The organism is Sinorhizobium fredii USDA 257, from assembly GCF_000265205.3.
In the GTDB taxonomy this organism is placed as follows: Bacteria; Pseudomonadota; Alphaproteobacteria; order Rhizobiales; family Rhizobiaceae; genus Sinorhizobium; species Sinorhizobium fredii_B.
In genome coordinates, this window is sequence record NC_018000.1 from 113155 (window position 1) to 169571 (window position 56417).

General features: G+C 63.4%; 50 protein-coding genes, 2 tRNA genes and 1 riboswitch (2 of these 53 only partly in view). Of the genes, 31 read left to right on the forward strand and 21 right to left on the reverse strand.

The features are described 5' to 3' along the window. The 6 genes from USDA257_RS00520 to USDA257_RS00545 form a co-directional block, all read left to right on the forward strand. Nucleotides 1-938, forward strand: partial view of an ABC transporter permease gene (locus tag USDA257_RS00520; protein ID WP_014760908.1) — the 3' portion only. It extends 148 nt beyond the left edge of the window; the window shows 938 of its 1086 coding nt (coding positions 149-1086); its start codon lies off the left edge, out of view; its stop codon occupies nucleotides 936-938. Continuing rightward, on the forward strand, nucleotides 938-1720 hold the full coding sequence (locus tag USDA257_RS00525) for an ATP-binding cassette domain-containing protein (RefSeq protein ID WP_014760909.1): 783 nt from the start codon (nucleotides 938-940) through the stop codon (nucleotides 1718-1720). The genes USDA257_RS00520 and USDA257_RS00525 overlap by 1 nt, the downstream gene beginning before the upstream one ends. Beyond that, nucleotides 1717-2337 carry a nucleoside triphosphate hydrolase gene (locus USDA257_RS00530; protein WP_014760910.1) on the forward strand — a complete coding sequence of 207 codons (621 nt, stop codon included), beginning with the start codon at nucleotides 1717-1719 and terminating at the stop codon, nucleotides 2335-2337. The genes USDA257_RS00525 and USDA257_RS00530 overlap by 4 nt, the downstream gene beginning before the upstream one ends. 185 nt (nucleotides 2338-2522) lie before the next feature. Then, nucleotides 2523-3560 (forward strand): dihydroorotase, encoded by a 1038-nt coding sequence (gene pyrC / locus USDA257_RS00535; RefSeq protein WP_014760911.1) that lies wholly within the window; start codon nucleotides 2523-2525, stop codon nucleotides 3558-3560. A 24-nt stretch (nucleotides 3561-3584) separates the two neighbouring features. Beyond that, on the forward strand, nucleotides 3585-4283 hold the full coding sequence (locus USDA257_RS00540; RefSeq protein ID WP_014760912.1) for an orotate phosphoribosyltransferase: 699 nt from the start codon (nucleotides 3585-3587) through the stop codon (nucleotides 4281-4283). A gap of 50 nt (nucleotides 4284-4333) precedes the next feature. Then, entirely contained in the window at nucleotides 4334-5260 is a 927-nt protein-coding gene (locus USDA257_RS00545; RefSeq protein WP_014760913.1) for a carbohydrate kinase family protein, read from the forward strand. Nucleotides 5261-5320: 60 nt separating this feature from the next. Here the strand turns inward: USDA257_RS00545 and pgi are convergent, their stop codons facing one another. Together pgi and USDA257_RS00555 are read right to left on the reverse strand one after the other, a co-directional pair. Further along, entirely contained in the window at nucleotides 5321-6946 is a 1626-nt protein-coding gene (gene pgi, locus USDA257_RS00550) for a glucose-6-phosphate isomerase (protein WP_014760914.1), read from the reverse strand. Nucleotides 6947-7202: 256 nt separating this feature from the next. Beyond that, nucleotides 7203-8903, reverse strand: a complete 1701-nt coding sequence (locus USDA257_RS00555; RefSeq protein WP_014760915.1) for a long-chain fatty acid--CoA ligase — start codon at nucleotides 8901-8903, stop codon at nucleotides 7203-7205. A 393-nt stretch (nucleotides 8904-9296) separates the two neighbouring features. Here USDA257_RS00555 and USDA257_RS00560 point away from each other — a divergent pair, with 393 nt between their 5' ends. From USDA257_RS00560 to USDA257_RS00580, 5 genes are all read left to right on the forward strand, one after another. Further along, nucleotides 9297-10472, forward strand: a complete 1176-nt coding sequence (locus USDA257_RS00560; protein WP_014760916.1) for an AI-2E family transporter — start codon at nucleotides 9297-9299, stop codon at nucleotides 10470-10472. A 103-nt stretch (nucleotides 10473-10575) separates the two neighbouring features. Then, complete coding sequence (locus tag USDA257_RS00565) at nucleotides 10576-13260, forward strand: sensor histidine kinase (protein ID WP_014760917.1); 2685 nt, start codon at nucleotides 10576-10578, stop codon at nucleotides 13258-13260. An 85-nt stretch (nucleotides 13261-13345) separates the two neighbouring features. Continuing rightward, nucleotides 13346-14011 carry a CDP-alcohol phosphatidyltransferase family protein gene (locus USDA257_RS00570; RefSeq protein WP_014760918.1) on the forward strand — a complete coding sequence of 222 codons (666 nt, stop codon included), beginning with the start codon at nucleotides 13346-13348 and terminating at the stop codon, nucleotides 14009-14011. Continuing rightward, nucleotides 14008-14619, forward strand: coding sequence for a lysophospholipid acyltransferase family protein (locus USDA257_RS00575; RefSeq protein ID WP_041413715.1), 612 nt, complete (start codon nucleotides 14008-14010; stop codon nucleotides 14617-14619). The genes USDA257_RS00570 and USDA257_RS00575 overlap by 4 nt, the downstream gene beginning before the upstream one ends. A 7-nt stretch (nucleotides 14620-14626) precedes the next feature. Next, nucleotides 14627-15568: a phosphatidate cytidylyltransferase gene (locus USDA257_RS00580; RefSeq protein WP_014760920.1), complete on the forward strand. Its 942-nt coding sequence runs from the start codon at nucleotides 14627-14629 to the stop codon at nucleotides 15566-15568. Between the two features lie 237 nt (nucleotides 15569-15805). Here the strand turns inward: USDA257_RS00580 and USDA257_RS36885 are convergent, their stop codons facing one another. The 3 genes from USDA257_RS36885 to USDA257_RS00595 form a co-directional block, all read right to left on the reverse strand. Continuing rightward, on the reverse strand, nucleotides 15806-16009 hold the full coding sequence (locus USDA257_RS36885) for a hypothetical protein (protein ID WP_086017988.1): 204 nt from the start codon (nucleotides 16007-16009) through the stop codon (nucleotides 15806-15808). 599 nt (nucleotides 16010-16608) lie between these two features. Next, a tRNA-Thr gene (locus USDA257_RS00590) sits at nucleotides 16609-16684 on the reverse strand. Nucleotides 16685-16759: 75 nt separating this feature from the next. Next, on the reverse strand, nucleotides 16760-17770 hold the full coding sequence (locus USDA257_RS00595) for an NAD(P)H-dependent flavin oxidoreductase (protein ID WP_041413718.1): 1011 nt from the start codon (nucleotides 17768-17770) through the stop codon (nucleotides 16760-16762). A 280-nt stretch (nucleotides 17771-18050) separates the two neighbouring features. Between USDA257_RS00595 and USDA257_RS00600 the strand changes: the two genes are divergently transcribed. After that, nucleotides 18051-19223: a hypothetical protein gene (locus tag USDA257_RS00600; protein WP_014760922.1), complete on the forward strand. Its 1173-nt coding sequence runs from the start codon at nucleotides 18051-18053 to the stop codon at nucleotides 19221-19223. 59 nt (nucleotides 19224-19282) lie between these two features. Here the strand turns inward: USDA257_RS00600 and ppk2 are convergent, their stop codons facing one another. Further along, nucleotides 19283-20185, reverse strand: coding sequence for a polyphosphate kinase 2 (gene ppk2, locus USDA257_RS00605; RefSeq protein WP_014760923.1), 903 nt, complete (start codon nucleotides 20183-20185; stop codon nucleotides 19283-19285). Nucleotides 20186-20443: 258 nt separating this feature from the next. Here ppk2 and phoR point away from each other — a divergent pair, with 258 nt between their 5' ends. From phoR to phoB, 7 genes are all read left to right on the forward strand, one after another. Next, nucleotides 20444-21703 (forward strand): phosphate regulon sensor histidine kinase PhoR, encoded by a 1260-nt coding sequence (phoR, locus tag USDA257_RS00610; RefSeq protein WP_014760924.1) that lies wholly within the window; start codon nucleotides 20444-20446, stop codon nucleotides 21701-21703. A 192-nt stretch (nucleotides 21704-21895) separates the two neighbouring features. Next, on the forward strand, nucleotides 21896-22930 hold the full coding sequence (locus USDA257_RS00615; protein WP_014760925.1) for a substrate-binding domain-containing protein: 1035 nt from the start codon (nucleotides 21896-21898) through the stop codon (nucleotides 22928-22930). 96 nt (nucleotides 22931-23026) lie between these two features. Beyond that, nucleotides 23027-24511 carry a phosphate ABC transporter permease subunit PstC gene (gene pstC / locus USDA257_RS00620; RefSeq protein WP_014760926.1) on the forward strand — a complete coding sequence of 495 codons (1485 nt, stop codon included), beginning with the start codon at nucleotides 23027-23029 and terminating at the stop codon, nucleotides 24509-24511. Further along, complete coding sequence (pstA, locus tag USDA257_RS00625; RefSeq protein WP_014760927.1) at nucleotides 24508-25830, forward strand: phosphate ABC transporter permease PstA; 1323 nt, start codon at nucleotides 24508-24510, stop codon at nucleotides 25828-25830. Before pstC ends, pstA begins: the two co-directional genes overlap by 4 nt. Before the next feature lie 13 nt (nucleotides 25831-25843). Continuing rightward, nucleotides 25844-26659 (forward strand): phosphate ABC transporter ATP-binding protein PstB, encoded by an 816-nt coding sequence (gene pstB, locus USDA257_RS00630; protein WP_014760928.1) that lies wholly within the window; start codon nucleotides 25844-25846, stop codon nucleotides 26657-26659. 56 nt (nucleotides 26660-26715) lie between these two features. Continuing rightward, on the forward strand, nucleotides 26716-27426 hold the full coding sequence (phoU, locus tag USDA257_RS00635; protein ID WP_014760929.1) for a phosphate signaling complex protein PhoU: 711 nt from the start codon (nucleotides 26716-26718) through the stop codon (nucleotides 27424-27426). Between the two features lie 47 nt (nucleotides 27427-27473). Beyond that, a complete protein-coding gene (gene phoB, locus USDA257_RS00640; RefSeq protein WP_012706736.1) occupies nucleotides 27474-28157 on the forward strand; it encodes a phosphate regulon transcriptional regulator PhoB in 684 nt (227 codons plus the stop codon). 118 nt (nucleotides 28158-28275) lie between these two features. Here phoB and USDA257_RS00645 read toward each other — a convergent pair whose 3' ends face one another. Next, nucleotides 28276-28794, reverse strand: a complete 519-nt coding sequence (locus USDA257_RS00645) for a GcrA family cell cycle regulator (RefSeq protein ID WP_041413721.1) — start codon at nucleotides 28792-28794, stop codon at nucleotides 28276-28278. A gap of 411 nt (nucleotides 28795-29205) precedes the next feature. On the opposite strand from USDA257_RS00645, the gene USDA257_RS00650 reads away from it, so the two are divergent. The 3 genes from USDA257_RS00650 (at nucleotide 29206) to USDA257_RS00660 (ending at nucleotide 32806) form a co-directional block, all read left to right on the forward strand. Next, the gene (locus USDA257_RS00650; RefSeq protein WP_014760931.1) at nucleotides 29206-30405 is read left to right on the forward strand and encodes an aspartate aminotransferase family protein; all 1200 of its coding nucleotides are present in this window, start codon (nucleotides 29206-29208) and stop codon (nucleotides 30403-30405) included. 70 nt (nucleotides 30406-30475) lie between these two features. Then, entirely contained in the window at nucleotides 30476-31393 is a 918-nt protein-coding gene (argF, locus tag USDA257_RS00655) for an ornithine carbamoyltransferase (RefSeq protein WP_014760932.1), read from the forward strand. A gap of 417 nt (nucleotides 31394-31810) precedes the next feature. After that, a complete protein-coding gene (locus USDA257_RS00660) occupies nucleotides 31811-32806 on the forward strand; it encodes an Hsp33 family molecular chaperone (RefSeq protein WP_014760933.1) in 996 nt (331 codons plus the stop codon). An 11-nt stretch (nucleotides 32807-32817) separates the two neighbouring features. Here USDA257_RS00660 and apaG read toward each other — a convergent pair whose 3' ends face one another. Continuing rightward, nucleotides 32818-33210 carry a Co2+/Mg2+ efflux protein ApaG gene (apaG, locus tag USDA257_RS00665; protein ID WP_014760934.1) on the reverse strand — a complete coding sequence of 131 codons (393 nt, stop codon included), beginning with the start codon at nucleotides 33208-33210 and terminating at the stop codon, nucleotides 32818-32820. Nucleotides 33211-33321: 111 nt separating this feature from the next. On the opposite strand from apaG, the gene USDA257_RS00670 reads away from it, so the two are divergent. Further along, a complete protein-coding gene (locus USDA257_RS00670; protein WP_014760935.1) occupies nucleotides 33322-33936 on the forward strand; it encodes a CDP-alcohol phosphatidyltransferase family protein in 615 nt (204 codons plus the stop codon). 49 nt (nucleotides 33937-33985) lie between these two features. Here the strand turns inward: USDA257_RS00670 and USDA257_RS00675 are convergent, their stop codons facing one another. Then, the gene (locus USDA257_RS00675) at nucleotides 33986-35170 is read right to left on the reverse strand and encodes an O-succinylhomoserine sulfhydrylase (protein WP_014760936.1); all 1185 of its coding nucleotides are present in this window, start codon (nucleotides 35168-35170) and stop codon (nucleotides 33986-33988) included. Nucleotides 35171-35212: 42 nt separating this feature from the next. After that, nucleotides 35213-35291: riboswitch (SAM riboswitch) on the reverse strand. Between the two features lie 75 nt (nucleotides 35292-35366). Between USDA257_RS00675 and USDA257_RS00680 the strand changes: the two genes are divergently transcribed. From USDA257_RS00680 to USDA257_RS00690, 3 genes are all read left to right on the forward strand, one after another. Continuing rightward, nucleotides 35367-36464: a 2'-deoxycytidine 5'-triphosphate deaminase gene (locus USDA257_RS00680; RefSeq protein ID WP_014760937.1), complete on the forward strand. Its 1098-nt coding sequence runs from the start codon at nucleotides 35367-35369 to the stop codon at nucleotides 36462-36464. Between the two features lie 139 nt (nucleotides 36465-36603). Further along, nucleotides 36604-36678, forward strand: a tRNA-Gly gene (locus USDA257_RS00685). Nucleotides 36679-36801: 123 nt separating this feature from the next. Then, nucleotides 36802-37653, forward strand: coding sequence for a transporter substrate-binding domain-containing protein (locus USDA257_RS00690; protein ID WP_041413724.1), 852 nt, complete (start codon nucleotides 36802-36804; stop codon nucleotides 37651-37653). 32 nt (nucleotides 37654-37685) lie between these two features. Here the strand turns inward: USDA257_RS00690 and USDA257_RS00695 are convergent, their stop codons facing one another. The 5 genes from USDA257_RS00695 to USDA257_RS00715 all read right to left on the reverse strand — a co-directional run bounded on the left by USDA257_RS00695 (nucleotide 37686) and on the right by USDA257_RS00715 (nucleotide 41229). Continuing rightward, nucleotides 37686-38498 (reverse strand): sterol desaturase family protein, encoded by an 813-nt coding sequence (locus tag USDA257_RS00695; RefSeq protein WP_014760938.1) that lies wholly within the window; start codon nucleotides 38496-38498, stop codon nucleotides 37686-37688. Nucleotides 38499-38601: 103 nt separating this feature from the next. Then, on the reverse strand, nucleotides 38602-39012 hold the full coding sequence (locus tag USDA257_RS00700; protein WP_014760939.1) for a tellurite resistance TerB family protein: 411 nt from the start codon (nucleotides 39010-39012) through the stop codon (nucleotides 38602-38604). A 24-nt stretch (nucleotides 39013-39036) separates the two neighbouring features. Next, nucleotides 39037-39876 (reverse strand): thermonuclease family protein, encoded by an 840-nt coding sequence (locus tag USDA257_RS00705; RefSeq protein ID WP_014760940.1) that lies wholly within the window; start codon nucleotides 39874-39876, stop codon nucleotides 39037-39039. Nucleotides 39877-39888: 12 nt separating this feature from the next. After that, nucleotides 39889-40542: a S24 family peptidase gene (locus tag USDA257_RS00710; RefSeq protein WP_014760941.1), complete on the reverse strand. Its 654-nt coding sequence runs from the start codon at nucleotides 40540-40542 to the stop codon at nucleotides 39889-39891. A 162-nt stretch (nucleotides 40543-40704) separates the two neighbouring features. Beyond that, nucleotides 40705-41229, reverse strand: a complete 525-nt coding sequence (locus tag USDA257_RS00715) for a winged helix-turn-helix transcriptional regulator (RefSeq protein ID WP_014760942.1) — start codon at nucleotides 41227-41229, stop codon at nucleotides 40705-40707. A gap of 140 nt (nucleotides 41230-41369) precedes the next feature. Here USDA257_RS00715 and USDA257_RS00720 point away from each other — a divergent pair, with 140 nt between their 5' ends. Then, nucleotides 41370-41843 (forward strand): SRPBCC family protein, encoded by a 474-nt coding sequence (locus USDA257_RS00720; protein ID WP_014760943.1) that lies wholly within the window; start codon nucleotides 41370-41372, stop codon nucleotides 41841-41843. 20 nt (nucleotides 41844-41863) lie between these two features. Here USDA257_RS00720 and USDA257_RS00725 read toward each other — a convergent pair whose 3' ends face one another. The 5 genes from USDA257_RS00725 to USDA257_RS00745 all read right to left on the reverse strand — a co-directional run bounded on the left by USDA257_RS00725 (nucleotide 41864) and on the right by USDA257_RS00745 (nucleotide 48391). Beyond that, on the reverse strand, nucleotides 41864-42436 hold the full coding sequence (locus USDA257_RS00725; RefSeq protein WP_041413727.1) for a LysE family transporter: 573 nt from the start codon (nucleotides 42434-42436) through the stop codon (nucleotides 41864-41866). A 144-nt stretch (nucleotides 42437-42580) separates the two neighbouring features. Further along, on the reverse strand, nucleotides 42581-42877 hold the full coding sequence (locus tag USDA257_RS00730) for a DUF6958 family protein (RefSeq protein ID WP_014760945.1): 297 nt from the start codon (nucleotides 42875-42877) through the stop codon (nucleotides 42581-42583). A 162-nt stretch (nucleotides 42878-43039) separates the two neighbouring features. Then, nucleotides 43040-45253: an FAD-dependent oxidoreductase gene (locus USDA257_RS00735; protein ID WP_014760946.1), complete on the reverse strand. Its 2214-nt coding sequence runs from the start codon at nucleotides 45251-45253 to the stop codon at nucleotides 43040-43042. A 21-nt stretch (nucleotides 45254-45274) separates the two neighbouring features. Beyond that, nucleotides 45275-46483 (reverse strand): acetyl-CoA C-acetyltransferase, encoded by a 1209-nt coding sequence (locus USDA257_RS00740; protein ID WP_014760947.1) that lies wholly within the window; start codon nucleotides 46481-46483, stop codon nucleotides 45275-45277. Nucleotides 46484-46594: 111 nt separating this feature from the next. Then, a complete protein-coding gene (locus USDA257_RS00745; RefSeq protein ID WP_014760948.1) occupies nucleotides 46595-48391 on the reverse strand; it encodes an acyl-CoA dehydrogenase C-terminal domain-containing protein in 1797 nt (598 codons plus the stop codon). A 415-nt stretch (nucleotides 48392-48806) separates the two neighbouring features. On the opposite strand from USDA257_RS00745, the gene USDA257_RS00750 reads away from it, so the two are divergent. From USDA257_RS00750 to USDA257_RS00765, 4 genes are all read left to right on the forward strand, one after another. After that, nucleotides 48807-52493 (forward strand): peptidoglycan-binding protein, encoded by a 3687-nt coding sequence (locus USDA257_RS00750; RefSeq protein WP_014760949.1) that lies wholly within the window; start codon nucleotides 48807-48809, stop codon nucleotides 52491-52493. Between the two features lie 429 nt (nucleotides 52494-52922). Then, complete coding sequence (locus tag USDA257_RS00755) at nucleotides 52923-53849, forward strand: sulfite exporter TauE/SafE family protein (protein WP_014760950.1); 927 nt, start codon at nucleotides 52923-52925, stop codon at nucleotides 53847-53849. After that, nucleotides 53849-54652, forward strand: coding sequence for a TIGR02186 family protein (locus tag USDA257_RS00760; RefSeq protein ID WP_014760951.1), 804 nt, complete (start codon nucleotides 53849-53851; stop codon nucleotides 54650-54652). The genes USDA257_RS00755 and USDA257_RS00760 overlap by 1 nt, the downstream gene beginning before the upstream one ends. Before the next feature lie 167 nt (nucleotides 54653-54819). Further along, nucleotides 54820-55056: an Lrp/AsnC ligand binding domain-containing protein gene (locus USDA257_RS00765; RefSeq protein ID WP_014327223.1), complete on the forward strand. Its 237-nt coding sequence runs from the start codon at nucleotides 54820-54822 to the stop codon at nucleotides 55054-55056. 53 nt (nucleotides 55057-55109) lie between these two features. On the opposite strand, the gene pdeM is transcribed toward USDA257_RS00765, so the two are convergent. Both pdeM and USDA257_RS00775 read right to left on the reverse strand, forming a co-directional pair. Further along, entirely contained in the window at nucleotides 55110-55835 is a 726-nt protein-coding gene (gene pdeM, locus USDA257_RS00770; protein WP_014760953.1) for a ligase-associated DNA damage response endonuclease PdeM, read from the reverse strand. 7 nt (nucleotides 55836-55842) lie between these two features. Further along, nucleotides 55843-56417: the 3' portion of a ligase-associated DNA damage response DEXH box helicase gene (locus USDA257_RS00775; RefSeq protein ID WP_041413730.1), read on the reverse strand. It continues 1975 nt past the right edge of the window; 575 of the gene's 2550 nt are visible here — the last part of the coding sequence; the start codon falls outside the window, past its right edge — the gene reads right to left on this strand; its stop codon occupies nucleotides 55843-55845.

A 56417-nucleotide genomic window follows, 5' to 3' on the forward strand; every position in this document is an offset into this window, starting at 1 on the left:
TGCCGTTCGTCGTGCTCATCGCGTCGATCCTTGTCTTCGGGCTCGCGATCGGCGGCAGGTTCTTCTCGTCCTACACGCTGACGCTGATCTTGCAGCAGATCGCTGTCGTCGGCATGCTCGGCGCGGCGCAGACGCTGGTGATCCTGACGGCCGGCATCGATCTCTCGATCGGCGTCATCATGGTCATCTCGGCCGTCGTCATGGGCAATTGCGCCGTGAGCTACGGCTTGCCGGCGCCGATTGCGGTGGCGGCCGGATTCCTCGTTGGCGGCGCCTGCGGGCTCTTGAACGGTCTTTTGGTGTCGCGCCTGAAGCTGCCGCCATTCATCGTCACGCTCGGCACCTGGTACGTGATCATGTCGACGAACTTCATCTACTCGGAGAACGCGACGATCCGCGAGGCGGACGTGACTGCGGTGACCCAGTGGCTGCATGTCTTCGGCGTGAACTTCAAGGTCGGCACGGCGGTGTTGACCCTCGGTGTCGTCGCCATGGTCGTCCTGGTTTTCGGCCTCTGGTACGCGTTGAACCACACCGCCTGGGGACGCCATCTCTATGCGGTCGGCGACGATCCGGAAGCCGCCAAGCTCTCCGGTATCCGCGTCGGCAGGGTGCTGCTCAGCGCCTACACGATCGCCGGCCTGATCGCCGCTCTGGCCGCCTGGGTCTCGATCGGCCGAAACGGCTCGATCTCGCCGTCGGCTGCGGTCACCGACTATAACCTGCAGGCCATTACGGCGGCCGTGATCGGCGGCATTTCGCTCTTCGGCGGCCGCGGCTCGATCCTCGGCACCCTGATCGGCGCGATGATCGTCGGCGTGGTTTCGATGGGCCTCAACATGCTCGGCGCCGATCCGCAATGGAAAGTCTTCCTGACCGGCGTGCTCATCATCTCCGCCGTCGCAGTCGACCAGTGGATCAGAAAGGTAGCAGCGTAATGGCACAGGAACCCATTCTCACCGCCCGCGGTCTCGTCAAGCGCTATGGCCGCGTCACTGCCCTCGATCATGCCGACTTCGACCTCTATCCGGGTGAAATCCTCGCGGTGATCGGCGACAACGGCGCCGGCAAGTCCTCGATGATCAAGGCGATCTCCGGCGCCGTCACCCCAGATGAAGGCGAGATCCACCTCGAGGGCCAGCCGGTGCACTTCCGCTCGCCGATGGAGGCGCGCGCCGCCGGCATCGAGACGGTCTATCAGAACCTCGCTCTGTCGCCGGCGCTGTCGATCGCCGACAATATGTTCCTCGGTCGCGAGATCCGGAAGCCGGGCCTCTTCGGCAAGCTGTTCCGCACTCTCGACCGGTCGGCCATGGAGAAGATGGCCCGATCGAAGCTTTCGGAACTCGGCCTAATGACGATCCAGAACATCAACCAGGCGGTGGAGACGCTCTCGGGCGGCCAGCGCCAGGGCGTGGCGGTCGCACGCGCCGCCGCCTTCGGGTCGAAGGTCGTCATCATGGACGAGCCGACTGCCGCCTTGGGCGTCAAGGAAAGCCGGCGCGTCCTGGAACTGATCCTCGACGTCCGTCGCCGTGGCCTGCCGATCGTGCTGATCTCGCACAACATGCCGCATGTCTTCGAGGTCGCGGACCGGATCCATATCCATCGCCTCGGCCGTCGGCTCTGCGTCATCAATCCGAAGGAATACACCATGTCGGATGCGGTCGCCTTCATGACCGGTGCCAAGGCGCCGCCCGGCGAGGCAATCGCCGCATGAATGTGCAGTCCTTGCGGGACGAAATACTGAAACGGGCGGCAGGCGCCGGCCGTTTCGTCGTCGCCATTGCCGGTCCACCGGGGGCGGGTAAGTCGACGCTTGCCGAAGCGCTTGCCGAGGCGATCGCCGAGGCGGGGGAAAGCGTTGCGGTGCTTCCGATGGATGGCTTCCACATGGACAATGCCGTCCTTGTCGAGAAGGGCCTGCTGCCGCGCAAGGGTGCGCCCGAGACGTTCGATGTGCGAGCCTTCCTTTCAACGCTCGCCGCGGTACACGCGAATGACGGCGAGGTGCTCGTTCCGGTCTTCGACCGGACCCGCGAACTGGCGATCGCCTCCGCACGGGCAATCGCGCCGCAAACGCGTATCGTGCTGGTCGAGGGCAATTACCTGCTGCTCGACGAGGCGCCATGGAGCAGGCTGGATGGGGCATTCGACTATTCGATCTTTATCGATCCGGGGATCGAGGTGCTCGAGCGGCGACTGCTGCAGCGCTGGTACGATCACGGCTATGATGAGGAGTCCGCACGGAAAAAAGCCCTTGGCAACGATATCCCCAACGCCCGCAGGGTCGTCGGCAACTGCCGCGCCAGCGATCTGGTGATCCGGGATTTCTGAGGGATGGGCTGTGGAGTGGGACGGTTTGCCGCTCGCGCGTCCCGACTTAACCTTTCCGATTGGCCATTGTCTTCGGCGGCGCAATGATGTTATCGAGGCGCGGTTTCACCACATGAATTACCGCCCTACAAGCGCCGGTCACGCCGCCCGCGTGGATCGGGCGCGAGCATCGGGAGAACGCTGACATGCAAGAGCTCGTTATCCGCCGGCCGGACGACTGGCATCTCCACCTGCGCGACGGCGGCATGCTGCGCGGCGTCATTGCCGATACGAGCCGCCATTTCGCCCGCGCTATCGTCATGCCTAATCTGGTGCCGCCCGTGGTGACCTCCGCCGATGCGGCCGCCTATCGCGAACGCATCCTCGCCGCCATTCCGGCGGGTGACAGGTTCGAACCGTTGATGACGCTTTACCTTACTGAAGGGACCGATCCGGACGATGTCGAGGCTGGCTTCAGGAGCGGCCTTGTCAAGGCGGTAAAGCTCTATCCGGCGGGTGCGACCACCAATTCGCACAGCGGCGTGCGCGACATCGCCAAGGCGATGCCGGTTCTCGAGCGGATGGCCGAGATCGGCCTGCCGCTCTGCGTTCACGGCGAGGTGACGACGCCTGAAGTCGATATCTTCGACCGCGAGGCTGTCTTCATCGAAACGGTTCTCGATCCGCTTCGTCGGCACCTGCCGGATCTCAGGATCACCATGGAGCATGTGACGACGAAGGACGGGGTCGACTATATCAAGGAGCACGCGGCCAATCTCGCCGGCTCGATTACCACCCATCACCTGATCATCAACCGCAATGCCATCCTCGTCGGCGGCATCAAGCCGCATTATTACTGCCTGCCCGTCGCCAAGCGCGAGACGCACCGTCTGGCGCTGCGGGCGGCGGCGATATCCGGCGACGTCCGCTTCTTCCTCGGCACCGACTCGGCCCCACACGCTGATCCGCTCAAGGAATGCGCCTGCGGCTGCGCCGGCATCTATACGTCCATCAACACGATGAGCTGCCTTGCCCAAGTGTTCGAGGAGGAAGGGGCGCTCGACCGGCTAGAGGCCTTTACCTCGCTGAACGGCCCCGCCTGGTATGGCCTTCCGGCAAACGACGAAACGATCACGTTGCGCAAGGGCAGCGAGCCGGTCCGCTATCCCGCCAAGATCGAGACCGAAGCCGGCCCGGTCACGGTTTTCGATGCGATGTTCCCGCTCTACTGGGCCGTCGCCTAAGTTTTTCGATTGCAAGGAGAAGTCATGTTTTCGAACGCATTCACCGACAAGGCGGTGATGGCCGAGCTGGTCGCGAAGATGCTTTGGGAGATCAAGGCGGTGCATTTCCGGGCCGACCAGCCTTACAAGCTCTCCTCCGGCATGGCGAGCCCGGTCTATATCGACTGCCGCAAGCTGATTTCCTATCCGCGGGTCCGCTCCGCTGTCATGGACTTCGCCGCCGCGACGATCCTCAGGGAGGCAGGCTTCGAGCAATTCGATGTGGTCGCTGGCGGCGAGACGGCCGGCATCCCCTTTGCTGCCATGCTTGCCGAACGGCTCGCCCTGCCGATGATCTATGTGCGCAAGGCGCCGAAGGGACATGGCCGCAATGCCCAGATCGAGGGCCATATGCCGGAAGGGGCGCGTGTCCTGGTCATCGAGGACCTGACGACCGCCGGCGGCTCGATGTTCAAGTTCATCGACGCGATCCGCGCGGCCGGCGGCATCGTCGAGCACGGCATCGCGCTCTTCTACTATGACATTTTCCCGGAGGCGCGGGGCAACATGAAGTCCAAGGGCGTCGACCTCCATTACATCGCCACCTGGCGCAACGTGCTCGCGGTCGCCCGCGAACAGGCGCTGTTCGATGAAAAGACGCTGAACGAGGTCGAAGCCTTCCTCAATGCGCCACTCGCCTGGTCGGCCCGCAAAGGCGGCGTCGACACGCTCGCCGCCCAGTGACGGCGCGGCCGCTGATCTCGTCGATGGAATAGTTTTCAAGGAGGACGTTCATGATCGTTTGCTGCGGAGAGGCCCTGATCGACATGCTGCCGCGCGAGTCGGCGGCCGGGGAGAGCGCCTTTGCGCCCTATGCCGGGGGTGCCATCTTCAACACGGCGATCGCGCTCGGCAGGCTCGGTATTCCGACGGGCTTTTTCACCGGCCTCTCCGACGACATGTTCGGCGACATCCTGCGGGAAACCCTGAAAGCCGCGAATGTCGATTTCGGCCCCTGCGCTACGCTGCCGCTGCACACGACGCTTGCGTTCGTGAAACTCGTCAACGGCCATGCGAGCTACGCCTTCTTCGACGAGAATACCGCCGGGCGGATGATCACCACGGACCACCTGCCGGCCTTCGGCGATTTCTGCGAGGCGCTGCATTTCGGCGCGATCAGCCTCATCCCCGAGCCCTGCGGTTCGACCTATGAAGCATTGATGACAAGGGAACACGATAGGCGGGTGATCTCCTTCGACCCGAATATCCGACCGGGTTTCATCAAGGATCGGGAGGCGCATCTCGCCCGCATGAACCGCATGGCGGCGATGTCGGACATCATCAAGTTCTCCGACGAGGATCTCGCCTGGTTCGGTATGGAAGGGAGCCACGACACGCTCGCGGTCGAGTGGCTGAAGCGCGGTCCCAAGCTGGTGGTGATCACCAGGGGCGCGGACGGTGCCGTCGGCTATACGAGGAACCACAAGGTCGAGGTCGCGAGCCAGCGGGTGATGGTCGTCGATACGGTCGGCGCCGGCGACACTTTCGATGCCGGCGTGCTGGCCTCGCTGAAGCTCAACAATCTGCTGACCAAGGAACAGGTTGCAAACTTGAGCGACGAGGCGATCCGGCAGGCGCTCGCCCTCGGCGCGAAGGCAGCGGCGGTCACCGTGTCGCGCGCGGGTGCCAACCCGCCGTGGAAATACGAAATCGGGCTCTGATAGCCGGAAATCTGCGTGCATGAAGGGCGTCAGCATCGCTGGCGCCCTTTTTCTTATCCGTCAGCGTGCCGCCTTCAGAAGCGCGGCAACGAGGCCGGCGGTCGAGGAATCGTGACCCTCGGCGCTCTCCTTGCCTTCGACGACAGGCAGCAGGCCGGTCGCCAGTTCCTTGCCGAGCTCGACGCCCCATTGGTCGAAGGGGTTGATGTTGAAGAGCGCCCCTTCGACGAAGACGCGGTGCTCGTAGAGGGCGATCAGGCGACCGAGCGCGAAGGGATCGAGCTGGTCATAGACGAAGGTGAGCGACGGCCGGTTGCCGGAAAAGACGCGGTGCGGCGCGATCTTGTCCGCCTTCGCCTCGTCCATGCCCTTCGAGGTAAGCTGTGCCTTGGCTTCGGCAAGCGTGCGGCCCTTCATCAGCGCTTCTGACTGCGCCAGGCAGTTGGCGATCAGCAACTGGTGCTGATGACGCAGGTCCTTCTCGTGGCCGTTCGCGGCGATCATGAATTCGGCGGGAATGACATCGGTTCCCTGGTGGATAAGCTGGTAGAAGGCATGCTGGCCGTTGGTGCCAGGCTCGCCCCAGACGACCGGCCCGGTCGCAAATTCCACCGGCTTGCTGTCGAGTGTGACGGCCTTGCCGTTCGATTCCATGTCGAGCTGCTGCAGATAGGCCGGGAAGCGCGTCAGGCGTTGGTCGTAGGGCAGGATCGCCCGGGATGGATAGCCGAGAACGTTGCGGTGGTAGAAGCCAATGAGACCGAGCAGCATCGGAAGGTTCTCGCGCACGGGAGCGGTGCGGAAGTGCTCGTCGATCGCGTGGGCACCGTCGAGGAAGCGGCCGAAATTTTCCTTGCCGATCGCAATCATCAGCGGCAGGCCGATCGCCGACCAGATCGAATAGCGCCCGCCGACCCAGTCCCAGAAGCCGAAGACGCGGGCGGCGTCGATGCCGAAGGCGGCGACCTTGTCGAGGGCGGTGGAGACGGCTGCGAAGTGGTGGCCGACTGCCGCCTCGCCGAGCTTGCCGGCGATGAACGCGCGGGCGGTGGCGGCATTTGTCATCGTTTCGATCGTCGTGAAGGTCTTCGAGGCGACGATGAACAGCGAGGTCTCCGGGTCAAGGAGCTTCAGCGTGTCGGCGATATGGGCGCCATCGACATTGGAGACGAAATGCAGCCGCGGACCATCATGGAAGGGCGCGAGCGCCAGCGTCGCCATCACCGGGCCGAGATCGGAACCGCCGATACCGATATTGACGACGTCGGTGATCTTCTTGCCGGTGGCGCCCTTCAAGGTGCCGGAACGGACGTCGTCGGCAAAGGCGCCCATCGCGTCGAGAACGGTGTTGACGTCAGGCATGACGTCCTTACCGCCGACCAGGATCGGCCGGTTCGACCGGTTCCTGAGCGCGGTATGCAGGACGGCGCGTTCCTCGGTGATGTTGATGATGTCGCCACGCAACATGGCGTCACGCTTCTCCTCGACCTTGGCGGCCTTCGCCAGCGCCTCGAGACCATCGAGTACCGTGTCGTTCACGGCGCATTTCGAATAATCGAGGAGCAGATCGCCGAGTCTCGTGCTGAAGCGCGAAAAGCGGCTCGGATCGGCGGCGAAGGCGGCACGGATGTCGGTCGCCTTGGTCTCGCGTGCAGTGGCTTTGAGGTTTTCGACAAGCGCTTTCATCGCAGGGCTCCTTGCATCGGAAATCGGCTGCGATAGCTAGTCGCTTTCGACGTGGCAAATCAAGGGCAGGTGTGCACTGCAGCGAAATAAGCCGGTTCTCATCGCTCTGGCGGGAGGCGGTGCAACTGCCCCTCACCATAGCCCCATCCCTGCAGGTGGGGAGAGGGGACTTTGGCTGGAGCGCTGCCGCGAGTCCCCTTCGCCCCGTCTGCGGCGAGAAGGTGGCCGGCAGGCCGGATGAGGGGCTCTCCCTCGGTTAGCCGCGCAAGTCCTTGCGCAGAATCTTGCCGACATTGGATTTCGGCAGTTCGTCGCGGAACTCTACGTGTCTCGGCCGCTTGTAGTTGGTGAGGTGTTCGGCGCAGTGGCGCTTTACGTCCCCTTCCGTGAGGTTCGGATCCTTGCGCACGACGAAGAGCTTGACCGCCTCGCCGGAATGCGGGTCGGCGATGCCAATGGCGGCGCATTCCAGGATGCCGGGGTGGGTTGCCACGACCTCTTCGATCTCGTTCGGGAAGACGTTGAAGCCGGAAACGAGGATCATGTCCTTCTTGCGGTCGACGATCTTCGTCAGTCCCGCGGCGTTCATGAAGCCGATGTCGCCGGTGCGGAAGAAACCATCCGGCGAAATCGCTTTCGCCGTCTCGTCGGGGCGCTGCCAATAGCCGGCCATGACCTGCGGGCCGCGGATGCAGATCTCGCCGATTTCGCCGGTCGGCAGCGTATTGCCGTCGTCATCGCGGATTTCGACCTCGGTCGATGGCAGCGGCATGCCGATCGTGCCGGTGAACTCGTCCGTGTCGAGCCGGTTGGCGGTGGCGACCGGGGAAGTTTCCGAAAGCCCATAGCCTTCATGGATCGGGCAGTGCGTCGTGGCGAGCCAGCGCTCTGCAACCGGTCGCTGCACCGCCATGCCGCCGCCGAATGTCAGGATCAGCGATGAAAAGTCGAGCTTCTGGAACTCCGGATTGTTCATCAGCGCGTTGAACAGCGTATTGAGCCCGGGGAAGATGTTGGTCTTGTACTTGGCCAACTCCTGGACGAAGGCGGGAATGTCGCGCGGGTTGGGGATCAGGATGTTGTTGCCGCCGGTCGCGAGCCCCATGAGCGAATTCACCGTCAGCGCGAAGATGTGATAGAGCGGCAAGGCGCACATGAAGGTGAGGTTTTCCGGCCGCGGCTTGCGCAGGAAGGCCGTGTTTAGCCAGATCCCCATCTGGGCCATGTTGGACAGAAGATTGGCATGGGTGAGGGTGGCACCCTTGGAAACGCCGGTCGTGCCGCCTGTATATTGCAGGAAGGCGACATCGCCAGGCGCGACATTAGGTTTCGCAAGCGAAAGCTTCTCGCCCTTGGCAAGAACAGTCCGGAAGGAGAGGTGCCCCGGCAGCGACCAGGCCGGAACGAGCTTCTTGACGCGGCGCACGACGACGTTGACGACCAGGCCCTTCACCCCGAGCATGTCGCCCATTGTCGCGACCACCACATGCTTTATCTTGGTCCGGGCGACGACCTGCTCGACTGTATGGGCGAAGTTTTCCAGGACGAAGATTGCCTTGGCGCCGGCATCGACCAGCTGGTGTTCGAGCTCGCGCGGCGTGTAGAGCGGGTTGACGTTCACGACCGTGTAGCCGGCTCTGAGGATGCCGTAGACGATCACCGGGTTCTGCAGGATGTTCGGCATCATGACGGCGACGCGATCGCCTTTCGCCAGACCGAGCGACTGCAGCCAGGCGCCGATTCGACCCGAATGGACGTTGAGATCGGCGAAGGTCAGCGACTTGCCCATGCAGGTGAAAGCGGGCCGCCAGGAATGCTGCGCCACCGCATGGTCGAAGAACTCGCCGAGCGATCGGTAGGGGAGTGGTCCGATCTCGGCGGGCACACCTGGCGGATAGGACTTGATCCAGTTTTTCCCCGCGCCGGACCCCGCCTGCTGCATGCTTGCTTCCGCCATGATCTCTCTCCCTCTGGTGGCAACGAACGGCCTTGCTCACGGCGAAGAAAAATCCCTCCCGATCTTCCCTCCCGAGCGAAGATGCTGCTTTTGCAGCGTCTCTTCAAGCACTAATCGGAATTATATAACCTTGACGTAAACGTCAATAACGCGGATGCCCATGCGAGTGACGGATTTTGCCGCAGTCGTCTTCAGGCGAAGCGAAATCTCCCCGTCATGTCTGTCCGTTAGACCCGGTGAAAGACGATCACGGCAATTGTGAATTGATCCCTGGCCATTGCGATGATTTTGGAGACGCCACCTTGCTCATGCCGAAAGCGCGCATCCAGGCAGGAGACGGGCTGGCAAGGCTGCGGGATTGTTGTAAGGTTCTTGAAAGACGGAGGACTACAGGTGCAATTGGGCAATCGTGAGCGAGAAAATCCCCCGGTGGAGCCGCGGCTCTTCGGGCAGCCTGCCCATTCGCGCTCGGCCCTCGTCCTGCCGATCTCGGCCGCCCGCTGGATGCTCGTCCTCGTCCTCATTGCCGGCGTCTATTTCTTCCACGGCTTCGTCGTGCCGGTGCTTGCCGCCGTCGTCATCGGCTTTGCCAGCTGGCCGATCTATCGTCGGCTGCTTCAGGCCCTGAACGGCAATCGGACGCTCGCGGCGACGATTGCCATCACCTCGGTCGTCGCCTTTATCGTCGTGCCCATCTCGATCGCCGCGGCTTACGCGGTGGACGAGGTGCGCGACTGGCTCGTCTGGGCGGTGCAAACCAACGTCAGTGGAGCGCCGGTCCCGGCCTGGCTAACGACCATCCCGGTGGCCGGCGCCTGGCTCGGTCAGCAATGGGTGAAATATGTCGGCCATCCGGGCGCGCTTGGCGAGCTGGTCCAGCTCGTCAGCGGCTCCAATATCGGCAACATCTACCGCGGCGTCCTGGTGATCGGCGCCTCCGCCTTCCAGTCCTTCCTGACGTTGCTGTTCATGCTGATCACCCTGTTCTTCGTCTACCGCGACGGCCACTCCTTCTCGAAGCAGTTGGATCGCCTTGGCGAACAGATTTTCCCAATGCGCTGGGAGCGGCTGTCGCGCGTCGTGCCGCTCACCATCAGCTCGACCGTGACCGGCATGGGTATCATCGCGATCGGCGAGGGCATCGTCCTCGGCGTCGCCTACTGGCTGGCCGGCGTGCCCTCGCCGGTGACGCTCGGCATCATCACTGGACTGATGGCGCTCATTCCAGGCGGCGCACCGCTCTGCTTCACCCTCGTTTCGATCTATCTGGTGGCGAGCGGCTCGCTCTTGCAGGGTGTTGCGCTCTTTGTCTGGGGAACGACCGAGCTCTTCATCGTCGACAAGACGCTTCGTCCGAGGCTTGTCGGCGGCCCGATCAAGCTGCCCTTCCTGCCGACCTTTTTCGGCCTCGTCGGCGGCGTCAAGACGATGGGCTTCCTAGGCCTTTTCGTCGGCCCGGTGCTGATGGCGCTGCTCGTCGCGATCTGGCGCGAGTGGATGCATGAGGTGGCGAACCAACCGGAACCGACGGCAAAGCCGATCTCCCGGGTCGACATTGCCGCGAAATAGGACCGGCGACCTGCGGGCCGGTCGCACGGTTGTCCGGGGTCACAGGCGGGCCGCGTGCCCCTGTGTAGGGTGAACCTTCTGAGGACAGAGTTCGAGAGATTGAATGCCCGAGATTGATCGCGACCAGGCAAGGCGCCCCGATCCCGATGCCCTGCTGGGGCTGGCCGACAAGGGCGGGAGAGGGAAGCTGACGGTGTTCCTCGGCGCCGCGCCGGGCGTCGGCAAGACCTACGCCATGCTGATGCGGGCGCAGCGGCTCAAGGAGCAGGGCGCCGACATCGTCATCGGACTTGTCGAGACCCACGGACGCAGCGAGACCGCCGCTCTGCTCGATGGGCTGGAGGTCCTGCAGCGCCGCGACGTGGCGCATAACGGCCGCACGCTCCACGAATTCGATCTCGACGCTGCATTGGCGCGCCGTCCGCGGATCATCGTCGTCGACGAGCTCGCCCATACCAATCTCGGCGAAAGCCGTCATCCCAAGCGCTACCAGGACATCGAGGAACTGGTGGATGCCGGCGTCGACGTCTGGACGGCGCTCAACATTCAACACCTCGAAAGCCTGTCGGATATCGTCGCCCAGATCGCCGGTGTTCCCGTGCGAGAGCGCATCCCCGACACGGTTCTGAGCCGGGCGGACGAGGTGCTGCTGGTGGACCTGCCGCCGGCGGAGCTGATCGACCGGCTAAAGGAAGGCAAGGTCTACCTGCCCGACAATGCCAAGCGGGCCGTGGACCACTTCTTCCGGCTCGGCAATCTGACGGCGCTGCGCGAGCTGGCGCTCAGGCGCACTGCCGACCGGGTCGACGACCAGATGGTCGACTACCTCAAGCAGAACGCCATTGAGGGTCCCTGGCCGGCCGGCGAAAGGCTGCTCGTCTGCATCGGCCCGGATCCGCTATCGGAAAAGGTGGTGAGGACGGCGAGCCGGCTCGCCTCGGGCCTCAACGCCGACTGGATCGTGGTTTCCATCGAGCGTGCGGATCGCGAGGCGGGCGATGGCGAGGCGATGCGGCAGCTTGACGAGACCTTCCGTCTTGCCGAGCAACTGGGCGCCGAGACGCGCCGCATCATTGGCAGCGATTTCGTCGAGGAGATCCTGAAACTTGCAAGGCGCGAGAATGCGACGCAGATCGTCATCGGCGCCCGGCGCCACTGGTTCCCGCTGAGCCTGTTTCGCGCCTCCTTGCCCGACGCGCTGTCCAGGCGCGTGTCGGGAATCGGCATTCATCTCGTCACCGGCAAGATCGAGCCGGCCGCCAAGACGAGGCAGCGAAGCCAGCGGCTGCTGCCGGAGGGACTGGCTCGAGCGCTCGGCATAGCCGGCGGCACCGTCGGGCTGGCGACAGGACTTGGCGTGCTGATCGAGCAGTTCATCATCCTGCAGAATATTTCGCTTCTCTATCTGCTCGCGGTGCTCGCCTCGGCGGTTTACGCCGGTTACTTCGCGGCTCTGGCGGCGGCCCTGTTTTCCGTTGTCGCATACAACTTCTTCTTCATCGAGCCGGTCGGCACCTTCACGGTGGCCGAGCCGCACGAGGTTTTCGCTCTCCTCGTTTTCCTGGCGGCCGCGGCGCTGGCCGGCAGCCTTGCCTCGCGCATTCGCGATCAGGCGAAGACCGCAAGGGGCCGGGCGACGGCGACGCAGGCGCTCTATGACTTTTCCCGCAAGCTTTCCGGCACCGCCAATGCCGAAGACGTGCTCTGGGCGGCCGTCACCCAGATGCAATCGACGCTCAGGCGCAATGCCGTGCTGTTGCTGCCGGAAGACGGTGATATTGCTTTGAGCGTGGCCTGGCCGCCGGACACCGAGCTTAGCGTCAGCGACATGATGGCGGCGCGCTGGACATTCGAAAAGAGAGAGCCGGCCGGCAACGACACCGGCACGCTGCCGAACAGCCCGTTTCAGTTCCGGCCGCTGATGAGCCCGCAGGGCGTCGTTGGCGTTTGCGGCTTTCTGCAGGAGGACAGACCGCTCGACATCAACGAGGAACGGGCCCTTGCCGCGATCCTCGATCAGACCGCGATCGCCGTCGACCGCGCGCGACTGTCGCGCGAAAGCCTCGATCAGGCCGCCCAGCTCGAGGGCGAGAAATTCCGCGCCGCCCTGCTTTCGTCGCTCTCCCACGAGCTCACGACCCCTTTGACAACGATCACCGGCGCAGTGACGACGCTGCGCCAGCTCGGCGAAGGAATGCCTAAGGAGGGCCGGAGGGAACTTCTGAACTCGATCGAGGAAGAAAGCGGCAGGCTCAAGAACTTCGTCTCCAACCTGCTCGACATGAACCGCATCGAGGCGGGGACGATCAATGCCAGGCGCGATCGGGTCGATGTGGCGGATGTCGTTCACGCTGCCGTGGAACGGGCACGGAAATACTTTCCCGGCCGGGTTTTCGAGACCAGCATCGCCGCAGATCTGCCGTTGATGCGCGGCGACAGCGTCTTGCTCGGGCAGGTCCTCTTCAATCTGCTCGACAATGCCGACCGGTTCGGAGGCGACGAACCGGTCAGCATCTATGCCCGGCGGGAGGGCGACGAGGTCGTTTTGTCGGTGACGGACCTCGGCAAGGGCATCGCGCCCGCCGATCTCGAGCACGTCTTCGACAAGTTCTTCCGCAAGGGAAAGTCGGACGGACGCTCGCTCGGCACCGGCCTCGGCCTTACGATCAGCAAGGCCTTCGTCGAGGCGATGGGCGGGCGGATCAAGGCCGAGAGCCCGGCACTCCGGCGCCGCGGGACGCGTATTTCCATGCGCTTCCCGGCCGCCGAAGCGGAGCCCTCGAACTGAGGCGAGGCCGCCATATGGCCTTTGGCGCGAAGTTGTTTTATGACGGATTGCAATCATAAATTTGTAGGGGCTGGGGTCCACAAAGATGAATGTCGCTCCGGATGGCGGAGAGCCCGGCAGGCCGGGCGCGGATCGGCGTCCCATCGCGGCGCGCGACACCGGCTTCGCGCGTCGCTTGACGGCGCTGCTCCTCAAGACGCCGATCACGCCGAATGCAATTTCGGTGCTGAGCGTCGGCTTCGCCGCGATCGGCGCCGCTGCTCTCTTCTTTGCGACGCGCTGGCCCCCGCTTTATCTCGCAGCCGTCGCCGGCATCCAGTTGCGGCTTCTCTGCAATCTGCTTGATGGCATGGTGGCGGTCGAGGGCGGCCGCGGCTCGCCGGTCGGCGCGCTCTACAACGAGTTTCCCGATCGCGTCGCCGACACGCTTTTGATCGTGGCGCTCGGCTACGCCGCCGGCGCCGGCTGGCTCGGCTGGGCGGGCGCGCTTGCCGCGGCCCTGACCGCCTATGTGCGTGTCTTCGGCGGCTCGCTCGGCCAGGCCCAGGACTTTCGCGGTCCCATGGCCAAGCAGCACCGCATGGCGCTGATGAGCCTTGCTTCAGTCCTGGCGCTCGGCGAAGCCTGGCTGACGACGGAGCGCTTCGTGCTCTACGCCACTGGATGGACCATCCTCGCCGGGGCGCTCTTCACCTGCTGGACCCGCACGAGGGCAATCGTTTCCCGCATCCCGGGAGCCGCAAAGCCGTGATCGATCTCGTGCTGATTGGCCTCACACGGTTTCTCGTCGGCGGGCAGGCGCACTGGATCGGTGCGTCGCCGGATACGCGCCAGCGCATCTATTTCGCCAATCACGCCAGCCATCTCGACACGCTGCTGATCTGGTCGGCCTTGCCGCGGCTGCTGCGCGGCTCAACCCATCCGATCGCCGCCTCGGACTATTGGGGCAAGGGCAGGGTTCGCCGCCACATCGCGCTGAAAGTGCTGAATGCCGTGCTCGTCGACCGCGCCACGCAAGGTCCGCCCGGGGCGGCGCTCGCTCCGTTGCGCGGCGTGCTCGCCGAGGGCGAGTCGCTCGTGCTCTTTCCCGAGGGCACGCGCGGCACCGAGCGACTGCCGGGGCCGTTCAAGAGCGGTCTCTACTGGCTGTCGCAGGAATTCCCGGAGGTCGAGCTGATCCCGACCTATCTCGACAATCCCTCGCGCGCCTTCCCGAAGGGAACCTTCCTGCCGGTCCCGATCAGCTGCACGGTTCGCTTCGGCGCGCCGCTCTCGAGGCGGCAGGGGGAAGAGAAGGACGCATTTCTCGAACGCGCCCGCGCCGCCGTCGGCGCGCTGGCGTCGGATCCGGTTGCATGAGGCCGCCATGTCTTTGAGCGACAAGCTGTTCATTCTCTTCGGCGGCATCTCGGCGCTGCTCGGCGTCGCCTCGGTGATCGGCTTTGCGCTGTCGCGCAAGGTGACCTCCGAGAACGGCCGGGCGACGGTCGACAATCTCAACGCCCGCATAAAAGCTTGGTGGGTGATGGTCGCGATCTTCGCGGTCAGCTTCGGCCTCGGCCGGGGCGTAACCGTGGTGCTTTTCGCGCTCACCTCTTTCTATGCGCTGCGCGAGTTCACATCGCTGACGCCGACACGTGGCGCCGATCACCTGCCGCTGGTCGCCGCCTTCTACGTGCTGCTGCCGCTGCAATACTGGCTGATCTGGATCGACTGGTACGCGCTGTTCACCATCCTGATCCCCGTCTATGGCTTCCTCCTGCTGCCGAGCCTAGCGGCGCTGAAGGGCGATCCGGAACAGTTCCTGCTGCGCGTGTCGCGCATCCAATGGGGGCTGATGCTGACGGTCTATTGCATCAGCCACGCGCCGGCGCTGCTGACGCTCGATATCCCCGGCCGCCCGCGCGAAGGGTTCCTGCTGCTCTTCTTTCTGATCACCGTCGCGCAGTTCAGCGACGTGATGCAGTACGTCTCCGGCAAGCTGTTCGGCCGGACGAAGGTCGCACCCGTCGTCAGCCCGTCTAAGACCGTCGAAGGCCTTGTCGGCGGCGGCCTCTCCGCCGTCGCCGCCGGGGCCGGCCTCTGGTGGATAACCCCGTTCACGCCGCTCGAGGCCGCCGCCATGGCGCTGGCCATCGTCGCCATGGGCTTCCTCGGCGGCCTGGCGCTGTCGGCGGTCAAGCGCTCGATGGGCGTGAAGGACTGGGGCACGATGATCTCCGGCCATGGCGGCGTGCTCGACCGCATGGATTCGCTGAGTTTTGCCGCACCGGTGTTTTTTCACCTGACGCGGTATTTTTATACGTGAGGTTTGGTGGAATATGGTGCCGCTTACGTGACTCGAACACGTGACCCCATCATTACGAGTGATGTGCCAAAGCCGGGGCAGACGCGAACCGTCGCGACGTTGTGCTGAATCCTCGAGAAGTATGGCGAAGGACATCGCCGCCTTGTCATGTCGACCTTGGGAGAAACAGCGCATCCACATGCCCGCCCGCTTCATCTCGGCGTGTTCTCGTGTCGAGTACCGGAAAGAGCCTGAAGGCTACGCGCTCTCCTCCGTCTCGCTACCCTCGTCCAGATCATGTATGGGCAGTAAGCCGTATTCCTCCAGCCATTCGCGAATGATGAGGCGGATTATCGCCTCGTGCGTCATCTCAAGCAATTCGCAGGCGACGCCAAGCGCCGACTCGATGTCGCCGTCGGACATCTGTGTACCCACCTTCTCAGCGCGAACTGTTGTCGCCATGCCTGCCCCCAATTCATTACAACCTCACAGATTGAAGGGTCTCACAGCACACGTTACAGTCAAGGACTACAGCCCCCTCCAAAGGGGTAAAACAAGCGGCTAAATCACTGGAAAAATTGGGCTAAGACCTTTGTCGCGAGTCTCCTAAGACCAAGGTCTTAACGTCCCATGCCCCCAGTGAATTACTGACGCTCGGCGGAAACTTTGCGACGCCCCAACGCGTTATCCGTAATCGCTCCGCGCAGTGTGCCCCATGCGGAATCCCCAAGGAGCGAAGAGTCCCAGAGACGACTCGGCGCCCGTCCAATCAGCGGGCGCTTTGGATGAGGGGAGAACGAAAATGCGGCCCGGCTAAGGGCATCATCAGCTTTTCCCGCGGCTCTCGCGCCGGTCTCGAGCTACGCCGGTGAAGGCGTCTACGCGATTTTTGACGGATGGGGTGTCCCTGAACTTTTCCGCGTCACGCCCGAGATCCCCAATTTACGCACGAGCAAGTGATCAGCGGCTTCCTGCCACCGGATCTGTTACCCAAAACGTTACCCAGCCAAAGTTGAGGAGGGTTTAGAGGACGGGCTGTTTGGCTAAGTCTTTGAAAGTTATGGTGCCGCTTACGTGACTCGAACACGTGACCCCATCATTACGAATGATGTGCTCTACCGACTGAGCTAAAGCGGCATTAGCGGTTCCGCAGCGTGGCCGCGGAACGAATGTGAGGCGCTGATAAACGCAAAGCGCCGAGATTTCAAGCCATCAGTTTCGAGAACTTGAAAATTCCTTAGGCGCATCAAGGCCGCGCGGGAAGGCGAGCCCGAGGCGGGCTCGGGCGGCGTCATATTCGCGTTCCAGCCGATCGACCAACTGGCCGACCGTTCCAATCTCGCGAATGGCGCCGATGCCCTGGCCGCAGCCCCAGATGTCCTTCCAGGCCTTGGCCCCGTCCGTTGCCTGGTCGAAATCCATCTTCGACGGGTCGGCCTCCGGCAGGCTATCCGGGTCCATGCCGGCGGCGCGGATCGAGGCCTTGAGATAATTGCCGTGGATGCCGGTGAAATAGTTGGAATAGACGATATCGGCGGCGCTGCTGTCGACGATCATCTGCTTGTAGGCGTCGCTGGCGCGGGCCTCTTCGGTGGCGATGAAGGGGGAGCCGATATAGGCCATGTCGGCGCCCATCGCTTGCGCCGCGAGGATGGCGTCGCCGGTGGCGATCGCGCCCGAGAGAAGCAGCGCCCCGTCGAACCAGGTGCGGATTTCCTGGATGAGCGCGAAGGGCGAGAGCGTCCCGGCATGACCGCCGGCGCCGGCGGCAACGGCGATCAGCCCGTCGGCGCCCTTGCGGATCGCCGAGTTCGCATGGCGGTTGTTGATGACGTCGTGAAGCACGATGCCGCCATAGGAATGGATCGCGGCGTTGACCTCGGGGACCGCGCCAAGCGAGGATATGACGACCGGCACCTTGTATTTGACGCAGAGCATCAGGTCCTGTTCAAGACGGGTGTTCGACTTGTGAACGATCTGGTTGACGGCAAAGGGCGCCGCTGGCCGGTCGGGATGCTTGGCGTCGTGGTCGGCGAGCGTTTCGGTGATCTCGGCGAGCCATTCGTCGAGCTGTGCCTGCGGACGGGCGTTGAGTGCCGGGAAAGCGCCGATGACGCCCGCCTTGCATTGCGCAATCGTCAGCCGGGGATGCGAGACGATGAAAAGCGGAGCGCCAACGACCGGCAGTCTCGTCATTCCGGAAAGAATGGGCGGCAACGGCATCAGATTTCTCTCCATCCCAGGTTTTTGACGTTTGCGTAAACGTCAATGTAGATAGCAGCAACGGCCGCGCTTGCAAAGAGAGGTATTTCGCTGCGCAATTCGGCGGGTCAAGCGTCTTTTCCCCGCGGAAGACCCCGCGGCAGCTCCGGCGGACTTGCAGATTCCGAAAGCAGCGGTTACCCAATCGTTAATAAAACCAACGGCGTGCAGCGGGAAGAGGCGGGCCAATCATGCGTACGCCCGTGGGGGCGTAGGGCTTCGGTGTGCAGAAGGATGTGATGTGAGCGGACTCGAGACGGCGATCAGGAATGCACTGGAACGCTCGGAGCGGAGCAATGCGGAAGTCCGCGCGCGGATCTATCAGTCGGCCCGTCAGGCGCTGGAAAACGGTCTCAAGAAGCAGGAGATCGAAGATCCGGAGATCATCGCCAAGCAGCGCCACCGGCTGGAAGCGGTCATTCACGCGATCGAGACGGAGGAGCGCGCGGCCCTGAAGGCGCGGGTCGCTTCGCCGATCGTGAGCCTCGCGGACGTGAAAGGCAAAGGCGATGCGGCGGCCCGAGACTCTGCCGCCGCGACCGCCCCGGTGCAGCAGGAGCCGGGTTTCAGGGCGGAGGCGCGGCCGGTATCGACCGGCGACGGCGGCCTCGGCGTACTCGGCGCGCTGCGCCCGGAGCGCGACGGGCCCAGGCTTTCCTCGCCGCCGGTGGCCGGCGACGAAAAGTCCACCGACGCGGGAACGCCCGGTTCGAGCGCGCCGGATCTGGGTGTCACCGAAAAGCGTCCGCGCAAGCGCCGACGCGGTCGTCTTCTCTCCTTGGTCATGGTCGTCGCAACCCTCGCCGCGGCCGTCGGCGCGGGCGCGTGGTGGGTTCAGACCAATGATCTGTTGAAATCGCCCGCCGAGCGCGACACCAACATCGCCAATCCGCCCGCGGTCGTGGAGACGGAGGACTTCCCCGCCGCGGCCGGGTTGCCGACGCTGGGCGCGCAGGAGGGCTTCTCCGGCGATTGGATCGAGGTCTTTACCTCGGCGGATGCGGCGGCCATCAAGCCGGGCGCCCGCGCCAGCGCCGAGCCGTTCGACGACGATGGCGGCGAACGCATTCGGCTGACATCGGCGGCTGCCGCGAAGGAGGGCGAGGTGGCGATCGACATTCCCGCCGATGTCCTCGCAGAGCTTTCGGGCAAGTCCTCGACGCTGGCATTAAGCGTCCAGGCGCTTCCGGGCAAGACGACGGAGTTCTCGGTCGAATGCGATTTCGCAGCGCTCGGCGCCTGCGGTCGTCATCGCTTCACTGCGCATGACGAGCGCGTCGACATGCTGTTCAAGATCAGTTTCGACGGCGATGTCGCGCCGGACGGTTCCGGAAAGTTGCTGATCAACAGCGATGTCAGCGGCGCCGGCAACAGCCTGGATCTCTTCGCGATCCGCGTGCTGCCGGGACAATGATCCGGTGTCGCGCGGCGCTCGGGTGCCGTGCGACGCTGCAATTCGCCTGAGGAAGCCGGTCACCTGAGGAAGCCGGGTCCGGAGCCGATGATCTTGTCGTCCACCTTGCCGATCGCCGCCTTGTCCTTGCCGTCGTAATCAAGCTTCGTCAGCATGTGGCGGATCAGGTTGATTCTGGCGCGGCGCTTGTCATTGCCGCGGATGACGGTCCACGGCGCATGGTCCGTATGCGTTTCCTTCAGCATCCGGTCGCGCTTCTCGGTGTAGTCGTCCCATTTCCCGAGCGCCGCAATGTCCATCGGCGATAGCTTCCAGATCTTCAACGGATCATGCCGGCGGTCGTGAAACCGCTTCAACTGCATTTCCCGGCCGATATTGAGCCAGAATTTGAAAAGCTGGATGCCCTCGTTGACGATCATCTTCTCGAAACGCGGCGTCTCCTTGAGAAAATGCTCGTATTGCTCCGGCGTGCAGAAGCCCATCACCGGCTCCACGCCGGCACGGTTGTACCAGGACCGATCGAAGAGAACGAATTCGCCGGCCGTCGGCAAAGTCGAGACATAACGCTGGAAATACCACTGCCCGCGCTCGGTCTCGGTGGGTTTGGTGAGCGCCACGACGCGCGCGGAACGGGGATTCATATAGGCCGTCGTCGCATGGATGGCGCCGCCCTTGCCGGCCGCATCGCGCCCCTCGAACACGGCCATGACGCGCTTGCCGGTCGCCTGCATCCAGAACTGCACCTTGACGAGCTCGATCTGTAATTTCGTCAGCGTTTCCTCGTATTCCTCCTCGCCGAGCTTCTTCTCATAAGGATAGTCGTCGGAGGAAAAGGCTTCGTCGTCGATCCACTTCTGCAGTTCCGGATTGTCGATATCGAACACCCGGGTCTTGCCGCCGATCGCAAGCTCGACCGCCCGGCTTCCCGGCGCGCCCGCTGTCGGTGCCTGTTCGAGAGCCATATGCCTTCCTCCCGCTGACGTGGATTTCGCTACAACGCCGTGCGTCTTTTCAGACCCACGAGGGTCGCCGTAGCACTTTGGATGCAGTGGAGGAGGCCATAATTACATTGCAGATTCAAGCATGTCGTGAAAATCATGTCATGAAGCGCCGCTATCCCCTCGTGGCCGGAGCGGGTGGGCCGGAATGCTGATTCGATTTCCGGCCGGGACCTCTCCACCTTCGGGCGTGAAGTTCCTTATGGTTCGGGAGGCGGCAAATTGGACAACGAGGGCATCGTCTTGGATAGCGCGAAGGTGTTCTGGCAGGGCCTCAAGCCGAAGCTGAAGGCAGAGCGCGGGATTCTCGGCCTTTCCATCGTGCTTGCCGTCCTCGCCGCCCTTGCCGGTATCCATGTCCTGGCCGTGCTTCCCTTCTGGATTGTCCTGGTGGCGGCCCTTCTCAAACGACGTGCGCCATCGGTAGAGCCGGTGCCAGAGGCAGTGCCGAGGGTAACGGAGAAGCGGCCGGACCCGCTGATCCCCGTGCTGAACGCGCTCGATATGCCGGTGCTCGTCATCGCCGCGGACGAAACCGTCCTTTTCCAGAATGCCGCCGCCGAGAAGGCGTTCGGCACAATTCCCCCGGAAAGCTACCTTTCTGCGCGCGTCCGCTCCCCCGGTATACTCGACATGGTGCGCGAGACCATCGCGACGGGCAAGATCAATCAGATCGAGCATTCGGAACGGTTGCCTTCGGACGCGGTCTATGTGGTCCGAGTGGCTCCGGCGGATGTCGGCGGCGAGGTTCCCAGCGGCCGCGTTTTCCTGCTGACCTATCGCGACATCTCGCAGACCCGCCGCATTGACCGGATGCGATCCGACTTTGTCGCCAATGCCAGCCACGAGCTGCGCACGCCGCTCGCTTCGCTGCGCGGCTTCATCGAGACGCTGGAAGGGCCGGCGAAGAACGACACGAAGGCGCAGCAGAAATTCTTCGGCATCATGCATGAGCAGGTGACCCGCATGAGCCGCCTTGTCGATGATCTCCTATCTCTGTCGCGGCTGGAATTGAAGTCGCACATCGCCCCGGAAGACACCGTCGATCTGGTGCCGCTGCTCGGGCATGTGCGCGACAGCCTTGCGCCGCTGGCAAGCGATCTCGACGTCACTATCTCGCTCGACGTGCCAGAGGAGCCGGTCTTCGTCCAGGGCGATCGCGACGAGCTGATCGAGGTCTTCGAGAACCTCATCGAGAACGCCTGCAAATATGGCCAGGAAGGCAAGAAGGTCGACGTGCGGCTGACGGGCTATGGGGGCCAAGCGGAGATAGCGGTCATCGATTACGGTCCTGGCATCCCCGCCGAGCATGTGCCGCGGATCACCGAGCGTTTCTACCGGGTCAATGTGGAGGCGAGCCGGTCGAAAAAGGGGACTGGGCTCGGGCTTGCCATCGTCAAGCATATACTGACCCGCCACCGTGCCCGCCTGGTCATTCAATCGGAGGTCGGCAAGGGCACCGTCTTCACGGTCCGCTTCTGACACAAAAGTGGTGCTACGCTGCGGCGGACCTGAATCTCGTTGCATCTTCAATGACATAGACTGTCATAAATGTTTCATCGAATTGACATAAAACCTGTAGCCATCGGCGGCTAACTAGGGCGGCCGATCAGACGGCGAAGAGAGCGCTGGATCCTTAGCGCACCAACACGAGCCCATTCCGGGAGAACATCAATGAAAGTCCTTAAACTCACTGTAGCGGCGCTGGTTGCATCCGCCGCTTTCGCGGGCGCCGCAGCAGCTCGCGACCAGATCCAGGTCGCTGGCTCCTCGACCGTTCTTCCCTACGCAAAGATCGTCGCCGAGACCTTCGGCGAGACGTTCCCGGACTTCAAGACCCCGGTCGTCGAGTCCGGCGGCTCTTCCGCCGGTCTGAAGGAATTCTGCAAGGGCGTCGGCGAAGACACGATCGACATTGCCAACTCCTCGCGCAAGATCAAGGACAGCGAAGTCGAGGCCTGCAAGGCAGCCGGCGTCACCGAGATCCAGGAAGTCAAGATCGGTTATGACGGTATCGTTTTCGCGACGGATGCCGGCAATGCCGACCTCGCCCTGAAGCCGGAACACCTCTACAAGGCTCTGGCCGCTGAAGTCGTCGTCGACGGCAAGCTCGTTGCCAACCCCTACAAGAAGTGGTCGGAAGTCGACGCTTCGCTTCCGGACGCCGAAATCGCCGCCTTCATTCCTGGCCAAAAGCACGGCACGCGCGAAGTCTTCGAGGAGAAGATCCTTGCTGAGGGCTGCAAGGAAGCCGGCGCCAAGGATGTCATCAAGGCTGCGGTCAGCGATGCGAAGGAACAGCTCAGCAAGTGCGTTGCTGTCCGCAAGGACGGCATGGCTGTCGACATCGACGGCGACTACACCGAAACGCTCGCCCGTATTGCCTCCAACAAGAGCGGTATCGGCGTGTTCGGTCTTTCGTTCTACGAAAACAATGCCGACAAGCTGAAGGTCGCGACCGTCAACGGCGTCGTTCCCTCGACCGAAACGATCGCCTCGGGCGAATATCCGGTTTCCCGCCCGCTGTTCTTCTACGTCAAGAAGGCGCATATGGGCGTTGTTCCGGGCCTCAAGGAATACGTCGAGTTCTTCATCGACGATCAGATGATCGGCCCAGACAGCCCGCTCGCCGAATACGGCCTGGTTGCTGCTCCGGATGCCGAGCGTGAAGAAATCCGCAAGGCTTTCGAAGCCGGCAACATGCTCTAATCAAGACACGCCCCGGCGCGACCTTGCGTTGCGCCGGGGCACGCATTCATCCGATTTGCCGGTGGCCAGGGCGGTCTTTGCCGCGGAGACGTGCCGATGAGTACTTCGCTCCTTCTTTTGATCATAGCTTTGATTGGTTTCCTTGCTTATTTTGCCGGCCGTGCGCGCTCGCTCGCGCAGTCCGGCGGTAAATTCTCGGACCTGCATTCCCTGCCCGGCTACCATGGCAGCTATGTCGCCATATGGGCGATGTTGCCGGCGGCACTTGTGCTTGCCGCGTGGCTGATCGCTTCACCGCTTTACATCGATTCCAGTGTCCGCTCGTCTCTTCCCGAGACGGTAAAGAGCCAGGGCGCGGCAACGGTTCAACTCGCGCTCGGGCAGGTGAAATCGGTGGCCGGCGGTCTCCTCCGCCTGGACGCCCCCGAAGTCGCCGCGCTTGAAAATGGCTCGGCCAACCTGCGCGAAACGCTTGCCGCCAAGGGCGTAGCGCTGGCAGGCGAAGGCGAGCCGTACATGATCGAGGCTGCGCAGCAATTCAACGCCATGCGGAGCTACAGTCGCTGGCTGATGAGCGCGGTCGTGCTGCTCGTTGCCGTTGCTGGCGGTGTGTACGCCATCCGCAACATCACCACCCGCTTCCGCGCCCGCAATCAGGTGGAGCGCGTGATGCTCGCTTCGCTGATCGTTGCCTCGTCGATCGCCATTCTCACCACCATTGGTATCGTCGCTTCGATGTTGTCGGAGGCGGGCCGCTTCTTCAGCATGGTGTCGCCCTTCGAGTTCTTCTTCGGCACGGTATGGGACCCTCGTTTCGCGGCAGCCGGCAGCGGCGGCGCTTCGGGCCAGTTCGGCCTCCTGCCGCTTCTCGGAGGCACGCTCTATATCGCCTTCGTCGCCATGCTGTTTGCAGTACCCATTGGTCTTTTCGCGGCGATATACATGGCCGAGTACGCAAGCCCGCGGCTGCGTTCGACGGCGAAGCCGCTCCTCGAAGTGCTCGCCGGCATCCCGACGATCGTCTACGGCTTCTTTGCGCTCGTCACGGTCGGACCGTTCCTGCGCGATATCTCGACGCAACTGAACGGCCTCCTGACCGGCAACTACCAGAACTTCATCCAGGCGCAGAGCGTACTGACGGCCGGCATCGTCATGGGCATCATGCTGATACCTTTCGTCTCGTCGCTCTCCGACGATATCATCACGCAGGTTCCGCGCGCATTGCGGGACGGCTCGCTCGGTCTTGGAGCGACGCGTTCGGAGACGGTGAAGAAGGTCATCCTGCCCGCCGCCCTGCCTGGCATTGTCGGTGCGCTGCTGCTGACGGCATCCCGCGCGGTTGGAGAGACGATGATCGTCGTGCTTGCAGCGGGCGTGGCGGCGCGCATGCAACTCACGCCTTTCGAGCCGATGACGACGGTAACGGTGAAGATCGTTCACCAGCTGACGGGTGACCTGGAGTTCACGTCGCCCCAGACCTTGGTCGCCTTCGCGCTCGGCATCACGCTCTTCGTAATCACGCTCTGCCTCAACATCTACGCGCTCTATATCGTGCGCAAATACCGGGAACAGTACGAATGACCGACCTTGCTTCCCCGACGGTAAGGGTCTCCACCCGTCCTGCCGAAACCCGCCGCGACATCGGTATCAAGCGCCGCTATGCTGCCGAGCGCCGTTTCCGGGCCTATGGCATCAGCGCCATCGTCCTCGGTCTGTTCTTCCTCGCGCTCCTCGTCTCGACGGTCGTCTCGAATGGCTACACGGCATTCCTGCAGACGACGATCACGCTGCCGATCGAGTTTTCCGAAAAGGTCATCGATCCTAAGAACGAGCGCTCGACCGACGCCAAGCAGTTGATGACGGCCAACTATCCGTTGCTCGTCCGCGATGCGCTCGTCAAGCAACTCGGGCTCGACGCGAAAAAGCGGCCTCTGGTCAAGCAGGCGACCGACATGATCTCCGCCAGCGCCCGCACGCAATTGCGCAACATGGTCGTCGCCGATCCGTCGATCATCGGCAAGACGGTGCCGGTGACGCTGCTTGCCGAGGCGAACATCGATTCCGCTTTCAAGGGCCAGATCGATCTCTCGGTCGCTGAGACCAACCGCAAGGTCAAGGACCAGCAGGTTGCCTGGATGAACGAGCTCGCCGATGCGGGCGTACTCAAGAAGAGCTTCAACACGGGTATCTTTGCCTTCGGCGCATCGAGCCGTCCTGAAGCGGCGGGCGTTGGCGTCGCCCTGATCGGCTCCCTCTACATGATGCTGATCGTCCTGGTCCTGTCGCTGCCGATCGGCGTCGCCGCCTCGATCTATCTCGAGGAATTCGCGCCGAAGAACCGGCTCACCGACCTGATCGAGGTCAATATCAACAATCTCGCCGCGGTGCCCTCGATCGTCTACGGCCTTCTCGGACTCGCCGTCTTCATAAACTTTGCCGGCATGCCGCGATCGGCCGCGCTCGTCGGCGGTTTCGTCCTGACCTTGATGACGCTGCCGACGATCATCATCGCCACACGCGCCGCCCTGAAGGCCGTGCCGCCGTCAATCCGTTCCGCTGCGCTCGGTCTCGGCGCATCGAAGATGCAGACGATTTTCCACCACGTGCTGCCGCTTGCCATGCCCGGCATCCTGACCGGAACGATCATCGGCCTTGCGCACGCCCTCGGCGAAACCGCGCCGCTGCTCTTGATCGGCATGGTCGCCTTCGTGGTCGATTTTCCGGGATCGCCGCTGGAGCCGTCCACGGCGCTGCCGGTGCAAATCTACATGTGGGCGAACGAGGCGGAGCGCGCCTTTGTCGAGCGCACATCCGGGGCGATCATCATTCTTCTGATCTTCCTCGTCTTCATGAACCTGGGCGCAATTCTCTTGCGGCGCCGCTTTGAGCGCCGCTGGTAGTGGGGTAAGGACTATGAACATCATGTCGGAAGCTGCAGTCGAAAAAGCTCTGGATCAGAAAATGAATACAGTGCCCTACAAGATGATCGGCAAGGATGTGTCGGTCTATTACGGCGAGAAGCGCGCGCTCTTCGACGTCAACCTGAATATTCGCGAAAACACCGTGACGGCGCTGATCGGCCCGTCCGGCTGCGGCAAGTCGACCTTCTTGCGCACGTTGAACCGCATGAACGATACGATCGAGAACTGCCGTGTCACCGGCCGGATCACTCTCGACGAGGACGACATCTACGATCCGTCTATCGACGTGGTGGAACTGCGCGCCCGCGTCGGCATGGTCTTCCAGAAGCCTAATCCGTTCCCGAAGTCGATCTATGAGAACGTTTCCTACGGTCCGCGCATCCATGGTCTGGCCCGCTCGAAGGCCGATTTCGACGAGGTCGTCGAAACCAGTCTGCAGAAGGCGGGTCTGTGGAATGAGGTGAAGGATCGCCTGCAGGAGCCGGGAACCGGTCTTTCCGGCGGCCAGCAACAGCGCCTCTGCATCGCCCGTGCCGTTGCCGTCAGCCCGGAAGTGATCCTCATGGACGAGCCCTGCTCGGCCCTTGACCCGATCGCCACCGCCAAGGTGGAAGAACTCATTCATGAGCTGCGCGCGAATTTCACCATCGTCATCGTGACCCATTCGATGCAGCAGGCGGCCCGCGTCTCGCAGCGCACCGCGATGTTCCATCTCGGCAATCTCGTCGAGGAGAACGATACCGACAAGATGTTCACCAATCCGGATGACCAGCGCACCCAGGACTACATCATGGGCCGCTTCGGCTGATGCCGAAAGCCGTGCCCCAACGCCAACCCTGACCGCGCCTGCAAGGATCGACGATCATGTCCACCCATATCACCTCCATCTATGATGAAGAGCTGAAATATCTCACGCGCCGGATTTCCGAGATGGGAGGGCTCGCCGAACAGATGGTGGCGGACTCCGTCCGAGCTCTGGTGAACTCCGACCTGGCGCTTGCCCAGAAAGTCATCTCGGATGACACCATCCTTGACGACGCCGAGCGCCAGATCGGTGAAAAGGCGATCGTTACCATCGCCAAGCGTCAGCCCATGGCCGCGGATCTCCGCGAGATCATGGGATCGATCCGGATCGCGGCCGATCTGGAGCGCGTCGGCGACCTTGGCAAGAACACCGCCAAGCGTGTCATCGCCGTTGCCGGCTCCGGCATCCCGCGCAAGCTGGCGCGCGGCCTCGAGCATCTTGCCGAACTCGCCCTGGTGCAGCTCAAGGAAGTCCTCGACGTCTACGCCTCACGCTCGCCGGAAAAGGCAAACAGCATCCGCGAACGCGACGAGGAGATCGATGCGATCTACACGTCGCTGTTCCGCGAGCTTCTGACCTATATGATGGAAGATCCGCGCAACATCACGCCCTGCACGCATCTTCTTTTCTGCGCCAAGAACATCGAGCGCATCGGCGACCACGCGACCAACATCGCCGAGACGATCTACTACATGGCGACGGGCGCCCAGCCGGTAGGCGAAAGGCCGAAGGACGACACGACATCGTCGCTGGGTTCCGTCACCGACTGAGCCAGGCGGTCCCGAATCTATGAATCCAGGCAAGGAGTCGTAGCTGAATGTTGCCGAAGATAGCAGTTGTCGAGGACGAGGAAGCTCTAAGCGTTCTCCTGCGCTACAATCTCGAGGCCGAGGGCTTCGAGGTCGATACGATCCTTCGCGGCGACGAGGCGGAAATTCGCCTGCAGGAACGCCTGCCCGACCTTCTGATCCTTGACTGGATGCTTCCCGGCGTCTCCGGCATCGAGCTTTGCCGCCGTCTCCGGCAACGGCCGGAGACGGAACGCCTGCCGATCATCATGCTGACGGCGCGCGGCGAGGAAAGCGAGCGGGTGCGCGGGCTGGCGACCGGTGCCGACGATTACGTCGTCAAGCCGTTCTCGACGCCGGAACTGATGGCCCGGGTGAAGGCGATGCTCAGGCGGGCGAAGCCGGAGGTACTCTCGACGGTGCTTCGCTGCGGCGATATCGAGCTCGACCGCGAGACCCATCGCGTGCACCGCCGCAGCCGCGAAGTGCGGCTCGGTCCGACGGAGTTCCGACTCCTCGAATTCCTGATGTCCTCGCCGGGCCGCGTCTTCTCCCGTTCACAGCTACTCGACGGCGTCTGGGGGCACGACATCTATGTCGACGAACGGACCGTAGACGTCCATGTCGGCCGATTGCGCAAGGCCTTGAATTTCTCCAACATGCCCGACGTGATCAGGACCGTGCGCGGCGCCGGCTATTCGCTGGAAAGCTGAGGCTTACGCTGTCGTCCCAGTGCACGTCGTCCCAGTGCACACTGCCGATTTCCCGAAGAGAGAAGGGGTCCTAAGGACCCCTTCGTGCTTTCTTCAGCTCTAAACCAATCGCCAACCGTCAGCGCATGCGGCGCCGCTCGGCCGAGGGCTGATAGGCGAGACGCGCGTGGTAGCTGCAATAGGGCGAGGCTTCCGGCGAGTCGTTGCCGCAGAAGTGAAACTCTTCCTTGAGCGGGTCGCCGATCGGCCATTTGCAGGTCCGCTCGGTGAGTTGGGTAAGCTCCAGCCGGCGCGACATCGGCACGATGATGTTCGTGTCAATGGAGAGCTCCTGCTCTGCCACCAGGTCGACGGCGACCTCTTCCTTGAGTACGGTCGCGCCGGCAGTGCGGGTGACGGTCCGGGTCACGGCGCGCGCAGCGTAGTTCGGGGCGCGCGGCGCCGAAGTCGTCCGCTTGGGGCGAGCCGTCGCGGTCGTTCCGCCGGCCTTGGCGCGGCCCGGCAGGCTCAACCGGTGAACCTTGCCGATGACCGCGTTACGACTGACGCCTCCCAGCTGCGCTGCGATCTGGCTCGCGCTCAGGCCTTCCGACCAAAGCTTCTTCAGCTTTTCCACTCGCTCGTCAGTCCAGTTCATCTCTGCACTCCCCGTTCTCGGCGTTGGGATGGCAGAATCCATCACCCTTCTCCGGAAAAGCCCCGGAGTTGCAACGCGATAACTATTTTGGTGACTAGGTCCGCCGCATGCGTCTAGTAATTGAATATTAACCTACCGGCAGGGTGACTCCGTGGCAAGAGTCGCCGGAATCGCGCCGAATCGATTTTGCGGTTTTCCCCAACTTGCTGTCGGATAGTTGCATTTTTGCAAGCCCTGCTGGGCGATTTTTTCGCATTGCGGAATCTCTCTCGCGGAAGTGGCTGCAAGCCTTGGTTTTGTTGACATGGCGCCGCGAAATGGGAATAGTGCCTGCGCCGCCGAAAGGCGGCATTTTTGATTTTTATCGGGCTGATATGCCCGTAATGCCGACGGACGAAGGAGACGCTGACCATGGCCGCAACAACGCCGCTCTACGACACTTATCTGCGTGCGCCGTTGCGTTTCGAGCGAGGCGAGGGCGTCTGGCTGATCGCCGAAGACGGCACGCGCTATCTCGACTTTGCAGCCGGCGTCGCGGTCAATTCGCTCGGTCATGCCCATCCCCATCTCGTCGAGGCACTCAAGGGCCAGGCCGAGAAGCTCTGGCATGTGTCGAACCTCTACGACATTCCCGGCCAGGAGAGCCTGGCGCGGCGGCTGACGGCCGTGACCTTTGCCGATCGCGTGTTCTTCACCAACTCCGGTGCCGAAGCGCTCGAATGCGCGATCAAGACGGCGCGCCGCCACCATTTCGCCAAGGGGCATCCGGAGCGCTTCCACGTCATCACCTTCGAAGGCGCTTTCCACGGCCGTACCATTGCGACGATCGCGGCCGGCGGCCAGCAGAAGTATATCGAGGGTTTTGGCCCGAAGGCCCCCGGTTTCTATCAGGTACCGTTCGGCGACCTTGCCGCCGTCAAGAACGCGATCAACGACGAGACGGCGGCGATCCTGATCGAGCCGATCCAGGGCGAGGGCGGCGTTCGCCTGGCCCCGAAAGAGTTCATGCAGGAGCTGCGTGCGCTATGCGACGAGTTCGGCCTGCTTTTGATCCTCGATGAGGTCCAGTGCGGCGTCGGTCGCACCGGCAAGCTCTTCGCCCATGAATGGTCCGGCATCAAGCCGGACATCATGGCCGTTGCCAAGGGCATCGGCGGCGGTTTCCCGCTCGGCGCCTGCCTGGCGACCGAAGCGGCGGCTGCCGGCATGGTGGCCGGCACCCATGGCTCGACCTATGGCGGCAATCCGCTGGCGATGGCCGTCGGCAATGCGGTGCTTGACGTCGTCCTTGCCGAAGGCTTTCTGGAGAATGTCCGGGACGTGGCGCTCGTGTTCCGCCAGGGGCTTGCCTCGCTAAAGGACCGCTTCCCGGATGTGATCGAGGAGATCCGCGGCGACGGGCTGATGCTCGGCATCAAGGCCAAGGTGCCGTCCGCCGATGTGCTGAAGGCGATCCGGGCCGAGAAGCTGCTCGCCGTGCCGGCTGGCGAAAACGTGCTGCGGCTGTTGCCGCCGTTGATCACCACTGCCGCCGAGGCACGAGAGGGGCTGGCGCGGCTTGAACGCGCTGCCGAAAAGGTCCGGGCCAAGAGCGGCACGGCCGCGGCTTGAGATCGCGACGGGTTGAAAGCGGCGCGGATAGTATGGTCGATTACCGGTTTATGACAGGAAATACAGCTTTATGACTGCCTCTAGACACTTCCTCGATCTCTCGGCAATGACAAGCGCCGACCTGCGCACGATCATCGACGATGCACTCCTGCGGAAGACGGCGACCAAGGCCGGAACGGCCGAGAAGCCGCTTGACGGCAAGATGCTGGCGATGATCTTCGAGAAGCCGTCCACCCGCACCCGCGTTTCCTTCGATGTCGGCATGCGGCAGCTGGGCGGCGAGACGCTGTTCCTGTCGGGCACCGAAATGCAGCTCGGCCGCGCCGAGGCGATCGGCGACACCGCCAAGGTGCTGTCCCGCTACGTCGATGCGATCGTGATCCGCACGACTGATCATCGCCGGCTGCTGGAATTGGCCGAGCACGCGACCGTTCCGGTCATCAACGGCCTGACCGACGACACGCATCCCTGCCAGATCATGGCCGATATCATGACCTTCGAGGAGCATCGCGGACCGGTCAAAGGCAAGACGATCGCCTGGACGGGCGACGGCAACAACGTGCTCCATTCGTTGATCGAAGGCTCGGCACGCTTCGGTTACAAGATGAACATGGCGGTGCCGCTCGGCTCCGAGCCGCAGAACAAGTTCCTCAACTGGGCGCGCAACAATGGTGGCGAAATCCTCCTCTGCCATGAGGCGGAGCAGGCGGTTGCGGGCGCCCACTGCGTCGTCACCGACACCTGGGTGTCCATGAACCAGGAGCATCGCGCCCGGGGACACAACGTCTTCCAGCCCTATCAGGTCAACGAGGCGCTGATGAAGCATGCGTCGCCCGAAGCCTTGTTCATGCATTGCCTGCCGGCGCATCGCGGCGAGGAAGTCACCGACGAGGTCATCGATGGCCCCCAGTCCGTCGTCTTCGACGAGGCCGAGAACCGGCTGCACGCGCAAAAGTCGATCCTCGCCTGGTGCCTGGGCGTCGTCTGATAGCGGTTGGGCGGAGCCTGGGTGCGGGCGCGGCTATTGAATTCGGGACGCGGCGACACAATTTAGGCGGCATGCGGGAGATGCCGGCCCTTGCGCCGGTGTTGCGAGCGCGCTTTGGCGGAGACATCGCCTCAGAGGCGTTCTCGGGCCTCGCATGTGCCTGCTGGACAAATCCGTTCACAGCGGGATCAAATGGCATAAGCGGCAGTTAGAGACGGAGTGCGTCGATCGGCGCTCTCGATGTCACGAGCAATTCAAGACGTCATGCACCCGTTGCGCCTCTCGATAGAGATGCAACGAAGTACAGGAATGGCGAAGGGAGTACGCGGTTTTCCGCTTGCACCGCACACAATTGGAAGTTCGATCACGACGATTTCGGGTTGCCTCGGCCGTCGTGATCCATGCAAGGAGCAAACGATGACAGAGACAGCACCGGGACTTGGCGAGTTCGATTTTGCCGGTGACGACCACGTCGTTCCCTTCCAGGTCGAGGGTCTCGACGTACGGGGACGGGCCGTGCAGCTCGGTCCGATGCTCGACGCGATCCTTGAGCGGCACAGCTATCCGCTGCCGGTGGCGCGGCTCGTTGCCGAAACGGTCGTGCTGACCGTTCTGCTTGGAACCTCGCTCAAGTTCGAGGGCAAGCTGATCGTCCAGACCCAGGGTGATGGGCCGGTCGACCTCGTCGTCGCCGATTTCTCCACCCCGGATCGGGTTCGCGCCTATGCGCGCTATGACGAAGAGGCGCTTGCCGCCGCCGAGAATGGCGGGCGCACGCAGCCGCACGAGTTGCTCGGCAACGGCATCCTCGCCTTTACCATCGACCAGGGCGCCCACACCCAACGCTACCAGGGCATCGTGGCGCTCGACGGCGCGACGCTGGAGGAGATCGCAGCGGTTTATTTCCGCCAATCGGAACAGATACCGACCAAGGTTCGCCTTGCCGTCGCCGAACTGCTCGACCGGGACGAAAACGGCAAACCGCGGCATCGCTGGCGCGCCGGCGGCATGGTGGCGCAGTTCCTGCCAGAGGCTCCCGACCGCATGCGCCAGCCGGACCTACCCGGCGGCGATGGCGACGATAGCGATGCCGGCCTGCTCTTCGAGGACGACGATCTCTGGGCTGAAGCCAAGGTGATGGTCGAGACCATCGATACCGATGAACTGACCGACCCGATGGTCGGCACGGAGCGTCTGCTGTATCGGCTGTTCCATGAGCGGGGCGTGCGCGTCTATCAGCCCCAGGCGGTCTATGATCGCTGCAGCTGCTCGCGCGACAAGATACGCCAGGTCCTTGAGGGACTGAGCGACGAGGACATCGAGCACAGCATCGAGGACGGCCAGATCAAGGTCACCTGCGAGTTCTGCTCCACCAACTACCGCTTCGAGGCGAGCGAAGTGCGCTCTCAGTAAGAATTAGACCCTTAGTTCAAGGTACGCACCAGTCCGGGAGAATCGAGCGAGAAGGCGGGGATGGCCACGTTGAAGGTTTCTCCGTCTTCGGCCTCCATGCTGTAGTGGCCGAACATGACGCCCGACGGCGTGTCGAGCGGGCAGCCGGAAGAGTATTCGTAGGTGTCGCCCGGGTTGAGCAGCGGCTGCTCGCCGATGACGCCCGGACCGCTCACTTCGTCCACCTGGCCGTTCTCGTCGGTGATGTGCCAATAGCGGGTCATCAGCCGCACCGCTGTCCCTGAATGGTTCGAAATGACGATGCGGTAGCCCCAGACATAGCGGCTGTCATCCGGATCCGACTGTTCTTCGAGATAGTACGGCTCCACCGTGACTTCTATGTCGCGAGTCAGTGCGCGGTACATGTTCGACATCCTGTTTCAAAATTGCTCGAGTATCATACGGCGATAAGGTTTCGTGAAGAATAACGGCAAGATTATACCGGCCGTTACGAATTTCATGCAAGGCAGGCAAACATGCTCGACGGTGCGGTGCGCAGGCATCTCGATCCCATTCTGAACCGGCTCGGTGCGGCGCTCGCCAAGCGCGGCTTGAGCGCCGATGCGATCACGATCTGCGGCCTTTGTCTGGGACTTGCCGCGGCCGTCCTCATTGCCCGGCACGACTATCTTGCGGCCGCGGCTCTCATCCTGTTGAGCCGGCTCTGCGACGGCCTCGATGGGGCGGTGGCGCGTGCGAGCCGCAAGACCGATTTCGGTGGTTTTCTCGACATCGTCCTCGACTTCGCCTTCTATGGCGCGATCCCGCTCGCCTTCATCGTTGCCGATCCGACGGCCAACGGCCTCGCCGGCGGGCTCTTGCTCTTTTCATTCTATGTCAATGGCTCGAGCTTCCTTGCCTTCGCCGCGATCGCCGAGAAGCGGGCGCTGTCGACCGAGATCCGCGGCGCGAAGTCGATCTATTTCACGACCGGCCTTGCGGAGGCGACCGAGACGATCGCCTTCTTTCTGGTCGCTTGCCTCTTTCCAGCCTGGTTCTCGGCGTTGGCAGTGATATTCGCCGCCCTTTGCCTTTACACCGCCCTGTCGCGGATCGTTCTTGCGCGCCTGATCTTTCGCGACGGACGATGAAAAACCGCCCGCGTTACGAGGGCGGTTTCCACTTATGCTGCGGCGCCGCTCAGGCCCGAACCGACTTCAGCGCCTTGGCGAAATCCTCGACCAGATCGTCGCTGTCCTCGATGCCGGCCGAGAAGCGCACCGTGCCGGCCGAGATCCCGAGTTCGGCGCGGGCCTCGTCGGTGAGGTTCTTGTGCGTCGTCGTTGCCGGATGCGTGATGAGGCTCTTCGAATCGCCGAGATTGTTGGAAATCCGCGAGATCTCGAGCGCGTTCTGAAGCGCGAAGGCAGCTTCCTTGCCGCCTTTCAGTTCGAAGGCGACCAGCGTCGAGCCGCCGCTCATCTGCTTGGCGATGATGTCGGCCTGCGGATGGTCCTTGCGGCCCGGATAGATGACGCGCGCCACCTGCGGCTGCTCGGCAAGAAAGTCGGCGATGCGGCGGGCGTTGTCCGTCTGCTGCTTGACGCGCAGCGGCAGCGTTTCGATGCCCTTGAGCAGCGTCCAGGCATTGAAGGGCGACATGGCGGGGCCGGTGTGGCGGAAATAGTCGTGCAGATTCTCGTCGATCCACGCCTTGTCGGCCAGCACGACGCCGCCGAGGCAACGGCCCTGGCCGTCGATATGCTTGGTGGCGGAATAGACGACGACATGGGCGCCGAGTTCCAGCGGCTTCTGGAAAAGCGGCGTGGCGAAGACATTGTCGACGACGACCTTGGCGCCGACCTGGTTGGCGAGCTTGGCGACGCCGGCAATGTCGATCACTTCGAGTGTCGGGTTGGTCGGGCTCTCTAGGAAGAACACCTTGGTGTTCGGGCGGACCGCGTTTTCCCAGTTGGCAAGGTCGCGGCCGTCGACCAGCGTGCATTCGATCCCGTATTTCGGGGCGAGCGTTTCCACCACCCAGCGGCAGGAGCCGAAGAGGGCGCGCGCCGCGACGATGTGGTCGCCCGCCTTGACCTGGCAGAGGATCGCCGACGAGACGGCCGCCATGCCGGAGGCAGTGGCGCGCGCATCCTCGGCGCCTTCGAGCATGCACATGCGCTTCTCGAACATGTCGTTCGTCGGGCTGCCGTAGCGGGCATAGATGAAGCCGTCGGTCTCGCCCTTGAAGCGGGCTTCGGCCGCCTCCGAACTGTCATAGACAAAGCCCTGCGTCAGGAAGATTGCTTCGGAGGTCTCGCCGTGCTGCGAGCGGGTGGTCCCGCCGTGGACGAGTTGGGTTGCCGGGCGCCAGTTCTTGCTCATGCGACGATCACCTTCAAAAACAAAAAACCGGTCGCGAAACGACCGGTTTGACACCCGGCCTTTTTAGCTACTTGTTTAACGTGGCTGCAAGCCGACCGGCCAAATCACCACGGGATAAAGCTCCAATACTGCTTGGTCGCGCTTGCGTCAATTCCCGGAGTTTGGTTTTGTCTGGCAACTGAGAATGAGGATCGGAATGGGCCGCGAAACAGGGATTTTGGCCGACCGCGCGATTGCCGCGCTGTACGCGTCGGGACGTCTGAAGAGCGAGAAGGTGCTGGATGATGATCAGATCCAGCCGGCCAGCCTCGATCTTCGCCTCGGATCCAAGGCATTTCGCGTCCGGGCGAGTTTCATGCCGGGTCCCGCCCATCTGGTCGCCGACAAGCTCGATCGCCTGAAGCTGCATGTGATCGATCTCAGCGAGGGCGCAGTGCTGGAAACCGGCTGCGTCTATATCGTGCCGCTGATGGAAAGCCTTTCACTGCCGGAGATGATGTCCGCCTCCGCCAATCCGAAGAGCTCGACCGGCCGCCTCGATATTTTCACGCGCGTCATCACCGACCGAGCCCAGGAATTCGACAAGATCCCGGCCGGCTATAGCGGGCCGCTCTATCTCGAGATCAGCCCGCGGACTTTCCCGATTGTCGTCCGCCGCGGTTCGCGCCTTTCGCAGATCCGTTTCCGCATCGGCCACTCCGTCCTTTCCGAACAGGAACTGCTGGGGCTGCATGAAAGCGACGTGCTCGTCGCCAGCGAGCGGCCCAACGTCTCCGGCGGCGGTATTGCACTGTCGATCGATCTCAAGGGCACCGGTCCTGAAGGCCTGATCGGCTATCGCGGCAAGCACCACACGTCGGTCGTCGACGTCGACAAGAAGGCAGAGCACGCGGTCTTCGATTTCTGGGAGCCGCTTTACAGTCGTGGCCGCGACGACCTGATCCTCGATCCGGACGAGTTCTATATCCTTGTTTCCCGTGAGGCGGTGCATGTGCCGCCGCTCTACGCCGCCGAGATGACGCCCTTCGACCCGCTCGTCGGCGAGTTCCGCGTCCACTATGCCGGCTTCTTCGATCCTGGCTTCGGCCACGCCTCGGCTGGCGGTAGCGGCAGCCGCGCCGTGCTCGAGGTTCGCAGCCACGAGGTGCCCTTCATCCTCGAACACGGACAGATCGTCGGCCGACTGATCTACGAGCATATGCTGGAGCGCCCGGAGGGGCTCTACGGCCTCGATCTCGGCTCGAACTACCAGGCGCAGGGCCTGAAGCTGTCGAAGCATTTTCGCGCCGAGTGAGCCTGCCGCATGTTTCCGATCAAGGAAAAAAACATGCAGCAATTCAAAGTGCTACAGCGACCTTTGTGCGTCTGACACGACGCACGGCGCTGTAGGCGCTTGACAGATCGACGCCGTTGGGGAAATTTCCGCTTCTGACGCGGGTGTAGTTCAGTGGTAGAACGCCAGCTTCCCAAGCTTGATGTCGTCGGTTCGATCCCGATCACCCGCTCCATTTCTCTTTGGCTCCACGAGCCCGCCGATGGCCTCCGCTGTGCGCCCGCGTGTCGAGGGCCTACCGTGGCCAGCGTCGCAACATCCCGGTAGGTTCGGTTTAGTACGGGGGCATCGGATTGCAATGACGCGCGCTTACTTTCACCGTCTTTTCGGAATGCTTGCTGTCTCGGCATTGCTTGTCGCGTCCGAAGCGAGCGCTGCGCCGAAGGAGCTGCCTTTGCTGTTCGATGCGCGCGAGCGCATCGCCAAGCCCGATCTGACCGGCCTGGCGCGGCTGCGTTTCCTCACCACGGTCGATTTCCCGCCCTTCAATTTCATCGATCAGTCGGGCAAGCTTTCCGGATTCCATGTCGACCTCGCCCGGGAAATTTGCCGTGAGCTGGAGATCGAGTCGAAATGCCAGATCCAGGCGGTGACCTATCCCGAGCTGATGCCCGCCCTCGAGCAGGGGCAGGGCGAGGCGATCGTCGCCGGCGTCGCCGTGACGCCGGAACTGAGGCGACGTTTCGCCTTCTCCAGGGCCTTCATGCAAATGCCGGCACGCTTCGCCGTCAACAGGAAGGCAGGAGAGGGCATTGAGAAGCCGGCCGATCTTGTCGGCAAACCCATCGGAGCCGTGGCCGGGACGACGCATGAGGCGATGCTGAAAGCCTTTTTTCCGAAGCTCGAAGCCAAGGCCTATCCCGACCGCGAAGCCTTGCTGAACGCCTTGCGAGAGGGTGCCGTGACGGCCGTCTTCTCCGATGCCATGCAACTATCCTTCTGGGTTTCCGGCAGCGTCGCCGCGGGATGCTGCGCCCTGATGGATGGCGCCTATTTCTCGGAGCGCTTCCTGGGCGAGGGGCTGACGATCATGAACCGCACGACCGAGCCCGCCCTGACCCAGGCGATCGACCATGCTCTGCTGGCGCTCTCGCGCAGCGGCAGGCTCGAAGAAATTTACCTGCGCTATTTCCCGAACGGCATTTATTGAACGGGGAGGGGCAAGCACTTCGCTCGTTTGATTTACCCACGGCGGAACGGCAGCATCAGAGACCATACGAGCTTTGTCGGTTCGCCGCGCCCAAACGCCTTCAAACCGGTCTGGATCGCCTCGTCGCCGCTCGCTGGCTGCGCCACATAGGTCGAGAATAGCCGGTCCCAGACGGAGAGGTTGAAGCCGTAGTTCGAATCCGTTTCGCCCTTTTCGACGGAATGATGGATGCGGTGCATGTCGGGGGTGACGATCATCTGCCGCAAAAGCCGGTCGACCTTCGGCGGCAGCCGCAGGTTGGCGTGGTTGAACATCGCAGCGGCATTGAGGACGATTTCGAAGATCAGAACGGAGACTGCCGGCGCGCCGAGCGTGATGATGACTGCGCTCTTCCAGGCCATCGAGAGCAGGATCTCCAGAGGGTGAAAGCGCAGCGCCGTCGTGACGTCCACGCCCGGGTCGGCGTGATGAACACGGTGAATTCGCCACAGGACCGGCAGCTTGTGAAACACCACGTGCTCCAGCCAGACGGCGAAATCCAGCGCGACGAAGGCCAGCAGACCGGCAAGCGGCGCCGGCACGCCAAACGCGGGGAGCAGGCCATAGCCGCGCAAGTCGGTCCATAGCGCAACGCCCGTCGCCGCAGCCGGAAAGACAATGCGCAGCAGCAGCGACGAGAAGAGAAGGATCGACAGGTTCGTGGCCCAGCGACGCGCCTTGAGGGCCTGCAGCAGCTCGGGCCGCTCGAGCCGGGGGTGCAGTAGTTCGAGCGCTGCCAGCGCGGCGAAGATCACCGCAAAGGCACCGAGCCGCCAGACCGGTTCCGCAATCCCAAGGAAAAGCATTCGTCATCCTTCACGCGGGACAACGATATGACGTTTTGACGGGAGCGGGCAAAGACACGTTGCCGTGAATGTTGCCGTGAATGAAGCCCGGCGCCGCCAGCGGCTACCTGCGAAAGCGCGCCAGGGCGCCGCGCTCGATTGCCGCGCAGGTGAGCTTGTCGAGGCCCAGGCGGTCGCGCAGGAGCTGCAGCAGCCGGATTTCCTCGGTGCGGATGCGTTGGTCGGCGGCGGCGATCTCGACGGCGAGCGCATAGGCTGTTTCGTAGTGCCGCTGCGGCAGCGATTCGCGGACCATTTCGAGCGTCACGTCGAGCCCCTCCGGAGCAGCAAGCTGGGCCGCGCACTCGCGACCGATATGGATCAGCCGATCCTCGTCGAAACCGTCGAAGGCCGGCAGGAAACGCACGAGCCCGCCGATGCGTGCGAATTCGTCATCGCTCATGCTCCTGTCGACGGCCGACATCATGACCATGACATAGACAAGGGCTTCGTGCTGGCTGAGGCTTGCGGACATCTGCTCTCTCGGGATTGCTGGCGATCAGTTAGGAATTTCCACGGGGGCTTGCAAGTCCGGCGCGGTCTCGCCGAAGTTCAGGCCGCCTGCGGGCTCCTGGAGCACCAGGGGCTTCCGGCTCAGATCACGCGGGTCGCTGCCATAGAAGCCGCGCTTGGCGTCTCGGGCAGCTTCCGCCTTCGCTTCGAGTGCGGTACCGGAAAGCGGTATCGCCCAGCCGTTCGTGACCAGCCATTCGGCGACGTTGATATTGCCGACCCTGCAGCTTGCGGCGGGGGAGTCCTCGGTCTTCTCGTCGACCTGGTCGCAGACGAGAGCCCGCCCTCTCAGGAAATTGCGGAACGCCGTGCGCGCCACCATACCGCAGGGCCAGCTCTTGCCGGCCCCTTCGCAGAGCTTGTCCGCCTTTTCCGGCTCTATATCCTTGATCTGCAGGGTCGTGTCGCCGGTTTGGACGAGGCCGGCGGCAAGCGCGATGGGTCGTTTCAAGACGGTAGGGGTTGTCTTCTTCTCTTCCGGCGCCGAAAGAGGCGGCCGGGGCGCAATCCGTTCAAGCGGCTTCGCAACACCCTCTTCCGGTATCGCGAAAAGGTCGGGTTCGACCGGCCGCACGGGCACTCTGGAGGTTTTGGCGGCAGCCTCCGCTTCGGCGGGCGGTGGCGTCGGCTCGGCTGGAATTTGCGCGGCCGGAGCTGGCTCCTCAGCCGGTTCCTCGATCGCTGCGGCGTCTGGCGTCTCCAGCACGAAATCGGGTGTGGCCGCGCTTTCCCGGGCGCGGATCGTCGCCGCCCCGTTCAGCAGGATCCCGGCGTAGAGGGCGAGGGCGGCGAGCCCGCCGGCGATGGAGATGAACTGCGGCCGCATCTTGACGCTATCCTATTGGCTGGCCCAAATGATCCGGGCGATCCATTCGACGTCTTTCATCTCGAAACTGCGGTTCGGGTGCTCCGGATTGAGCGACAGAAGCTCGACGCCGCGCGACGTCTGCCGGGCCAGGATCTTCGCCATCACCTCGCCCTCGCGGCTTCTCAGGACAACGCGGTCGCCGCGGCGCACCTGCGCTCCCGGATCGACGATCAGGACGTCCCCGTCGCGATAGAGCGGTAGCATGCTGTCGCCCTGAACCTCCAAGGCGTAGACGCTGGCCTTGCTCTGTGGCGCGACCGGAAACTCGACCTCGTCCCAACCCTGCCCGACGGGAAAGCCGCCGTCGTCGAAAAAGCCACCTGCGCCGGCCTGCGCGAAGCCGATCAGAGGAATGCCCGAGGCCGGCTGGCCGGAGCGGGGCGATACGCCACTGACGGATTGCAGGAGCGCCATGAACTGGTCGATCGTCGCGCCGGTCGCCTCGAGGATCTTCGAAATCGATTCTGTCGACGGCCAACGATCGCGCCCGTCAGGCGATTGGCGCTTCGACTTGTTGAAGGAGGTGGGATCGAGACCGGCGCGACGTGCAAGGCCGGACGCCGAGAGCTGATGGCGCTCCGCCAGCGCATCGATCGCTCGCCAGATGCTGTCGTGTGAAAGCATGTCGATCCACCCCGCAGGTAGGGCGCCACGGGTCAAAACTGCAAGCTGCTTCGCACCCCGCTTCAGCCTGATTGTACCTTAACGAAGCGAGGATCGGGCGTAAAGAATGGACAGGAAAATAGTCCTGTGCTTGCAGGGGGAACGGCGGCGCCGACGACGGACTCAGGAACCGGCGCTGTCGAGTTGCCGTTGCATGGCCTTGCGGGCCATGACCTCCTCATAGGCCGCCTGCAGCGTCTGGCGCACCGATGGACCTTCCGATGCACCGGACGGGCCTAGATGTTCGGCCCTGAGTTCGTCCATGAAACGCTCCCAGAGCGCCGGGCCGCCTTCTTCCATGAGCTGTGCGCGGATGCTCAGTTCCTCGCTGACCGGCAGGTAGCGCCGCCCCCAGGCGCCGAGATGGGCCATGATCGGCACTAATGCGATCGCCATCTCCGTCAGGCTGTAGATCGCCTTCTGCTTATGGCTCGGATCGTCGCGCTTCGTCAGCATGCCCATGTCAAGCAGTGTCTTCAGCCGGTCGGCGAGGATGTTGGAGGAAATGCCCTCCTGCGACCGCAGCATCTCGCGGAAGTGGCGTTTGCCGCCGAAGATCATGTCGCGGATGATCAGAAGGCTCCATTTGTCACCGAAGACTTCGAGCGAGAGATTGATCGGGCAAGCCGAGCGGTGATCGTCAGTCATTCTGGTCTGCAATTCCCCATCTTCAAAACTGCTTGCATTATTGCATCAGTGTGGCTAGAGTGCAACTGCTTTCATATTGATATCAGTTGTCGCGGCGCGAGGCGCATTCATCGGGCCGACCGCCAAGGAGGAGAGAAGCCATGACCCAGACTTCCGTCGAACATGCAAGCTTCACGATTGAGCGCGTCTTCATGGCATCCCCCGAGCGGGTGTTCGGTGCCTTTGCCGACCCCGCCGCCCACGACCGCTGGTTCGTCAAGGCCGACAATTGGCCGGTGGCGGAGTACCGCCACGACTTCCGCGTCGGCGGCCGGGAAGGCGGGCGCTTCAGCCAGGACGGGAAAACCTTCTATTTCAACGAGACCGTCTATCTCGATATTGTCGAGAACCGGCGCATCATCTCGGCCTACACGATGGCGAAGGACGATCGGCCGATTTCCGCTTCTCTCGCCACCGTCGAGCTGGCGCCGGAGGGAAGCGGCACCCGCGTCGTGTTCACGGAACAGGCCGCTTTTCTTGACGGCCTGGACCAGGTCGAATATCGCCGCAGCGGCTGGGAGCAACTGATCGGCTTCCTGGCCGCCGAGCTTGGCGAGAAGGCCGAAGCCGCCTGAGGACAAAGGTAGTCATCGTCTCAGACCATCGACGCAAGCGCGCTGCCGGCGATGCCGAATGAGAAGGCAACAAGGCAGGCGGCGGCGATGCGGCGCGGGCCGACCGGCCGCCTCGGCAGGCGTGCCAACAGGGTGCCGGCGGGCGATCCACAGCGACCGGCGCTCAGCGTCAGCGCCGCAAACCCGAGAAGCCAGGGCGGCATCGCTTGAAGCCCGACCTGCGGCATGATGACGAGCGTAAAAATCAGCGCCTTCGGGTTGAGGAGAGTGGTGACGAAGACCTGCCCGGGGACGATCGGCCGCTCGCTTGCGGCGTTCGCCTTCACCGTCCAGAGCGCATGCGCCATGAAGAGTCTCCAGCAGGCCGCGGCGAGCTTCAGCACGAGGCCAATCGCCGGATGCGCGGAAAGCAGCGGCGCCGCGATCACCGCCACCGGGACGATCACCGTCAGATAACCGCCGAGTTCGCCGAGAAGCAGGGGCAAGGAGCGGCGCATGCCGACCGCCGCGCCCGAAAGCCACAACAGCGTGTTGGTCGGCCCGGGCGTTGCGAGCAGAAGCAGGATGGCAAGGGCGAAGGGCAGCGGCTGCATGATGGGCTTTTCGGCTTTCGGTAACTGCACATGCCTTTAGCTCACTCGCCAACTTGGCAACTTGATCCGAGTCAACTGCCGGCTGCGCGGTTCGATTTGACCCAAAGCCCGCTAATCCAGCCACGCCGCGCGACGGTAGCCCCGTCAGCCCCTGTGCAGCCGGATCGGTCGCGTTTTCTCCCGCACTATTTCTCCCTTTGCTTCGAGGTCGAGCTGCACCGTTTTCGACCACCACGAGACCCCTTTGCCGCCTGGGAATTCCTCCTCCGGCAAACGGGCGAGGATACGCTCGCGTATCTCGGCCAATGTCAGGCCGGGTGGTTCGGTGGGCGTGACGGCCAGCAAAGTGGCCTTCATCGCCGCGTATTTTTCCGCATCGACGAAATTGATCTTGCCGGGGCGGATGATGTTCTCGACGACGACCTTGTGAGGCTTCGACATCTCGGTTTCTCCAGTTCACCTCCGAAGGACGATTGAAAGAGGCGGTGGCAGACATAGAGCTTCGGCCGATCGCGCGCTCCGCTCTTGCGCCGGAATGATCGGACGCAAAAAGGCCGCACCCGTCGGCGCGGCCCTCGGATTCTAGTTGCGAAGGGAGGCGCCTTAAGCCGCCTTCTGCGCCTGCCCGTAGGGATCGAAGCGTCCGTAGAAGGTCTCGCCCTTTTCGGCCATCTCCTTCAAGAGCGGCGTCGGCTTGAAGTGGTCGCCATAGTCCTCGGCCAGCTTGTTGCACATCGCGACGAAGGCCCTGGCGCCCATGCCGTCGATATAGGAGAGCGTGCCGCCGGTGTAGGGCGCGAAGCCGAAGCCGAGGATCGAGCCGACATCCGCCTCGCGCGGATCGGTGACGATGCCTTCCTCGATGGTGCGGGCCGCTTCGAGCGCCATCGTTGCGAGGAAGCGCTGCTTCAGCACCTCCACGTCGACCTTGTCGGCCGCCTTCTGCGGATAGAGCGTCTTCAGCTCCGGCCACAGATACTTCTTCGCCGGTTTCGCCGGGTATTCGTAGAAGCCCTTGCCGTTCTTGCGGCCGCGCCGGTCGAGTTCGTCGACGAGCTTGTTGACCAGAGCCATATGGCGCGGATCGACCGCCTTTTCGCCGAGATCGGCGACCGTCGCCTTGAGGATCTTCTGGCTGAGGTCGATCGCCACCTCGTCGTTGAGCGACAGCGGCCCGACCGGCATGCCGGCCATCTTGGCGGCGTTTTCGATCATCGCCGGCGGCACGCCCTCGATCAGCATGTCGTAGGCTTCGTGGATGTAGCGGAAGACGCAGCGGTTGACGTAGAAGCCGCGCGTGTCGTTGACGACGATCGGCGTCTTCTTGATCGCGGCGACATAGTCGAGCGCCGTGGCGAGTGCCTTGTCGCCGGTCTCCTTGCCGACGATCACTTCCGTCAGCATCATCTTTTCGACCGGCGAAAAGAAATGGACGCCGATGAACTGCTCCGGTCGCTTCGAGTTCTTTGCAAGGCCCGTGATCGGCAACGTCGAGGTGTTCGACGCAAAAATGGCATCCTCGCCGATCACCGCTTCCACCTTTTCGATCACGTCCTTCTTGACCTGGCGGTCTTCGAACACGGCTTCGACGACGAGGCCGACCTCCTTGAGGTCGTTGTAGTCGGCCGAAGGCGAGATGCGGGCGAGGAGCGCCTCACCTTCTTCCTTGGTCAGGCGGCCTTTGCCGATCGCGTCCTTGACCAGGCCTTCCGAATGAGCCTTGCCCTTTTCGGCCGCTTCCATGTCGCGGTCGATGAGGGTGACCGGATTGCCGGCGGCGGCGGTCACATAGGCGATCGAGGCGCCCATGAATCCTGCACCGACGACGCCGACCCTCTTGAGCTCCGTCTTCGCTACGCCGGCCGGGCGGCGGGCGCCCTTGCCGAGCTCCTGCATCGAGATGAATAGCGAGCGCATCATCGAAAAGGCTTCGGTGGTCTGCAGGATCTCGGTGAAATAGCGTTGCTCGATCTTCAAGCCCGTGTCGAACGGGACCTGCAGGCCTTCATAGACGCATTTCAGGATGGCGATCGCGCCCGGATAGTTGCCATAGGTTTCACGGCGGAGAATGGCGGAGGCCGCCGGCCAGAGCTGCGCGGAAGCGGGGGTCCAGACGCCGCCGCCCGGAAGCTTGAAGCCCTTCTCGTCCCAAGGCTGCACCGCTTTGAGCCCATTCTTGATCATCGCCTTGGCGGCGTCGACCAGCTTGTCCGGATCGACCACCTCGTGCACCAGCCCCATGGCCTTGGCGCGCGCCGCGGTCAGCGACGAGCCGGTGGTCATCATCTGCAGCGCGTCCTGCGTGTTGGTGAGCCGCGGCACGCGTTGCGTGCCACCGGCACCCGGGAAGATACCGACCTTGACCTCAGGGAGCCCGATCTTGACCGATTTCGAATTGGAAGCGACGCGGCCGTGGCAGGCGAGCGACAGTTCGAAGGCGCCGCCCATGCAGGTGCCATTGATCGCCGAGACCCAGGGCTTGCCTGAGGTTTCGAGCTTGCGGAACAGCCCCGTCATGCGGCCGACGAGGTTGAAGAGCTTCTGCGCGGCGTTTGCCGGATCCTTCTTCTTCTCCTCGGTCTGCAGCGTGAACATCGACTTGATCATCGAGAGGTCGGCGCCGCCGGAGAAGGACGACTTGCCGGAGGTGAAGACGATGCCCTTGACGGCGGCATCGGCGGTCGTCTGGTCGACGATCGCATCCAGTTCGTCCATCACCTCCTCAGTGAGAACGTTCATCGACTTGTCGGGCATGTCCCAGGTGACGAGTGCGATGCCGTCGGCGTCGGTTTCGATCTTGAAGTTCGTGTAAGACATATTCTCTCTCCCGGGATCGGATCAGACGCGTTCGATGATCGTTGCGGTGCCCATGCCGGCGCCGATGCAGAGCGTCACCAGCGCCGTGTTGAGGTCGCGGCGTTCGAGCTCGTCGAGCACCGTGCCGAGGATCATCGCGCCGGTCGCGCCGAGCGGATGGCCCATGGCGATAGCGCCGCCATTGACGTTGATCTGGTCGTGCGGAATGTCGAAAGCTTGGCAGAAGCGCAGCACCACGGCGGCAAAGGCCTCGTTGAGCTCGAAGAGGTCGATGTCAGAGAGCTTCATGTCGGCGCGCTTCAGGAGCTTTTCCGTAACGTCGACCGGGCCGGTCAGCATCAGTGCCGGATCGGAGCCGATATTGGCGAAGGCACGGATACGGGCGCGCGGCTTCAGCCCCATGGCCGCGCCGCCGGCCTTCGAGCCGAGCAGCACTGCCGCGGCGCCATCGACGATGCCGGAGGAGTTGCCGGCATGGTGGACATAGTTGATCCGCTCGATTTCCGGATGCGCCTGGATGGCGACGGCCTCGAAGCCGCCCATCTCGCCGGGCATCTGGAAGGAAGGGTTGAGCGAGGCGAGCGCCTGCATGTCGGTGCCGGGACGCATATGCTCGTCGCGGTCGAGGATCGTCAGGCCGTTCTGGTCCTTGACCGGCACGACCGAGTTCTCGAAATAGCCTTTTTCCCAGGCATGCGCGGCGCGCTTCTGGCTTTCCACCGCATAGGCATCGACGTCGTCACGCGAGAAGCCGTATTTGGTGGCGATCAGGTCGGCCGAAACGCCCTGCGGCATGAAATAGGCCGGCAGGTTGACGGATGGATCCATGAACCAGGAGCCCCCCGACATTCCGAGGCCGACGCGCGACATCGACTCGACACCGCCGGCGATGACGATGTCGTCCGCCCCTTGGGCGATCTTGGCGGCGCAGAAATTGACGGCATCGAGACCGGAGGCGCAAAAGCGGGAGATCTGCATGCCGGGCGCCCGCGTCGAGTAGCCCGCTTCGAAGGCGGCCGCCTTCGGGATCACCGCGCCAGCATCCATGACCGGATCGACGCAGCCCATGACGATATCGTCGACGGTCGAGGTGTCGAGCCCGTTGCGGTCGCGGACCGCCTCGAGCACCTTGGCGGCGAGCCGGACCGACGGCACTTCGTGCAGAGCGCCGTCCTTCTTGCCACGGCCGCGCGGCGTGCGCACGTGGTCGTAAACGAAGACTTTCGTCATCTCTCATCTCCCTTTCGTCGGCGCCCGGTCGGGCCGCGCATTATCAATCAGAACAGAGTGCGGGCGGAAAACCGCCTCGCAGACCGTTCGTCGTCCAGTCCCACTTTGAAATCAGAACGCAGCGGCGTCCAGCGCCATCAGCGTATCGGCGCCGGTTTCGATGCGGACCTTGCGCAGCGCCGTCTCCGGCAGGATTCGCTCCATGAAGAACCTTGCGGTGGTGAGCTTGTTCTTCAGATAGTCCGCCTGCGTCGTCTCGCCGGCGGCAAGCTTCTCCTGCGCGGTCTTGGCGATCCTGGCCCACATGTAACCGAGCACGACGAGGCCGAAGAGGTGCATGTAGTCGGTCGAGCCGGCGCCAGCATTGTCGGGCTTGGCCATGGCATTCTGCATGAACCACATGGTCGCCGCCTGCAGATCGTTGAGCCCCTTCTTCAGCGCCTTGGTGTAGCCGGAGAGACTTTCGTCGCCGCGGTTCTCCTCGCAGAAATCACCGATTTCCTTGAACAGCGCCATGACGGCGCGGCCGCCGTTCAGGCCAAGCTTGCGGCCGACGAGGTCGAGCGCCTGGATGCCGTTCGCTCCCTCATAGATCATCGCGATGCGAGCGTCGCGGACATACTGGCTCATGCCGTGCTCTTCGATGTAGCCGTGACCGCCGAACACCTGCTGCGCCATCACCGCGTGCTCGAAGCCCTTGTCGGTCAGCACCCCTTTGAGGATCGGCGTCATCAGGCCGAGAATGTCGTCGGCCGCTTGCCGCTCCGCTTCGTTGTCCGAACGGTGGGCGATGTCGGATTTCAGCGCCGTCCAGAGCGTGAAGGCGCGGCCGGCTTCGTTGAAGGCCTTGATCGTCATCAGCGAGCGGCGCACGTCCGGATGGACGATGATCGGGTCCGCCTTCTGCTCGGGCGCCTTGGCACCGGAAAGCGAGCGGCCCTGGAGGCGTTCGCGCGCATAGTTCGCGGCATTCTGATAGGCGATCTCGGCGATCGCCAGCCCCTGCATGCCGACGGCAAGACGGGCCTCGTTCATCATCACGAACATGGCGCTGAGGCCCTTGTTCTCCGCGCCGATCAGGTAGCCGGTCGCCTCGTCATAGTTCATGACGCAGGTCGAGTTGCCGTGAATGCCCATCTTGTGTTCGATCGCGCCGCAGGAAACGCCGTTGTGCGCGCCAGGCCGGCCGTCGTCGTTCAGCTTGAATTTCGGCACGATGAAGAGCGAGATGCCCTTGACGCCTTCCGGCGCGCCCTCGATCCGGGCGAGGACCAGGTGGATGATGTTCTCCGCCATGTCGTGCTCGCCGGCGGAGATGAAGATCTTCTGGCCGGAGATCCGGTAGGATCCGTCGCCGTTCGGCGCGGCCTTGGTGCGAAGCAGGCCGAGATCGGTGCCGCAATGGGGCTCCGTCAGGTTCATCGTGCCGGTCCAGGTGCCGTCGATCATCTTCGGCAGGTAGGCGCGCTTCTGCTCCTCGGAGCCGTGCACGAGGATGGCGGCGATCGCGCCCTGCGTCAGACCCGGATACATCATCAGCGACATGTTCGCGGCGGACATGAATTCACCGACGGCGGTATGGAGCGTGTAGGGCAGGCCCTGCCCCCCGAACTCCTCCGGCGCGGCGAGGCCCAGCCAGCCACCTTCGCAATAGAGATCGAAGGCCCGCTTGAAGCCCGTCGGCGTTGTGACGGAGCCGTCGTCACGGCGCTTGCAGCCTTCCTGATCGCCGGAAAGATTGATCGGGAAGAGCTCGTCCTCAGCGAGCCTGGCCGCCTCGCCGAGGATTGCCGCCACCATGTCCGGCGTCGCATCCGCAAAGCCCGGCAGGTTGTGGTAGCGCTCGAGGCCGAGCACGTCGTTGAGGATGAACAGGGTGTCGTCGACCGGAGCCTTGTAGATGGGCATTCTTTCCTCGCCTTGATGTCCCCTCGGGCGGCGCCGCGGCTTGCCCGATTTGAGCTGGTTGAGCGCGCGCCGAAGTGATCGGTGTCGCATCGTTGGCAGGATGCTACAAAATTTTGACGTTTGCGTAAACGTCAAAAAATCGCGCGTCGCAAAAATCTGGAGCAATGCTGCTGTCGGTTCGAAGAGACCTGTCGAGGAAGATTAGGACGGGCGCAGATGGATAAATCGTTAAAAAGCCCCGCCGATTAACCGCTTGTTTACCACGTTTAATGAATTGTGGGCTGTGAGATGGTCAAAGCTGCAACCGGAAGGCTCGCGTTGTTGTGGCTTTGCCCGCATCGGCTGGACCGCTGAAGAGGAACGGACCTGATGTCGTTCCGCGGCTTCTACGATCGACGACAGGGGCGAAGAGACAATGAACGGATCGCGATCCAATCCTCAGCGCATAGGTAACCCGTCCTATGGCGACAGACCGTCGCTCGATGCCCTGAACCGCACCATCGAAGGCCTTGAGGCACGCATCGAGGGCCTGATGAGCAGCGTCAGCCGCGAGCAGCGCCAGCCGGAGCGACCGACACCGCCGAACAACGCCGTTTCAGAGATCCTCGAACGCCAGCGCGTGCTGACCGCCGCACGGGAGCGAACGCCGTTGCGCGAGCGCATCGCGGCGCGTGAAACCGATCGCCCCACTCCGGCGCGCCTTGCGGAAGAGCCGCGATACCAGCCCTCCCAGGCGGCGCCGGCCCAGCCGCCGCGCCCCGCCGCGGCAGCCGATATCGCAGAGGCTCTCGTCGGCTTGAGGCAGGACCTGAAGCGCGACATCAGCGACGGGCTTGCTCGCGAAATGCATGCCCTGCGCTCCGAAATTCGCGGCATCAAGGTCGAGGCTTCGGAAGACCGCAACAATGCCGCCGATATCAGGGCGGACTTGCAGCGGCTTGCCGACAGCATCAATCAGCTCGGTCGCCAGGCGCCGTCGGCGCAGGCCGACGCGCTTCGGGTCGAATTCGACGACCTCCGGACGATGATCGACGGTCTGGCGCGCGAAGACAGCATGCGTCGCATGGAAAGCCGCTGGAACGGTGTCGAGGATCGGCTGAACGCCTTCGATCAGAACCGCGACGACGAGCTCGTGGCGCTCGCCTACCGCCTTGACGAAATCAAGTCGCAGATCGGCACGTTGAACCCCGCCTCGGCGGTCGACGGGCTGGAGGACAAGCTCGTCGCGGTCGCCCGGGCGATCGAAATTCTGGGGCGCCAGATAGAGCCGGACGACAGGCGGCTCGTCCCGCAATTCGCCGAGCTCGATCAGCGGCTCGACGAAATCGGCCGCGCGATCGTCGCGGGGCGTAATGCCACGAGCCTCGACAATGCCGTCGTCAACCGGCTGGAAAGCCGCCTCGGCGATCTGTCGCGCCAGATCGACAGTCTTGCCCGCCCGGTGGATACCGGGCTTGGCGTGCGGATCGAAGCCCTGACGGCGCGCGTCGAGGATCTTGCAGGCGAGAGGGCCGCGGCTCGGCTCGAGGAACGGCTCGACCAGCTATCGGCACTGCTCGAGCACAGCCAGCGCAACGCGGCGCCGGAATTGACAGATTATCTTGCCGATATTTCGCGCAAGATCGAGGCGCTGGACCAGGGCAGCGTCAACGACGCCTTGGCGGAACGGCTCGACTATCTCGCCCGCCGTATCGACGAACTCGACGGCCATGCCGACTCGCCGGCGCCGGACATGCGCTTCGACCGGCTCGAAGACCGGCTTGCCGATATCGCCCAGCGCCTCGAGGAGACACAAGCCGCGCCCTTCGACGATCGCGAGGCGCTGCGCAATCTCGAAGCGCAGATCGGCAATCTCTCGGCGCTGGTGAGCCAGTCGCATCAGGAGCCGGCCGGCGCTGCACCGATGGAATTCGAAAGCCGCATGACTGCGCTCGAAGACTACCTGGCGACGAGCGACGAATATATCATCGAAGCCGCCCGTCAGGCCGCCGAGGCGGTGATGGAGGCCTATGCCAGGAACGGCATGCCGCAGACTGCAGCCGGCGCCGACATGGCCGCGATCTCGGCGCTCGCCGACGACCTCAGGGCGCTCGAGGGCCTCAGCCGTTCGAGCGAAGAGCGCACGGCGCGCACCTTCGAGGCGCTGCATGAGACGCTCGTCCACATCGCCGAGAAACTGGAACGGCTCGAAGAACGGGAGCCGAGCGCCGGAATGCGGAACGCTCCGCGCGACATGCCGATGATGCCGAAAGTGGTGCAGCCGGAGTATGGCGGCGCTTTCGGCGACGCCGCTGAGCGGCAGGACGAACGTCAGCAGGCCGGATCAGCGACCGAGGTCGAAGTCAGCGCCACAGGCCCGGTTGCGGCCGACCTGTCTTCCTCCGTCGATGTTTCGACTGTCGAGCGGGACGAACCGCGGGTCGAGGCCCGAGCCGCAAAGGCGGGCCTGCTCGCCGGGCTGACCCGGCGCTTCTCCGCCAAGCGGAACGAAACGGCGCCGGTTCAGGCGCGCCAGATGGTCGAGCCCGCCCCCTCGATCGACGCCTCCGAAATGCTCGCGCCGGAGGACGCAAACCAACTGCTCGAGCCGGGCTCCGGCGTGCCGGACGTCAAGAAGATTCTCGAGCGCGTGCGTGCCGGGCAAATGGCCCGCGGCGGCCAGCCGGAGGCCGGCGGCGAAAAGGCGGACTTCATCGCTGCGGCGCGCCGTGCAGCGCAAATGGCTGTCGAGGAAGCCGACTCGCTGAAGAGCGCCAAGGACAATAAGGGACCGTCCGCCGTCAGCGGTGCCTTTGCCCGTCATCGTCGCCCGATCCTGATGGCGGTCGGTGCGGTGCTGCTGGCGATCATGTCCTATCCGCTGGTCAGCACGATGCTCAAGGGCAGGGACGCGCAGAGTGTCCAGCCCGCCGCGGCGGTCGAGCGCAAGGCGGACGTGGAAACTGCGTCGAAGACCTCGGGCGGCGAAGCGGCGAAGCCGGTATCCACCCCAGTCGCGGCAACGGCTGCCGAGACGCCGAAGGCTGTGGCTCCGGTCGAGAAGGCTGGGATTGCTCCCGTCGCGACGAACGTGCCCGCGACGAAGGCTGATACGGCTGCCGCAATCGTTTCGGCAGCAGACGCGGGCGAGGCGCCGCTGCTGCAGCCGCCGGCCAAACCAGCTCATACAGGCCCGGTCTCGACATTCCAGCCGGCGACCACAGGCACGCTCACGGCAGCGAGTTTTGAGCCGGTCAAGGCGAGCGATATCGTCCTGCCGGAAGGCTTTGGCCCGTCGGCGCTGGTAACGGCGGCGAAGGGCGGCGACCCGCTCGCCCATTACGAGATCGGCACCCGTTTCACCGAGGGACGCGGGGCGAAGGAAGATCTCGCCGAAGCTGCCAAATGGTATCAGCGTGCGGCCGATGCCGGCGTCGTGCCGGCCGGTTACCGGCTTGCCAATCTCTACGAGAAGGGGGCAGGTGTCACGCGGGACGCGGCCAAGGCCAAGGCTCTCTACCAGAAGGCTGCCGAGGCGGGTAACGCCAGTGCAAGCCACAATCTTGCGGTCATGCTCGCCAGCGGCCGCGACGGTGCGCCCGATCTCGCGGCGGCGGTGAAATGGTTCGAAAAGGCCGCCAATCTCGGGGTCCGCGACAGCCAGTTCAATCTTGCCGTGCTCTATGCCCGCGGCAACGGCGTCGCCCAGAGCCTCGAGGAGTCCTACAAGTGGTTCGCGATCGCCGCGCGCGGCGGCGACAAGGACGCCGGCGAAAAGCGCGACGAGATCGCCAGGGCGATGAAGCCCGAGGAGCTCTCGAGCGCCAAGGCGAAAGTCGACGCTTGGAAGGTGCAGCCGCTTGATGCCGAGGCGAATACGGTGGATGTGCCGGACGCCTGGGTCGGCCCCTCGACCAAGACCGCGTCGGTCGACATGACGAAGGCCGTGCGCAATATTCAGGCCATTCTCAACAACAATGGCTTCGACGCCGGCGCCCCCGACGGACATATGGGCAAGAAGACGATTGCAGCGATCAAGGCGTTCCAGAAGTCGATCGGCCACGAGCCGACCGGTGAAATAACCGACGAACTGGTGAAGGAACTGTTGAAGCGGAACTCGTGACCGGCCGCGCGGCCGCTCGCTCGACCTCACCCCTTTCGTTCTGACCCGACGCCGCGTTAAAGCCGCAGATCCTGACGACAGGGCAGCGGGGTGGAAACTGCGGCTCCATGTCCCTGAAATGGTTGACAGCTCCCGCCTGAGGGCGCATGAGCGGAGGCGCCGTCGGGCGTCCCGTTGCGGGCGCTCCGGAAACCTGAATCCAGAGCATCTCGCGCCTTTAAGTGATCCGATTGGAAAGCGGGAAGCTCTGCCCGAAATATTCCGCTGGTGGTGTTCTCGCCACTTCGAAGCATCCCGCCATGCCTCGCTCGGAGGTTGGGGTGCGAATGGTTCAAAGCGTTGCACGATTCCTAAATCGTTTCCGGTTAGGAGTTGTGCAATTGCAATTTCACCTGCATTGCGGGTTCGTTGTTACATCGAGGTTTGGCCGTGACGGTCTATCTGCCCATTGCAGAATTGTCGGTGAACATATTCATCATTCTCGGCATGGGCGCGGCTGTCGGTTTCCTGTCGGGGATGTTCGGAGTCGGCGGCGGCTTTCTGATCACGCCGCTGTTGATCTTCTACAACATTCCGCCGGTGGTGGCGGTGGCGACCGGTGCGAACCAGGTCGTCGCCTCGTCGATCTCAGGCGCCATCACCCATTTCCGGCGCGGCACGATCGACATCAAGCTCGGAACGGTGCTGCTCTGCGGCGGCCTCGTTGGCGCGACCGTGGGCATCTGGCTGTTCTCGCTGCTGCGCAGCATCGGCCAGCTCGATCTCGTCATTTCGCTCCTCTACGTCGTCTTGCTCGGTTCGGTCGGCAGTTTGATGCTATGGGAGAGCATCGGCGCCATGCGCAAGGCTGCCAAGAACCAGCCGACCCAGTTGCGCCGGCCCGGCCAGCATAATTGGATCCACGGGTTGCCGCTGAAGATGCGCTTCAAGAAATCGAAGATCTATCTGAGCGTCATCCCGGTCGCCACGCTCGGCTTCGGCATCGGTATCCTGACGTCGGTCATGGGCGTCGGCGGCGGCTTCATCATGGTGCCGGCGATGATCTATCTCCTGCGCATCCCGACCAGCGTCGTCGTCGGAACCTCGCTGTTCCAGATCGTCTTCGTTTCGGCCTATACGGTGATCGTCCAGGCCTCGACCAATTATACGGTCGATATCGTGCTTGCCTTCGTGCTGATGATCGCCGGCGTCATCGGCGCGCAATATGGCGTGCGCGTCGGCCAGCGGCTACGCGGCGAGCAATTGCGTGCCCTTCTGGCGCTGCTCGTCCTTGCCGTCGGTATCCGCCTGTCGATCGAGCTGATCATTCCTCCGAAGGACATCTATTCGGTCGTTTCGGCGGGGTTCGGCTTCTGATGCGCGCGCTCGCCCGCCTCCTCCTGTTTGCTCTCACTCTGGCGGCTGCCGGGCCGGCATCGGCACAGTCTCTGGAGCGGGAGGTTGGGAACTTCCCCGAGAAGCTCGAGATCGGCATCTCGACGGACGAGATCTCCATCACCTCCGATTTCCGCGGCGCCGACCTGACGATCTTCGGCGCCATCGACGGCTTCGACGCCAACCTTCTCGCCCAGGGCAAGTACAACATCGTCGTCGTGCTCGAAGGGCCAAAGGACAATGCGACGGTGCGCAAGAAGCAGCGCGTTTTCGGCATCTGGGTCAATACCCAGTCGATGACCTTCGAGCTCGTGCCGGAAGCCTATTCGCTGTCGAGCACCCGCGATATCGCGACGATCGCGCCGCCGCGAGACATCGCCAATATGGGCATCGGCGTCGATCACATGCGGCTGGTGCCGCTCGGTTTCATCGGTGACGGCAGCAGCCTCGGCGAGTTCCGCAACGCCTTCCGCCGCATCCGCGAAGAGAGCGGCGTCTACCAGCGTGATCCGGGTGGCGTGCAGTTCATCAGCTCGAGCCTCTTCAAGGCATCCGTCCGGCTGCCGGCCAACGTCCCGAACGGCGTCCATGTGGTGCGTGCCTATCTGTTCCGCGAAGGTCTCTTCGTCGCTGCCAAGGCCTTGCCGCTGCGGGTGGTTAAAACCGGCCTCGAACAGGCGATCACCCGCGCCGCGCATGAGCAGCCGATCATCTACGGCCTCCTTGCCGTGACGCTGGCGGTGATCACCGGATGGGGCGCGAGCCTGCTCTTCCGCAAGGATTGATGCGGTACGGAGCCGGCGCAGAGCTTCTCGACTACCGCGTTGGCGCGTTCCCTTTTGTGCCGTTGCGGTTTAAGAGAGGCCGGAAGATCAGCAACGCCCCCTCTGTCCTCGCGCCAAGGGGCGGTTACAACGGTCGGGAGGCCACCTCCCGGAAGCAGAGGAAGCCCATGAAACCGATTTTCGTGCAATTGCAATGCGCTCCCGGCCGGACCTACGAGGTCGCCGACGAGATCTACCGCAAGGAAATCGTCTCGGAGATGTATTCGACGAGCGGTGACTATGACCTGCTTTTGAAGATCTATGTCGAGGAAGGCCAGGACATCGGCAAGTTCATCAACGACAATATCGCCAGCGTTCCGGGCATTTCCCGTTCGCTGACGACGCTTACCTTTAACGCCTTCTGATCGTTGGAGGGGGATGCGGGCGGAAAACCGCTCACACTTTTCCTCATCCCGCTCTAGCCCAAGAGGTTGGCAAAGCGCACCGAATAGATCCGGTCGCGGCCCATCATGTGGGCGACGAGCTGCTGCCGGTCGAAAAGGCCGCTCATGGCGCGGTGCCGGAGATCCAATCCGCCGGTGGTGACGCCGAAAGCCGGCATCAGCAGCCGCTTGCCGTCCGTTGCGAAGCAGGCCCGGCGGACCGATTTCTCCCGGCGCCGGACGGTCGCGGACGGATGCAGGTGGCCGGCTACTTCGCCGAGGCCGTCAGCCAAGGACGGCTCATGGCGGAACACCAGCCCGGCGTGACGAAACTCGTCCATCGACGCGCCGGGCAGTCCCGACGTGCCATCCGGGTCGTGATTGCCGTTGATCCAGATCCAGTCACGCCCGCGCGCCATCGCCGCAATCATCTGGCGGAAGGTCTCCGGCATCGCCGCCGACCCGGTCCGGTCGTGAAAATTGTCGCCGAGGCTGATCACCGTTTTCGGATTGTGGCGGGCGACGATCGCCTCGAGGATGCGCAAGGTCGCCAGCGTGTCATAGGGCGGCAGCATCATGCCGCGCCGCGCGAAGGCCGAGCCCTTTTCGAGGTGGAGGTCGGACACCACCAACGTCCCGGCCTCGGGCAGAAAAAGGCCGCCGAGCGGATCGCAAATGGCGTCCACGCCGTTGATTGTCGTGCGCGCCTGAAAGAAAGCGCTTGCCGCCGGAGCCGATGTCGCGTGAACGAGCCGATGCATTCTGTGCCTATCCGTCCGTATGGGGCCCGCCCATCGCTTCGTTGATCAGCTCGTCGGCCGCCTCCGTCAGCAGGAAGTCCTGAGCCTCGCCCTGGACCGCCTCCCGGCCGATCTCCAGCATGACTGGAATGGCGAGCGGCGAGATACGATCGAGCTGGCGATGGGTGATGTGGCCCTTGATTCGCTTGAGCATAGTGCCGAGGCGGCCAATGTCCAAAAGGCCTGCCGCTGCGTCGTTGCGCGTCGCTTCCAGCAAGATGTGGTCGGGCTCGTGCATCCGCAATACGTCGTAAATGAGGTCGGCCGAAACGGTGACCTGCCGACCGGTCTTTTCCTTGCCCGGATGGCGCTGATCGATCAGCCCGGCAATGACCGCACAGGTGCGAAAGGTGCGCTTCAGCAGGAAAGATTCGTTCAGCCAGGCCTCCAGATCATCGCCAAGCATATCCTCGTCGAAAAGCTGGGCGAGCGATGGAGCCCGCGCCCGGAACGCCGCACCCAGATCGTCGAGGGCCCAAACGCCGAGTGAATAGTCGGTGGCGACGAAGCCGAGCGGTTTCAGGCCGGCCCGGTCGAGGCGGC

What these genes read in the sequence shown, in the direction of transcription:
- USDA257_RS00525 (WP_014760909.1), top strand. Translation starts at nt 938, where the DNA reads ATGGCACAGGAACCCATTCTCACCGCCCGCGGTCTCGTCAAGCGCTAT.
- USDA257_RS00530 (WP_014760910.1), top strand. Translation starts at nt 1,717, where the DNA reads ATGAATGTGCAGTCCTTGCGGGACGAAATACTGAAACGGGCGGCAGGC.
- pyrC (WP_014760911.1), top strand. Translation starts at nt 2,523, where the DNA reads ATGCAAGAGCTCGTTATCCGCCGGCCGGACGACTGGCATCTCCACCTG.
- USDA257_RS00540 (WP_014760912.1), top strand. Translation starts at nt 3,585, where the DNA reads ATGTTTTCGAACGCATTCACCGACAAGGCGGTGATGGCCGAGCTGGTC.
- USDA257_RS00545 (WP_014760913.1), top strand. Translation starts at nt 4,334, where the DNA reads ATGATCGTTTGCTGCGGAGAGGCCCTGATCGACATGCTGCCGCGCGAG.
- pgi (WP_014760914.1), bottom strand. Translation starts at nt 6,946, where the DNA reads ATGAAAGCGCTTGTCGAAAACCTCAAAGCCACTGCACGCGAGACCAAG.
- USDA257_RS00555 (WP_014760915.1), bottom strand. Translation starts at nt 8,903, where the DNA reads ATGGCGGAAGCAAGCATGCAGCAGGCGGGGTCCGGCGCGGGGAAAAAC.
- USDA257_RS00565 (WP_014760917.1), top strand. Translation starts at nt 10,576, where the DNA reads ATGCCCGAGATTGATCGCGACCAGGCAAGGCGCCCCGATCCCGATGCC.
- USDA257_RS00570 (WP_014760918.1), top strand. Translation starts at nt 13,346, where the DNA reads ATGAATGTCGCTCCGGATGGCGGAGAGCCCGGCAGGCCGGGCGCGGAT.
- USDA257_RS00580 (WP_014760920.1), top strand. Translation starts at nt 14,627, where the DNA reads ATGTCTTTGAGCGACAAGCTGTTCATTCTCTTCGGCGGCATCTCGGCG.
- USDA257_RS36885 (WP_086017988.1), bottom strand. Translation starts at nt 16,009, where the DNA reads ATGGCGACAACAGTTCGCGCTGAGAAGGTGGGTACACAGATGTCCGAC.
- USDA257_RS00595 (WP_041413718.1), bottom strand. Translation starts at nt 17,770, where the DNA reads ATGCCGTTGCCGCCCATTCTTTCCGGAATGACGAGACTGCCGGTCGTT.
- ppk2 (WP_014760923.1), bottom strand. Translation starts at nt 20,185, where the DNA reads ATGGCTCTCGAACAGGCACCGACAGCGGGCGCGCCGGGAAGCCGGGCG.
- USDA257_RS00615 (WP_014760925.1), top strand. Translation starts at nt 21,896, where the DNA reads ATGAAAGTCCTTAAACTCACTGTAGCGGCGCTGGTTGCATCCGCCGCT.
- pstC (WP_014760926.1), top strand. Translation starts at nt 23,027, where the DNA reads ATGAGTACTTCGCTCCTTCTTTTGATCATAGCTTTGATTGGTTTCCTT.
- pstA (WP_014760927.1), top strand. Translation starts at nt 24,508, where the DNA reads ATGACCGACCTTGCTTCCCCGACGGTAAGGGTCTCCACCCGTCCTGCC.
- pstB (WP_014760928.1), top strand. Translation starts at nt 25,844, where the DNA reads ATGAACATCATGTCGGAAGCTGCAGTCGAAAAAGCTCTGGATCAGAAA.
- phoU (WP_014760929.1), top strand. Translation starts at nt 26,716, where the DNA reads ATGTCCACCCATATCACCTCCATCTATGATGAAGAGCTGAAATATCTC.
- phoB (WP_012706736.1), top strand. Translation starts at nt 27,474, where the DNA reads ATGTTGCCGAAGATAGCAGTTGTCGAGGACGAGGAAGCTCTAAGCGTT.
- USDA257_RS00645 (WP_041413721.1), bottom strand. Translation starts at nt 28,794, where the DNA reads ATGAACTGGACTGACGAGCGAGTGGAAAAGCTGAAGAAGCTTTGGTCG.
- USDA257_RS00650 (WP_014760931.1), top strand. Translation starts at nt 29,206, where the DNA reads ATGGCCGCAACAACGCCGCTCTACGACACTTATCTGCGTGCGCCGTTG.
- argF (WP_014760932.1), top strand. Translation starts at nt 30,476, where the DNA reads ATGACTGCCTCTAGACACTTCCTCGATCTCTCGGCAATGACAAGCGCC.
- USDA257_RS00660 (WP_014760933.1), top strand. Translation starts at nt 31,811, where the DNA reads ATGACAGAGACAGCACCGGGACTTGGCGAGTTCGATTTTGCCGGTGAC.
- apaG (WP_014760934.1), bottom strand. Translation starts at nt 33,210, where the DNA reads ATGTACCGCGCACTGACTCGCGACATAGAAGTCACGGTGGAGCCGTAC.
- USDA257_RS00670 (WP_014760935.1), top strand. Translation starts at nt 33,322, where the DNA reads ATGCTCGACGGTGCGGTGCGCAGGCATCTCGATCCCATTCTGAACCGG.
- USDA257_RS00675 (WP_014760936.1), bottom strand. Translation starts at nt 35,170, where the DNA reads ATGAGCAAGAACTGGCGCCCGGCAACCCAACTCGTCCACGGCGGGACC.
- USDA257_RS00680 (WP_014760937.1), top strand. Translation starts at nt 35,367, where the DNA reads ATGGGCCGCGAAACAGGGATTTTGGCCGACCGCGCGATTGCCGCGCTG.
- USDA257_RS00690 (WP_041413724.1), top strand. Translation starts at nt 36,802, where the DNA reads ATGACGCGCGCTTACTTTCACCGTCTTTTCGGAATGCTTGCTGTCTCG.
- USDA257_RS00695 (WP_014760938.1), bottom strand. Translation starts at nt 38,498, where the DNA reads ATGCTTTTCCTTGGGATTGCGGAACCGGTCTGGCGGCTCGGTGCCTTT.
- USDA257_RS00700 (WP_014760939.1), bottom strand. Translation starts at nt 39,012, where the DNA reads ATGTCCGCAAGCCTCAGCCAGCACGAAGCCCTTGTCTATGTCATGGTC.
- USDA257_RS00705 (WP_014760940.1), bottom strand. Translation starts at nt 39,876, where the DNA reads ATGCGGCCGCAGTTCATCTCCATCGCCGGCGGGCTCGCCGCCCTCGCC.
- USDA257_RS00710 (WP_014760941.1), bottom strand. Translation starts at nt 40,542, where the DNA reads ATGCTTTCACACGACAGCATCTGGCGAGCGATCGATGCGCTGGCGGAG.
- USDA257_RS00715 (WP_014760942.1), bottom strand. Translation starts at nt 41,229, where the DNA reads ATGACTGACGATCACCGCTCGGCTTGCCCGATCAATCTCTCGCTCGAA.
- USDA257_RS00720 (WP_014760943.1), top strand. Translation starts at nt 41,370, where the DNA reads ATGACCCAGACTTCCGTCGAACATGCAAGCTTCACGATTGAGCGCGTC.
- USDA257_RS00725 (WP_041413727.1), bottom strand. Translation starts at nt 42,436, where the DNA reads ATGCAGCCGCTGCCCTTCGCCCTTGCCATCCTGCTTCTGCTCGCAACG.
- USDA257_RS00730 (WP_014760945.1), bottom strand. Translation starts at nt 42,877, where the DNA reads ATGTCGAAGCCTCACAAGGTCGTCGTCGAGAACATCATCCGCCCCGGC.
- USDA257_RS00735 (WP_014760946.1), bottom strand. Translation starts at nt 45,253, where the DNA reads ATGTCTTACACGAACTTCAAGATCGAAACCGACGCCGACGGCATCGCA.
- USDA257_RS00740 (WP_014760947.1), bottom strand. Translation starts at nt 46,483, where the DNA reads ATGACGAAAGTCTTCGTTTACGACCACGTGCGCACGCCGCGCGGCCGT.
- USDA257_RS00745 (WP_014760948.1), bottom strand. Translation starts at nt 48,391, where the DNA reads ATGCCCATCTACAAGGCTCCGGTCGACGACACCCTGTTCATCCTCAAC.
- USDA257_RS00750 (WP_014760949.1), top strand. Translation starts at nt 48,807, where the DNA reads ATGAACGGATCGCGATCCAATCCTCAGCGCATAGGTAACCCGTCCTAT.
- USDA257_RS00760 (WP_014760951.1), top strand. Translation starts at nt 53,849, where the DNA reads ATGCGCGCGCTCGCCCGCCTCCTCCTGTTTGCTCTCACTCTGGCGGCT.
- USDA257_RS00765 (WP_014327223.1), top strand. Translation starts at nt 54,820, where the DNA reads ATGAAACCGATTTTCGTGCAATTGCAATGCGCTCCCGGCCGGACCTAC.
- pdeM (WP_014760953.1), bottom strand. Translation starts at nt 55,835, where the DNA reads ATGCATCGGCTCGTTCACGCGACATCGGCTCCGGCGGCAAGCGCTTTC.